General features: G+C 63.9%; 57 protein-coding genes, 1 tRNA gene and 1 pseudogene (1 of these 59 running past the window's edge). 30 read left to right on the top strand and 29 right to left on the bottom strand.

What is annotated here, in order from left to right; genetic code table 11:
* On the bottom strand, positions 1–487 hold the 5' portion of the coding sequence (locus K323_RS0109540; RefSeq protein ID WP_026851481.1) for a histidine phosphatase family protein. 113 nt of this gene lie to the left of the window's left edge; 487 of the gene's 600 nt are visible here — the first part of the coding sequence; its start codon is at positions 485–487; the stop codon falls past the left edge of the window.
* Between the two features lie 40 nt (positions 488–527).
* Positions 528–1,307, bottom strand: coding sequence for a Sir2 family NAD-dependent protein deacetylase (locus tag K323_RS0109535; protein ID WP_169515641.1), 780 nt, complete (start codon positions 1,305–1,307; stop codon positions 528–530).
* A 257-nt stretch (positions 1,308–1,564) separates the two neighbouring features.
* Between K323_RS0109535 and K323_RS0109530 the strand changes: the two genes are divergently transcribed.
* The gene (locus K323_RS0109530; RefSeq protein WP_022885058.1) at positions 1,565–2,374 is read left to right on the top strand and encodes a TrmH family RNA methyltransferase; all 810 of its coding nucleotides are present in this window, start codon (positions 1,565–1,567) and stop codon (positions 2,372–2,374) included.
* A gap of 54 nt (positions 2,375–2,428) precedes the next feature.
* Positions 2,429–3,658: a D-alanyl-D-alanine carboxypeptidase family protein gene (locus K323_RS0109525; RefSeq protein ID WP_022885057.1), complete on the top strand. Its 1,230-nt coding sequence runs from the start codon at positions 2,429–2,431 to the stop codon at positions 3,656–3,658.
* Here K323_RS0109525 and K323_RS0109520 read toward each other — a convergent pair.
* The gene (locus K323_RS0109520) at positions 3,655–4,464 is read right to left on the bottom strand and encodes an SGNH/GDSL hydrolase family protein (RefSeq protein WP_022885056.1); all 810 of its coding nucleotides are present in this window, start codon (positions 4,462–4,464) and stop codon (positions 3,655–3,657) included. The two genes, K323_RS0109525 and K323_RS0109520, sit on opposite strands and share 4 nt — an antisense overlap.
* An 80-nt stretch (positions 4,465–4,544) precedes the next feature.
* Here K323_RS0109520 and K323_RS0109515 point away from each other — a divergent pair, with 80 nt between their 5' ends.
* A complete protein-coding gene (locus tag K323_RS0109515) occupies positions 4,545–6,356 on the top strand; it encodes a DEAD/DEAH box helicase (protein ID WP_211219843.1) in 1,812 nt (603 codons plus the stop codon).
* Between the two features lie 11 nt (positions 6,357–6,367).
* Here K323_RS0109515 and K323_RS25265 read toward each other — a convergent pair whose 3' ends face one another.
* The gene (locus K323_RS25265) at positions 6,368–7,666 is read right to left on the bottom strand and encodes a trans-sulfuration enzyme family protein (protein WP_022885054.1); all 1,299 of its coding nucleotides are present in this window, start codon (positions 7,664–7,666) and stop codon (positions 6,368–6,370) included.
* Positions 7,667–7,771: 105 nt separating this feature from the next.
* Between K323_RS25265 and K323_RS0109505 the strand changes: the two genes are divergently transcribed.
* The gene (locus tag K323_RS0109505; RefSeq protein WP_022885053.1) at positions 7,772–8,251 is read left to right on the top strand and encodes an Lrp/AsnC family transcriptional regulator; all 480 of its coding nucleotides are present in this window, start codon (positions 7,772–7,774) and stop codon (positions 8,249–8,251) included.
* A 119-nt stretch (positions 8,252–8,370) separates the two neighbouring features.
* On the opposite strand, the gene K323_RS0109500 is transcribed toward K323_RS0109505, so the two are convergent.
* The 8 genes from K323_RS0109500 to K323_RS28845 all read right to left on the bottom strand — a co-directional run bounded on the left by K323_RS0109500 (position 8,371) and on the right by K323_RS28845 (position 22,283).
* On the bottom strand, positions 8,371–8,574 hold the full coding sequence (locus K323_RS0109500) for a cold-shock protein (RefSeq protein ID WP_026851477.1): 204 nt from the start codon (positions 8,572–8,574) through the stop codon (positions 8,371–8,373).
* A 278-nt stretch (positions 8,575–8,852) separates the two neighbouring features.
* A complete protein-coding gene (locus tag K323_RS0109495; RefSeq protein WP_022885052.1) occupies positions 8,853–9,689 on the bottom strand; it encodes a DUF3097 domain-containing protein in 837 nt (278 codons plus the stop codon).
* 24 nt (positions 9,690–9,713) lie between these two features.
* Positions 9,714–13,136, bottom strand: coding sequence for an error-prone DNA polymerase (locus K323_RS0109490; protein WP_022885051.1), 3,423 nt, complete (start codon positions 13,134–13,136; stop codon positions 9,714–9,716).
* Between the two features lie 107 nt (positions 13,137–13,243).
* Positions 13,244–14,851: a DNA polymerase Y family protein gene (locus K323_RS0109485; RefSeq protein WP_022885050.1), complete on the bottom strand. Its 1,608-nt coding sequence runs from the start codon at positions 14,849–14,851 to the stop codon at positions 13,244–13,246.
* Between the two features lie 2 nt (positions 14,852–14,853).
* Positions 14,854–15,651: a hypothetical protein gene (locus tag K323_RS25260; protein ID WP_157509401.1), complete on the bottom strand. Its 798-nt coding sequence runs from the start codon at positions 15,649–15,651 to the stop codon at positions 14,854–14,856.
* A gap of 169 nt (positions 15,652–15,820) precedes the next feature.
* On the bottom strand, positions 15,821–18,577 hold the full coding sequence (locus tag K323_RS25255; protein ID WP_033372810.1) for a helix-turn-helix transcriptional regulator: 2,757 nt from the start codon (positions 18,575–18,577) through the stop codon (positions 15,821–15,823).
* A 5-nt stretch (positions 18,578–18,582) separates the two neighbouring features.
* A complete protein-coding gene (locus tag K323_RS0109470) occupies positions 18,583–19,296 on the bottom strand; it encodes an alpha/beta fold hydrolase (RefSeq protein WP_022885048.1) in 714 nt (237 codons plus the stop codon).
* 149 nt (positions 19,297–19,445) lie between these two features.
* On the bottom strand, positions 19,446–22,283 hold the full coding sequence (locus K323_RS28845; RefSeq protein WP_022885047.1) for an AfsR/SARP family transcriptional regulator: 2,838 nt from the start codon (positions 22,281–22,283) through the stop codon (positions 19,446–19,448).
* 114 nt (positions 22,284–22,397) lie between these two features.
* Between K323_RS28845 and K323_RS0109460 the strand changes: the two genes are divergently transcribed.
* Positions 22,398–23,114 carry an SOS response-associated peptidase gene (locus K323_RS0109460; protein ID WP_026851476.1) on the top strand — a complete coding sequence of 239 codons (717 nt, stop codon included), beginning with the start codon at positions 22,398–22,400 and terminating at the stop codon, positions 23,112–23,114.
* A gap of 31 nt (positions 23,115–23,145) precedes the next feature.
* On the opposite strand, the gene K323_RS0109455 is transcribed toward K323_RS0109460, so the two are convergent.
* From K323_RS0109455 to K323_RS0109450, 3 genes and pseudogenes are all read right to left on the bottom strand, one after another.
* The gene (locus K323_RS0109455; RefSeq protein ID WP_022885045.1) at positions 23,146–24,195 is read right to left on the bottom strand and encodes a 3-hydroxyisobutyryl-CoA hydrolase; all 1,050 of its coding nucleotides are present in this window, start codon (positions 24,193–24,195) and stop codon (positions 23,146–23,148) included.
* A 29-nt stretch (positions 24,196–24,224) separates the two neighbouring features.
* Positions 24,225–24,293 (bottom strand): annotated as a pseudogene (locus tag K323_RS30430) (Rho termination factor); the annotation flags it as partial.
* 16 nt (positions 24,294–24,309) lie between these two features.
* Positions 24,310–24,795, bottom strand: coding sequence for a Dps family protein (locus K323_RS0109450; RefSeq protein ID WP_022885044.1), 486 nt, complete (start codon positions 24,793–24,795; stop codon positions 24,310–24,312).
* A gap of 92 nt (positions 24,796–24,887) precedes the next feature.
* Here K323_RS0109450 and K323_RS0109445 point away from each other — a divergent pair, with 92 nt between their 5' ends.
* Together K323_RS0109445 and K323_RS29800 are read left to right on the top strand one after the other, a co-directional pair.
* On the top strand, positions 24,888–25,394 hold the full coding sequence (locus K323_RS0109445; protein WP_022885043.1) for a DUF6328 family protein: 507 nt from the start codon (positions 24,888–24,890) through the stop codon (positions 25,392–25,394).
* A 60-nt stretch (positions 25,395–25,454) separates the two neighbouring features.
* Positions 25,455–25,619, top strand: a complete 165-nt coding sequence (locus tag K323_RS29800) for a hypothetical protein (RefSeq protein WP_022885042.1) — start codon at positions 25,455–25,457, stop codon at positions 25,617–25,619.
* A gap of 28 nt (positions 25,620–25,647) precedes the next feature.
* Here K323_RS29800 and K323_RS25245 read toward each other — a convergent pair whose 3' ends face one another.
* Entirely contained in the window at positions 25,648–26,346 is a 699-nt protein-coding gene (locus tag K323_RS25245; protein ID WP_022885041.1) for a DUF1345 domain-containing protein, read from the bottom strand.
* Positions 26,347–26,425: 79 nt separating this feature from the next.
* Between K323_RS25245 and K323_RS30425 the strand changes: the two genes are divergently transcribed.
* Positions 26,426–26,728: a hypothetical protein gene (locus K323_RS30425; RefSeq protein ID WP_342663002.1), complete on the top strand. Its 303-nt coding sequence runs from the start codon at positions 26,426–26,428 to the stop codon at positions 26,726–26,728.
* On the opposite strand, the gene K323_RS0109430 is transcribed toward K323_RS30425, so the two are convergent.
* Together K323_RS0109430 and K323_RS25240 are read right to left on the bottom strand one after the other, a co-directional pair.
* Complete coding sequence (locus K323_RS0109430; protein ID WP_022885040.1) at positions 26,660–27,337, bottom strand: esterase/lipase family protein; 678 nt, start codon at positions 27,335–27,337, stop codon at positions 26,660–26,662. The genes K323_RS30425 and K323_RS0109430 overlap by 69 nt on opposite strands.
* A complete protein-coding gene (locus K323_RS25240; RefSeq protein WP_022885039.1) occupies positions 27,331–28,131 on the bottom strand; it encodes an alpha/beta fold hydrolase in 801 nt (266 codons plus the stop codon). The genes K323_RS0109430 and K323_RS25240 overlap by 7 nt, the downstream gene beginning before the upstream one ends.
* A gap of 101 nt (positions 28,132–28,232) precedes the next feature.
* Between K323_RS25240 and K323_RS0109420 the strand changes: the two genes are divergently transcribed.
* Positions 28,233–29,183, top strand: coding sequence for a DnaJ domain-containing protein (locus K323_RS0109420; RefSeq protein ID WP_022885038.1), 951 nt, complete (start codon positions 28,233–28,235; stop codon positions 29,181–29,183).
* Between the two features lie 272 nt (positions 29,184–29,455).
* Here K323_RS0109420 and K323_RS0109415 read toward each other — a convergent pair whose 3' ends face one another.
* Positions 29,456–30,334, bottom strand: coding sequence for an HAD family hydrolase (locus tag K323_RS0109415; RefSeq protein ID WP_022885037.1), 879 nt, complete (start codon positions 30,332–30,334; stop codon positions 29,456–29,458).
* A 49-nt stretch (positions 30,335–30,383) separates the two neighbouring features.
* Between K323_RS0109415 and K323_RS0109410 the strand changes: the two genes are divergently transcribed.
* The 7 genes from K323_RS0109410 to K323_RS0109380 all read left to right on the top strand — a co-directional run bounded on the left by K323_RS0109410 (position 30,384) and on the right by K323_RS0109380 (position 35,209).
* A complete protein-coding gene (locus tag K323_RS0109410; protein WP_026851473.1) occupies positions 30,384–30,755 on the top strand; it encodes a hypothetical protein in 372 nt (123 codons plus the stop codon).
* Between the two features lie 58 nt (positions 30,756–30,813).
* The gene (locus K323_RS0109405) at positions 30,814–31,296 is read left to right on the top strand and encodes a 2'-5' RNA ligase family protein (RefSeq protein ID WP_022885035.1); all 483 of its coding nucleotides are present in this window, start codon (positions 30,814–30,816) and stop codon (positions 31,294–31,296) included.
* A gap of 3 nt (positions 31,297–31,299) precedes the next feature.
* Positions 31,300–31,710 carry a GNAT family acetyltransferase gene (locus K323_RS0109400; protein WP_022885034.1) on the top strand — a complete coding sequence of 137 codons (411 nt, stop codon included), beginning with the start codon at positions 31,300–31,302 and terminating at the stop codon, positions 31,708–31,710.
* A gap of 116 nt (positions 31,711–31,826) precedes the next feature.
* Positions 31,827–32,462: a DNA alkylation repair protein gene (locus K323_RS0109395; protein ID WP_022885033.1), complete on the top strand. Its 636-nt coding sequence runs from the start codon at positions 31,827–31,829 to the stop codon at positions 32,460–32,462.
* A 43-nt stretch (positions 32,463–32,505) separates the two neighbouring features.
* Positions 32,506–33,243, top strand: a complete 738-nt coding sequence (budA, locus tag K323_RS0109390; protein WP_169515639.1) for an acetolactate decarboxylase — start codon at positions 32,506–32,508, stop codon at positions 33,241–33,243.
* Positions 33,244–33,363: 120 nt separating this feature from the next.
* A complete protein-coding gene (locus K323_RS0109385) occupies positions 33,364–34,023 on the top strand; it encodes a hypothetical protein (protein ID WP_022885031.1) in 660 nt (219 codons plus the stop codon).
* A gap of 247 nt (positions 34,024–34,270) precedes the next feature.
* Positions 34,271–35,209: a PLP-dependent cysteine synthase family protein gene (locus K323_RS0109380; RefSeq protein ID WP_022885030.1), complete on the top strand. Its 939-nt coding sequence runs from the start codon at positions 34,271–34,273 to the stop codon at positions 35,207–35,209.
* Between the two features lie 98 nt (positions 35,210–35,307).
* Here K323_RS0109380 and K323_RS0109375 read toward each other — a convergent pair.
* A tRNA-Leu gene (locus K323_RS0109375) sits at positions 35,308–35,392 on the bottom strand.
* Positions 35,393–35,504: 112 nt separating this feature from the next.
* Here K323_RS0109375 and K323_RS0109370 point away from each other — a divergent pair.
* From K323_RS0109370 to mshC, 3 genes are read left to right on the top strand one after another with little or no spacing between them, the layout of a single operon-like run.
* Positions 35,505–36,830, top strand: coding sequence for a M20/M25/M40 family metallo-hydrolase (locus tag K323_RS0109370; protein WP_022885029.1), 1,326 nt, complete (start codon positions 35,505–35,507; stop codon positions 36,828–36,830).
* A 49-nt stretch (positions 36,831–36,879) separates the two neighbouring features.
* Positions 36,880–37,734: an undecaprenyl-diphosphate phosphatase gene (locus K323_RS0109365; protein ID WP_022885028.1), complete on the top strand. Its 855-nt coding sequence runs from the start codon at positions 36,880–36,882 to the stop codon at positions 37,732–37,734.
* 41 nt (positions 37,735–37,775) lie between these two features.
* Positions 37,776–39,041, top strand: coding sequence for a cysteine--1-D-myo-inosityl 2-amino-2-deoxy-alpha-D-glucopyranoside ligase (mshC, locus tag K323_RS0109360; RefSeq protein WP_022885027.1), 1,266 nt, complete (start codon positions 37,776–37,778; stop codon positions 39,039–39,041).
* An 11-nt stretch (positions 39,042–39,052) separates the two neighbouring features.
* Here the strand turns inward: mshC and K323_RS0109355 are convergent, their stop codons facing one another.
* Positions 39,053–40,015 (bottom strand): proteasome assembly chaperone family protein, encoded by a 963-nt coding sequence (locus tag K323_RS0109355; RefSeq protein ID WP_022885026.1) that lies wholly within the window; start codon positions 40,013–40,015, stop codon positions 39,053–39,055.
* A gap of 95 nt (positions 40,016–40,110) precedes the next feature.
* Between K323_RS0109355 and K323_RS25235 the strand changes: the two genes are divergently transcribed.
* From K323_RS25235 to lnt, 10 genes are all read left to right on the top strand, one after another.
* Complete coding sequence (locus K323_RS25235) at positions 40,111–40,842, top strand: HAD family hydrolase (RefSeq protein WP_281170161.1); 732 nt, start codon at positions 40,111–40,113, stop codon at positions 40,840–40,842.
* The gene (locus K323_RS0109345) at positions 40,839–41,840 is read left to right on the top strand and encodes a tRNA (adenine-N1)-methyltransferase (protein ID WP_022885024.1); all 1,002 of its coding nucleotides are present in this window, start codon (positions 40,839–40,841) and stop codon (positions 41,838–41,840) included. The genes K323_RS25235 and K323_RS0109345 overlap by 4 nt, the downstream gene beginning before the upstream one ends.
* Before the next feature lie 121 nt (positions 41,841–41,961).
* Entirely contained in the window at positions 41,962–42,930 is a 969-nt protein-coding gene (locus K323_RS0109340; protein ID WP_022885023.1) for an FKBP-type peptidyl-prolyl cis-trans isomerase, read from the top strand.
* A 69-nt stretch (positions 42,931–42,999) separates the two neighbouring features.
* The gene (locus K323_RS0109335) at positions 43,000–44,040 is read left to right on the top strand and encodes a helix-turn-helix transcriptional regulator (RefSeq protein WP_022885022.1); all 1,041 of its coding nucleotides are present in this window, start codon (positions 43,000–43,002) and stop codon (positions 44,038–44,040) included.
* Positions 44,037–45,038, top strand: coding sequence for a helix-turn-helix transcriptional regulator (locus tag K323_RS0109330; RefSeq protein ID WP_022885021.1), 1,002 nt, complete (start codon positions 44,037–44,039; stop codon positions 45,036–45,038). Before K323_RS0109335 ends, K323_RS0109330 begins: the two co-directional genes overlap by 4 nt.
* A 2-nt stretch (positions 45,039–45,040) precedes the next feature.
* A complete protein-coding gene (locus K323_RS0109325; RefSeq protein WP_022885020.1) occupies positions 45,041–45,373 on the top strand; it encodes a hypothetical protein in 333 nt (110 codons plus the stop codon).
* Positions 45,374–45,377: 4 nt separating this feature from the next.
* Complete coding sequence (gene tatA, locus K323_RS0109320; RefSeq protein ID WP_022885019.1) at positions 45,378–45,620, top strand: twin-arginine translocase TatA/TatE family subunit; 243 nt, start codon at positions 45,378–45,380, stop codon at positions 45,618–45,620.
* A gap of 47 nt (positions 45,621–45,667) precedes the next feature.
* Positions 45,668–46,420 (top strand): twin-arginine translocase subunit TatC, encoded by a 753-nt coding sequence (tatC, locus tag K323_RS0109315; RefSeq protein ID WP_026851468.1) that lies wholly within the window; start codon positions 45,668–45,670, stop codon positions 46,418–46,420.
* Between the two features lies 1 nt (position 46,421).
* Entirely contained in the window at positions 46,422–48,866 is a 2,445-nt protein-coding gene (locus K323_RS0109310) for a DEAD/DEAH box helicase (protein WP_022885017.1), read from the top strand.
* A 9-nt stretch (positions 48,867–48,875) separates the two neighbouring features.
* The gene (gene lnt, locus K323_RS25230; RefSeq protein ID WP_245570960.1) at positions 48,876–50,471 is read left to right on the top strand and encodes an apolipoprotein N-acyltransferase; all 1,596 of its coding nucleotides are present in this window, start codon (positions 48,876–48,878) and stop codon (positions 50,469–50,471) included.
* Here lnt and K323_RS0109300 read toward each other — a convergent pair.
* The 4 genes from K323_RS0109300 to K323_RS0109285 form a co-directional block, all read right to left on the bottom strand.
* Positions 50,468–50,833, bottom strand: a complete 366-nt coding sequence (locus K323_RS0109300; RefSeq protein ID WP_022885015.1) for an RNA polymerase-binding protein RbpA — start codon at positions 50,831–50,833, stop codon at positions 50,468–50,470. The two genes, lnt and K323_RS0109300, sit on opposite strands and share 4 nt — an antisense overlap.
* Positions 50,834–50,920: 87 nt before the next feature.
* The gene (locus K323_RS0109295; RefSeq protein WP_022885014.1) at positions 50,921–51,697 is read right to left on the bottom strand and encodes a glycerophosphodiester phosphodiesterase family protein; all 777 of its coding nucleotides are present in this window, start codon (positions 51,695–51,697) and stop codon (positions 50,921–50,923) included.
* 9 nt (positions 51,698–51,706) lie between these two features.
* Positions 51,707–52,660 (bottom strand): SPFH domain-containing protein, encoded by a 954-nt coding sequence (locus K323_RS25225; RefSeq protein ID WP_022885013.1) that lies wholly within the window; start codon positions 52,658–52,660, stop codon positions 51,707–51,709.
* Entirely contained in the window at positions 52,657–53,130 is a 474-nt protein-coding gene (locus K323_RS0109285) for an NfeD family protein (protein ID WP_022885012.1), read from the bottom strand. The genes K323_RS25225 and K323_RS0109285 overlap by 4 nt, the downstream gene beginning before the upstream one ends.
* A gap of 124 nt (positions 53,131–53,254) precedes the next feature.
* Here K323_RS0109285 and K323_RS0109280 point away from each other — a divergent pair, with 124 nt between their 5' ends.
* The gene (locus K323_RS0109280; protein WP_022885011.1) at positions 53,255–54,019 is read left to right on the top strand and encodes an SDR family oxidoreductase; all 765 of its coding nucleotides are present in this window, start codon (positions 53,255–53,257) and stop codon (positions 54,017–54,019) included.
* A 96-nt stretch (positions 54,020–54,115) separates the two neighbouring features.
* On the opposite strand, the gene K323_RS0109275 is transcribed toward K323_RS0109280, so the two are convergent.
* The 4 genes from K323_RS0109275 to K323_RS25220 all read right to left on the bottom strand — a co-directional run bounded on the left by K323_RS0109275 (position 54,116) and on the right by K323_RS25220 (position 56,381).
* The gene (locus K323_RS0109275) at positions 54,116–54,658 is read right to left on the bottom strand and encodes an HdeD family acid-resistance protein (protein WP_169515637.1); all 543 of its coding nucleotides are present in this window, start codon (positions 54,656–54,658) and stop codon (positions 54,116–54,118) included.
* Between the two features lie 304 nt (positions 54,659–54,962).
* Positions 54,963–55,349: a type II toxin-antitoxin system VapC family toxin gene (locus K323_RS0109270; RefSeq protein WP_022885009.1), complete on the bottom strand. Its 387-nt coding sequence runs from the start codon at positions 55,347–55,349 to the stop codon at positions 54,963–54,965.
* Positions 55,346–55,612, bottom strand: a complete 267-nt coding sequence (locus K323_RS0109265) for a type II toxin-antitoxin system Phd/YefM family antitoxin (protein WP_026851467.1) — start codon at positions 55,610–55,612, stop codon at positions 55,346–55,348. The genes K323_RS0109270 and K323_RS0109265 overlap by 4 nt, the downstream gene beginning before the upstream one ends.
* Before the next feature lie 112 nt (positions 55,613–55,724).
* The gene (locus K323_RS25220; protein WP_022885008.1) at positions 55,725–56,381 is read right to left on the bottom strand and encodes a TetR/AcrR family transcriptional regulator; all 657 of its coding nucleotides are present in this window, start codon (positions 56,379–56,381) and stop codon (positions 55,725–55,727) included.
* Positions 56,382–56,429: the final 48 nt, after the last annotated feature.

Here is a 56,429-nt window from a genome sequence, read left to right as displayed (position 1 = left end):
GTTCGTCCCTGCGCGGATGCTCACCATCGGTGGCGTGACGGATCAGGGTTCCGATGACTCCGCCGTGGGTCACGACCAGCAGAGACTCGCCGTCATGCGCCTCTGCAAGGCGGGCAAGCGCGGGCAAGACCCGGTCGAGGACGTCCTGCCGCGTCTCGAGACCTGGCACGGTGACACCGTCGGGGTAACGCTCCTGGCGCTCCGTGAAGGTCAGCCCCTCGATCTGGCCGTGGTGACGCTCAGTGAGCGGATCGATGTGCTCTGGCACCGGCAAACCCAGTTCGCCGGCGATGATCCTGGCTGTCTCGTCGGCCCTTTGCAGAGGGCTGGTCACGATTCTGTCCCAGTGCCGGTCCCGAAGACGCACACCGGTCTCCGCCGCCTCTGCGCGCCCGGTGGAGTTGAGAGGGATGTCAGTGCTGCCCTGGATGCGTTTGTGCAGATTCCAGTCGGTCTGGCCGTGGCGAACAATCGAGAAGCTGGTCATTCGATGGTCTTTCCCGTCGTTGTTGTGGTCGATGAGGTGCTCAGCCGAGGCGGGCTGCGAGTTCGGCAAGGCTCTCAGACGTGCCAGCATCCAGTTTAACCAGCGCACGCCCGTCGCCCTTGGTCAGGCCGCGGTTGATCACGATGATCGGGGAGCCTGCCCGCCTGGCGGTCTCGACGAGACGGATGCCGGAGTTCACCGCGAGCGACGAACCGGCGACCAGGAACACGTCGGCGGCCGAGACCAGGGCCAGCGCCTGCGCGAACCGTTCCGTCGGCACAAATTCGCCGAAGAAGACCACGTTCGGCTTGAGCATCCCACCGCACACCGTGCAGTCGGGAATCGTGAAATCGTCGATTTCTGCCACGTCGACGTCACCATCGGGGTTGACGGAGATCGAGTCCGGCGCAGCAAAAATGGGATTGAGGGCCTCCAGGCGTTGCGAGATGCTGTCGCGACCATACGCCTGGCCGCAGACCAGACACACCACGCGGTCCATCGACCCGTGGAGCTCGACGACCCGCTTGGAGCCCGCCCTGGTGTGCAAACCGTCGACGTTCTGGGTCACGATTCCGTTGATCAGGCCGGCGTCTTCGAGGGTTGCCAGGGAACGGTGACCCAGGTTCGGTTCGGCCGCGCGGAAGACCTTCCAGCCCAGGTGGCTTCCGGCCCAGTAACGCTTGCGAGCTCGCTCATCGCCCACAAACGTCTGGAAGGTCATCGGGGCGCGGCGCGGCGCCCCCTCCCCGCGATAGTCGGGGATGCCGGAGTCGGTGCTGACTCCGGCACCGGTGAGAACGGCGACCTCCTTGCCGCGCATGAGGGCCGCGATCGCGTCGAGCGCCTGTTCGGTGCCGGCAGGCAGACCTGAGGCCCGTGTTTTCGACAGGGTCGGAGTGGCCGACAAGGTCTGTGTGGTCGACGGCGTCTCGTGGCTCGCCTGTTCAGCCGACTCGACCGTCATCCGTTCTCCGTCCGTCGCACGTGTTCTTGCCCCTGAGTCTAAACACCGCGGATTCCCCGATTGTTTACGACGCTGACATGCTGGAGCAGGCAGCGCTCGAAAGGGGCACACCGATGGCACAGATCACTCAGGTCACCGACCTCGGCGTCCCGGGTCTCGAGGACTATTCACGATTGACGGACGTTGCGCTGCGGCGGGTCAGCGAACCGGCAGGCGGGCTGTACATCGCCGAGTCGGCCAAGGTCATCGGCCGTGCTCTCGCAGCCGGCCACCGGCCGCGTTCCGTTCTGCTCCAGGAGCAGTGGCTCGCCGGCATCCTTCCGCTCCTGGCGGACTGGCCTGACCTGCCTGTCTTCGTCGGTGACGCCGCGCTGCTTGAGCAGTTGACCGGCTACAACCTGCACCGGGGTGCGCTGGCGGCAATGCATCGGCCGGTACTTGCACCGGTGGCCGACATCATCAGGGGTGCCAGGCGCATCGTCATCCTCGAAGACATCGTCGACCACACCAATGTTGGGGCCATCTTCCGCTCCGTCGCCGGTCTCGGGGCCGATGCCGTGTTGATCACGCCGCGCTGCGCCGACCCGCTCTATCGCCGCAGTGTGCGGGTGAGCATGGGCACGGTGCTCCAGGTCCCGTGGACGCGGCTGGGGGAGTGGGATGACGCAGTGCCCGAATTGCATGCCGCCGGTTTTCACCTCGCGGCCCTTGCGCTGGCGGAACAGGCCGTATCTCTGGACGAGTTTGCCCGCACCGTTCCTGAACGACTCGCGCTGATTCTCGGTGCGGAAGGCGATGGGCTGAGCGCGCGTGCCATCGCCCACGCCGACACCGTCGTCACGATCCCGATGCGTCGCGGCGTGGACTCGCTGAACGTCGCGTCGGCGAGCGCGGTCGCGCTGTATGCCGTGCGCACCGGCTGACGCGTTCGGGTGTTGGGATGCTTCCTCCCAGTGCTATTTGGGTAGAATCGACGGATGCCGCTGACCCGACGCCAGATGTACCGCCGGCGACGAATCACCGTCTTCAGCACTCTCACCGTGTTTCTGGCCGGGCTCGCGTATGTGCTCGCCACCACCCTCGCACCCATTCCCGTCACGGCAGCCGTTCTCACCCAACCCGCAGCGCTGACGCAGCCGGCGACACAACCGGCCTGGCCCGGATTCGGGGCAACGGCGGTCGGTGCCGTGGGGTTCCCCGGGGTTTTGGCGTCCACGGGCGAGCAGAATGCCGTGCCCATCGCCAGCATCACCAAGATGGTGACGACCCTCGTCATCCTCGAAGCCAAGCCGCTGGCGGCCGACGAAGCCGGCCCGGAGATCTCCTTCACTGACGCGGATGTCGGTTACTACTACGACGCCCTCGCGGAGGACGGATCCGTTGCACCGGTTGTCTCCGGCATGGTCCTCACCGAGCGTGAAGCACTGACGGCGATGCTGCTGCCATCGGCAAACAACTACAGTCACTCGCTCGCCATCTGGGCCTACGGCTCGATGGACGCCTATCTGGCCGCGGCAACGGCCTGGCTCCAGGCGCAGGGGCTCATCGGTACCGTCGTCGTCGACAGCAGCGGACTGTCGCCTGGGAGCGTCAGTACGCCGGCAGACCTTGTCGAGCTGGGCAAGCTGGTGCTTGCCGATCCCGTGGTCTCCTCGATCGTCGCGCTGCCGTCGGCCGAGCTGCCGACCATCGGCACTATCAACAACACCAACAAGCTGCTCGGCCAGCACGGCGTCGACGGCATCAAGACCGGAACCACAGACGAGGCGGGAGCGTGCCTACTCTTCTCCACCGATTTCATGGTCGGCGAACAGACCATCACCCTGGTCGGAGTCATGCTCGGCGGTGACACCCACCCGGCACTGAATGACGCGATCGCGGCGGTGATCGAAAGCGTGAAGCCCGGTTTCCACGAGGTGCCGCTGACCGCGGCCGGCGTTTCGTACGGGAGCTACACCACGATGTGGGGCACGGAAGTCGACGCCGTGACAGCGGAGGCGGCATCCGCCCTGGTCTGGTCTGACACCAGCATCACCGGAACCGCCGTGGTCAGGGATGTGCAGCTCGCCGAGGACGGCGACACAGTGGGTTCGGTTGATTTTGCGGTCGGCGACGGCACCGTCAGCGTTCCGCTGGTCCTCGATTCATCGGTGTCAGACCCCGGACCGATGTGGCGCCTCGGCCACCCGGGCGAGCTGATCGGCTAGCGGCCGTCACGCTCACCGAGATACGGCCCGGCCAGTGGCCGTTTCGGCAGCATCTGGTCGCCTGATGACTGGTGACGGATGCGCCGAAGCACCCAGGGCACCAGGTATTCCCGCGCCCAGGCGAAGTCTTCGGTGCGGGCGCGCCGCCAGGTCACACCCGGCATCGGCTCGGGCTTCTGGGGTTCGAGGTCGTTCGGCACGTTGAGGGCGCCCAGCACCATGCGTGCGACGGTATGGTGTCCGAGCGCATTGAGGTGAAGCCGGTCAGGCGCCCACATTCGCGAATCCTGGATGTCCCTCAGCGACCACTGGTCAGCGACAATGCAATCGTGCCTGGCCGCCACAGCACGCAGGTTCTCGTTATAGATGGCGACCTTGCCCCTGAGGCCACGGAAGACAGGGGAGAAGCCGACATCGACCCCGGTGAACAGCACGATGGTCGCACCGTCTCGCGAGAGTCTCGTGACGGCTGAGTCGAAGCGGCTTGCGATGTCGTCTGGGTCTGTGCCCGGGCGAATGACGTCATTACCGCCTGCAGAGATCGTAATGAGGTCTGGTCGCAACTCGAGTGCCGATTCGACCTGATCTTCGACGATCTGACGGATTAGCTTTCCGCGCACGGCGAGGTTCGCGTAGGCGAAGTCATTGCTGCCCTGGCTGAGCACTTCGGCAACCCGGTCTGCCCAGCCTCGGTGCCCGCCAGGACTTCCGGGCTCCGGATCGCCGATTCCCTCCGTGAATGAGTCCCCGAGTGCGACGTAACGGGACCACGGATGCCGTTGGGTGGGCTTGCTCTCGTTGATCACCGTCTCATTCTGCCCGGTCTGTATCGACTCCGTCACACATCGGGGTGCGCAAGTTGATAGGTTCTTATGAAGTGAATACTCTGCCTGCCTTCGGTCCCGTTCCGGGCAATATCGCAGGCACAAGTGCAGCCGAACACCTGTCGCCGTCTTTCCCTGAGCGTGCCGCGTGGGGCACGGCGGACAAGCTTCGAGCCTGGCAGGCTGAAGCGCTCGACGCCTACTTCGTGAACGAGCCGCGCGATTTCCTCGCTGCAGCGACACCCGGTGCCGGGAAGACCACCTTTGCCCTGCGCCTGGCCGCCGAACTGCGTGCCAGGAGGGTGATCGACCGGATCACGGTGGTGGCACCGACCGAGCACCTGAAACGGCAGTGGGCGGATGCGGCCGCGCGCGCCGGCATCCGTCTCGATCCGTCGTTCCGGAATGCCAACGGACGCTACGGCAGCCACTTCCATGGCGTCGCCGTCACATATGCCCAGGTGGCCGCCAGGGCGGTATTGCACCGCGAACTCACGCAATCGAGTCGCACGCTGGTCATTCTCGACGAGGTGCACCACGGCGGAGACGCCCTGAGCTGGGGCGACGCCATCCGCGAGGCCTTCGAACCCGCAACCAGGCGTTTGTCGCTGACCGGCACACCGTTCCGCTCCGACACCTCACCGATTCCGTTTGTGAGCTACCTGCCAGACCGCTACGGCATCCGCGTTTCGCAGACCGACTACAACTACGGGTACGGGCGTGCGCTGGAGGACGGCGTCGTGCGTCCGGTCATGTTCATGGTCTACGCCGGGCACATGCGCTGGCGCACGCGAGCAGGCGATGAGATGGAAGCGAAGCTCGGCGAGGGCAACACCAAGGACATCACCTCTCAAGCCTGGCGCACGGCACTTGAGCCGACGGGGGAATGGATCCCCGCCGTACTCCGAGCGGCGAACCTGCGCCTGAATGAGGTTCGGAACTCGATTCCGGATGCCGGTGGTCTCGTCATCGCCACCGACCAGTCGACCGCGCGCGCCTATGCGGCGATCCTGCGCGAGGTGAGCGGCGAGCCGGTGACCGTTGTGCTGTCGGACGAGAAAGAGGCCAGCGACCGCATCGAAGAGTTCTCGAAGGGGACGCAGCGCTGGATGGTGGCGGTGCGGATGGTCTCTGAAGGCGTCGACGTGCCGCGCCTGGCGGTTGGCGTGTACGCGACGTCGGCTTCGACTCCGTTGTTCTTCGCCCAGGCGATCGGCCGTTTTGTGCGGGCCAGGAGGCGCGGTGAGACGGCGTCGATCTTCCTGCCGAATGTGCCGGGGCTGATGAGCCTGGCCAATGCCATGGAACTCGAACGCGATCACGCCCTCGATCGCCGGAACCACGGCGACGAAGAGACCCCGAACCCCGAAGACGCGATGGTCGGCGAGGCCAATCGCGAGGAGAAGGGCTCAGACGCGCTCACCGACGAGTTCACCTGGGAGGCACTCGACTCGCAGGCCACCTTCGACCGGGTGGTGTTCGACGGGAACGATTTCGGCCAGCTCGCCGAGCCGGGAACCGATGAGGAGTTCGATTTCATCGGCATCCCTGGGTTGCTGGAGCCAGAGCAGGTTTCGGAGCTCCTGCGCCAGAGGCAGGCCAGGCAGTCGAGGCGGGCTGACGATCGCCGGAAGAACACGCCGCCAGGGGAGGATGGCGCCCACGAGCCGGCGCCGCTCTACCGCACGCTGAAGGAACAGCGTGCGCTGCTGAACAGCCTGGTCGGCATGTGGGCAAAACTCTCGAACGAGCCGCACGGCATCGTGCACGCCGAACTGCGGCGGCTCTGCGGCGGACCCGCCGTCGCCCAGGCCAGCGTCACGCAGCTGCAGAATCGCATCGACCTGCTGCGGCGCCGCCTCGGCCGCAGCTGATCGCGCCCTCGTCAGACGTCGGCTGTCGCCGTTTGCGCCGGCCATCGCCGTTTTACGGGCGATTCTGGGCGCGCACGGCGAGTCTCGGCAGACGGGACGGCCGGCACCACGGCGTCGAGCGCCTGCAGGATGTCTGCGGTGAGGTCGTCTGCATGCTCAAGGCCGATCGAAATTCGCACGATGCCGGCGCCGGGCTTGGCGCTTGCGGCAACCGGGCGGTGCGTCAACGATGCCGGATGCTGCACCAGCGAGTCGACGCCCCCGAGGGAGACCGCGTGGCCGATCAGCCGGCACGATTCGGTGAAGGCCACTGCGGCATCGAAGCCACCCGCAAGGTCCAGGGCGATGAGGGAGCCCGCTCCGGCACTCTGGCGTGGGATGAGCCGCTGTGGATCCTGGCCCGGCAGCCCGGGGTAGAGCACGCGTGCGAGCGCCGGGTGACCCTCCAGACGCCGTGCGACCTCCCCAGCGGTCTCCTGTTGGGCCCTGACGCGCACCGGAAGGGTGCGGAGCCCCCTGTGCAGCAAATAGGCCGCGAACGGATGCAGCAGGCCGCCGGTCAGCGCCCGAACCTGGCGAAGGCGCACCATCCACTCTGATGGTCCTGAGACGGTGCCGCCCATCACGTCACCGTGACCGCCGAGGTACTTGGTCGCGCTGTGCAGCACGAGCGTCGCCCCCGATTCGAGCGGGCGCTGCAGAACCGGCGTGGCGAACGTGTTGTCGACCAGTACGGGAACGGCGCCCGCGGCATCCGTCACCGCCTGGATGTCGGTGAGCTCCAGTGTCGGATTGGCGGGGGATTCCAGGATGACCAGTCCCGTGTCCTCTCGGATGGCGGCGGCGACGCCGTGGGCGTCGACCCAGGTGACCGTGGTGCCGAGCAGCCCGGTGTCGAGCACGTGGTCTGTTCCGCCGTAGAGCGGGCGGAGGGCAACGATATGAGGGCGACCGGCGGCGACGGATGCCATGAGCACGGCAGAGAGGGCGGCCATGCCCGTCGAGAAAGCCACGGTTCCCGCCGTGCCCTCGAGCGCGGAGAGTGCCTGTTCGAAGCGAGCGACGCCGGGCTGCCAGAGACGCTGATAGACCGCGGAATCTCCCGGAATCAGCTCTCCACCCGTGGCCAGATTCTCGTAGGAGTCGCCCCCGGATTCGACGCTGGCGAGCGGGTTTGTGGTCGACAGGTCGATGACGGGAACGTGTGACCCCTGTTCGGCGAGGCCCTCCATCCCTGCATGGACGGCGAGGGTCTCCAGATGCGGCTGTTCCCGATGTGACTGTTCCCGATGTGTCGACGGTGTGCTCATTCGTCAACATCAACAGGTTCTGTGCGAAGTGGCAAGTCGCGTCGCAGAGACTTTCACTGGAGGGCTCTGAGTCGCATAAACTGTCAACCGACGAAAGGCGGCAGCGTGGATTCGAAGAAAGCTGACCTAGACAGAGTTGACCGGGCGCTGCTTCGCGCTCTCTCCGTGAATGCCCGTGCATCTGGTGCGGCGCTGGCTGCTGAGATCGGAGTGGCGGAGTCGACGGTATCGTTGCGGCTGCGCAGGCTCCAGCAACTGGGTCATATTCGAGGCTATCGGGCGAACATCGACCTCACCGCACTGGGTGCGTCGTTGCAGGCGCTGATCTCGGTGCGTCTCGCCAAGCACGCCAGGGGGCAGATTGACGAGTTTCGGAACGCCGCACCGCACTGGCCGGGCGTCATCGGCCTATTCCATGTCGCCGGCGCCGACGACTACCTTCTCCATGTCGCGGCGGCTGATGCCTCAGGGCTTCGCGACTTCGTGCTCGAGCACCTCGCGGTGCATCCGGCTGTCGCCCACACCGAGACCAATCTCATCTTCGAGTATGTCGACGGCGACGGCTGGCAGGAACTGGTCAAGTAGCACCGGGTATTACCCGCGTGAACGGATGCGGCGTATGCGCGAGGCCACCGGTTAACGAAACGGCGCCCCCACCGAAGTGGAGGCGCCGAACGGTTCTAGAAGATACGGTTCTAAGAAACTTAGAGGCCGCGGATGTTCTCGGCCTGCGGACCCTTGGGGCCCTGCGTCACCTCGAACTCGACCTTCTGGTTCTCGTCGAGGGACTTGTAGCCACTCGAAGCGATAGCGGAGTAGTGCGCGAACACGTCGGCGCTTCCGTCATCGGGAGCAATGAAACCAAAGCCCTTTTCAGCGTTGAACCATTTCACGGTACCTGTTGCCATTTTTGAAACTCCTCCAGGAGTGTAAGACCGACCCCGACTGTCGGGGCCGTTCGTCGCGGTATTCGTCGTCCGCTTCCGAAAGGAATGTGGCGCAGAGACCGGGGTCCATGCGTTTGAAGACGTGCAAGCACTACAACTACTTCACAAACCCTAGCCCACAACGCTGCGAATCTGTCTGCCTCTGGAAAAAAACTGTTGCAAACCGTTACGTTTCCGTGATGATCGCGTGGAGATGGTCGATTCAGAGCCGGTCCGGGCGACAGGTTCAATCGACAGCGCTAATTGACAGTGACGAAGTCGATCAGCTGTTCCACCCGGCCGAGGAGGGCAGGCTCAAGATCGGCAAAGGTGCGCACTCGGCCCAGGATGCGCTGCCACGCCCTGGCGATGTCGGCCTGGTCGTCGTGCGGCCAGCCGAGAGACTCGCAGATCCCGTGCTTCCACTCGATGCTGCGGGGGACCTCTGGCCAGCTCGTCATGCCGAGGCGTTCCGGTTTGACCGCCTGCCAGACGTCGACATACGGATGCCCCACCACCAGCACCTGGCTTCCGTGCGGCCCGCGCGCCACGGCTTCGGCGATGCGGCTCTCCTTTGAACCGGGTACCAGGTGATCGACCAGCACGCCGACCTTGCGGCCTGGCCCTGGCCGGAACTCCGCCAGGAGCTCAGCGAGGTTGTCGACGCCTTCGATGTATTCAACGACGACGCCCTCGATGCGCAGGTCTGCTCCCCAGACCTTTTCGACGAGTTCTGCGTCGTGGCGTCCCTCGACGAAGATGCGGCTGGCCCTGGCGACGCGAGCGGGCGCATCCGTCACCGCCAAGGAGCCCGATGCCGTTCTGGCCCGCCCCTTCGGCGCTGCCATGGTGGGGTTCACCAGCACGACAGGTTCGCCGTCGATGAGAAAGCCACTGCCGAGTGGGAAGAGACGCAGCTTGCCACGCCCGTCTTCGAGCGTCACGATGTTCTTCTCCACCCGCACGACGGCACCGCAGAATCCGGTCGCGACCTCCTCGACCACGAGATCGCGGGTGGCCTCCTGCTTCGGGATCACCGTTCGGCCGGCTTCGCGCCAGCCGGGGGAGAGTACGTCGTGTCCGTATCGGTCGTCCATCACCCGATCGACGTTAGCCGAACCTCACCGGAAATCGCGGGAGGCGGTTTGCGCGGCGATAGTGAGGTTTTCGAACCGGTCGGCGATCAGGTTCGTCACGCCCTCCGGCGAGCGCTCCAGGATGCCGCGCACCACCAGGGCGGGCGACTCCCTGGCGATCCGGCGGTAGCGATTCCAGACCCCGATCCCGGCGATCACGTTGAGAGTGCCGGTTTCGTCTTCCAGGTTGATGAAGGTGACCCCTCCCGCGGTTTGCGGCCGTTGCCGGTGGGTGACCACCCCGCCCACCTCTATCCGACGGCCCGACTCGTGCGTCGGCAGTTGGTCGATACGCAAGGCGCCACGGGCGGCGAGCTTCCCCCTGGCGTGCCGGATCGGATGGTCGTCGGTGGAGATACCGGTTGCCCAGAGGTCGTAGACGACCTGTTCGGCGGGGGAGAGCAGCGGCAGCAGTGGCGGCTGCACCGCCACGACGGAGCCTCTCAGGTAACCGGCCTTGTCCTGTGCTGCGTCCCCGGCGTTCCAGAGTGCCTCCCTGCGCTCCAGCCCGAGTGAGTCGAAAGCACCGGCCGCAGCGAGCGCCTCAAGTTGTTCGGTATTCAGTCCGACCCGCCGCACGACATCCGCCATCGACCGGTATGCACCGTACTCCGTGCGTTCGGCGACGATGCGCTCTGCCAGCGCCTGGCCGATGCTCGTCACCTCGGCCAGCCCCAGTCGCACAGCGAAAGCCCCGTCTCTGCGGTGCTCCGGCCAGGTGGGAGGGGTCGACCTGTCGAACGGACCGACCGGCGGCTGCGTGAAAGTGAGGCAGTTGTCCTGGCCTTCTGGAACGGCCTGGCCACCCGGAGCGGCCGGTTCCCCCTCGATCTCCTCCAGCCCGGCATCCGCGCCGGAGAGCAGGATGTCTGGGCGCAGCACGGTGACGTTGTGCCGTCTTGCATCGGCGACCAGCGACTGCGGGGAGTAGAAGCCCATCGGCTGGGCGCGCAGCAGGGCGGCCAGGAACGCCGCAGGATAGTGCAGCCGCAACCAGGAGCTCGCATACACCAGCAGGGCGAAGCTGATCGAGTGGCTCTCGGCGAACCCGAAGTTGGCGAAGGCCTCGATCTTCTCGTAGATGTTGTCTGCGACGTCTCCGGTGATGCCGTTGCCGGCCATGCCCTCGTACAGGGTCGCCTTGAGCGAGGAGATCTTCTCGATTCCACGCTTGGAGCCCATCGCCCGGCGCAGCAGGTCGGCATCTTCACCGGTGCAGCCGCCCACCGCCATGGCCATCTGCATGAGCTGCTCCTGGAACAGCGGAACCCCGAGCGTGCGCTCCAGCACCGGTTCGAGTTTCGGGTGCAGGTAGGTCACGGGCTCCTGCTTCAGCTTGCGCCTGATGTACGGATGCACGGCCCCGCCCTGGATCGGCCCAGGCCGGATCAGGGCGATCTCCACGACCAGGTCGTAGAAACGACGCGGCTGCAACCGGGGGAGCGTTCCCATCTGGGCCCGACTCTCCACCTGGAAGACACCGATCGAGTCTGCCCTGCAAAGCATGTCGTAGACCCCCTCCTCCTCCTTCGGGATGGTGTCGAGGGCCCAGTGCTCGCCGAGATGCTCGCCGACCAGGTCGAAGGTGTACTGCAGGGCAGCGAGCATGCCGAGTCCGAGCAGGTCGAATTTGACCAGTCCCATCCAGGCGCAGTCGTCTTTGTCCCACTGCAGAACGGTGCGCTTCTCTTTACGGGCGTGCTCGATGGGGCAGACCTCGCCGACCGGGCGATCGGTGAGCACCATTCCTCCGGAATGGATACCCAGGTGCCGGGGGAAGGTCAGCACCTGTTCCGCCAACTCGACGACGGCATCCGGGATGTCATGGTCGTCACTGGAGATCACCCCGCCCCAGCGCTCCACCTGCTTCGACCAGGCATCCTGGGCGCCCCCGCTGTATCCGAGCGCCTTCGCCATGTCGCGCACCGCGAACTTCGGCCGGTAGGTGATCACGTTCGCCACCTGGGCGGCGTTGTGCCTCCCGTACTTCTCGTAGACGTACTGGATCACCTCCTCACGCCGGTCTGAGTCGAAGTCGACGTCGATGTCGGGTTCCTCCTCGCGGAGGCTGGAAAGAAAGCGTTCGAACGGCAGCCGGTAGAAGATCGAATCGACAGCGGTGATGCCGAGCACGTAGCAGACGGCAGAGTTGGCCGCAGAGCCACGACCCTGGCAGAGGATGCCGCGGCTCTTCGCCTCCCGCACGATGTCGTAGACGATCAGGAAGTAGCCGGGGAAGTCTTTCGTCTCGATCACGTCGAGCTCTTCCTCGAGCCGTTCCCGCACGTTCTGGTTGTATCCGGGATACTTCTCAGCCGCGCCCTCCCAGGTGAGCGCGCGCAGCCAGCTCATCGGCGTGTGCCCGTCTGGCACCTCCTGCTTCGGCAGTCGGGGGCGGGCCCTGCGCAGGGGAAAGGCGAGTTCATCGGCGAGCAGCACGGTGTTCGAAACGGCTGTGGGGAACCGGGCGAATGCCATCGCCATCTCCGCTCCGCTTCTCAGGTGGGCGCTCCCGGCGGCCGGCAGCCAGCCGTCCATCTCGTCGAGACTGCGGCGGGCTCGCACGGCGGCCAGGGCACTCGCCAGCTTGTGCTCGCCAGGAGTTGCATAGTGCACATTGTTCGTCGCGACAACAGGGAGCCCGGCATCGGTTGCGAGCTCGGCCAGGGCGTCGTTGATGCTGCTGTCCTGCGGATGTCCGTGGTCGAACAGTTCGACATAGACATTGCTCTCCCCGAAGAGGCCGACCAGCCGGGCAAGCTCGTGCGCTGCCGCCTCAGGGCCACCGGCGGCCAGGGCTTGCCTCACCGCGCCTTTCCGGCATCCGCTCAGCACCACCCAGTGGCCGCCTGCCTGCTCCGCCAGCGTCTCGAGGTCATAGGCCGGCTTGCCTTTCTCGTTGCCGGCCAGCTGCGCATGCGTGAGGGCGGCGGCAAGGCGGTGGTACCCCTCCTGGCGGCGAGCGAGCACAATGAGGTGGCTGCCCTCTGGATCGGCGACACCGTTCTGCGGCATGCTGAGGCCGAGGGAGAGTTCTGCCCCGAAGATGGTCGCGACGTCTGGGTAGCTTTCCGCCGTCTCGGCGAGTCGCACAGCCCCATACAGGCCGTCGTGGTCGGTGATGGCCAGGGCAGACAGGCCGAGCCTGCCCGCCTCCTCCAGGAGCTGTTCAGGCGAGCTGGCACCGTCGAGGAAGCTGAAGTTCGAGTGCGCGTGCAGCTCGGCATACGGAACTACAGGTCCGGCCGGCGGAGCTGCGGGCTCCGGGGGGATGTAAGCAGATCGCTTGCGCGAGAAGGCCGGGCTGTCTCCACCGTCGCCGGTCGGCGGGTTCGGTGCCGGGCGACGGGTGTCTGAGAGCTTGCGTTCCAGCTCCGACCAGGGGATCGGAGGGTTATTCCAGCCCATGTGCGCACCGCCCTGTCTCCGGCGATGTGATGGTCGGAGTGATCTCAGAGCAGACCCTGATGGTGGACGCCCTGACGGTGCTGGGGAAGCACGGTCGGCGCCAGCCTCTAGTCATAACGCCCCTCTGCCCACCAGTCGAGTCCGTCGAGCGCAAGCAGCCAGGCGTCTCCGTCGTCGTCGACAACCTGGAAACGGTGCAGGCTCCTGGCCCGCTCTGGGTCCCACCAGCGTTCGGTGACCGGCCAGGGACCGGCCCAGACGGTGATTCGTCGAAGATCGTCCGGCATTCCTGTGGGGGAGAAGCGGCCCGGGACACCATCGATTCGTCCTCGGTCGTCCACGGCGACGGGGGCACCGCCCGCAGTGAGCAACGTCACCGGATGCCGCCGGCGGAAGACCGTGGACGGTGTGAGTCCTTGCAGGCTGCCCGGCCAGGGCTCGGCAGATGCAGCGGCAGGTGCAGCGGCAGGTGCAGGTGAGGCGGCGCGCGAGCGGGAGGAGCCGTCTTCCGGCCGGTCGCCCCACGGCACGAGGATCTGGCGGTCGGCGAGCATCCGCCCCCCGCCGCCCACTGCGGTAAGCACACCCTCGTGGCCGAGCATGCTCTGCACGCGGGTGAGTCCGTGGTGGATGCGTTCGTCTGGACCGGACCCCCAGAGCCCCTCCTCATGGTTGCCGGTTGAATCCAGGCGTTCGGGAGAGATCTGCACACGGGTGACGCCCGAACGCAGTCCGGTGTCGATCGCGCTGCCGCCCTGGAGCTGCCAGCGCACCCGGTCGACGACATCCGCTGCACTGAACCAGCGCGGATGCAGCCAGCTGCGCTCTGAGGCGTCACCGGACTCTGTGCGGACCTCGATGCGGATGGCGGTGCAGACCAGCCTGCTGGAACGCAGGGTGTCGATGAACCTGTCGGCCAAGGCCCTGATCGCGAACGTGACCTGGTCGATGCGATCGAGTGCCGGTTCGAATTCAAGTTCGACGTCATAGAGTTTCGGTGGGATGCGCGCGGCCACGCTCCGGTTCTCCCGCCCGCCGGCCTTCTCATGGGCCTGGGCCCCTTCCGCTCCGAAGCGCCGCAGCACGTCCAGAGCAGGAAGGGCGGCGAAATCCCCGAGCGTGTGCACACCGAGACGATGCAGGAGAACGGCCAGCCGGTCATCGACAAGGATGCCGATGGACAGGGGAGCAAGAAAAGCCGGCGATGCGTCTGGCGGCACGATCTGCACGGCTGTGCCCTGCCTGCTTGTACCGCGGGCCGCCTGTTCTGCGGCAAACGGCCCGTCGGCTATTCCCACCCTGGCGTCGTGGATGCCGAGTTCACCCAGGCAGGCCAGGAGGGCCTGTGTCGCCTGTTCCTCTCCGCCGTAGTAGCGGCTCGGTCCGCGGGAGCGGATGGCGCAGGTTCCCGGGCGGATCACCTGTACCCCTGGCATGATCTCCTCGATCCGGGTGATCACCGGTTCGAAGACGCGGGCATCTTGTACGGGGTCGTAGGGAAGCACGACCAGCTCCGGTGCGCGGTACTGTGCTTCGCGCAGCTTGAGCCCGCGTTGCACACCTTCTGTGCGGGCTGCGCTTGAGCAGGCGAAAACAAGACCTTTGTCGATCAGGGCGATGGGGGCATCCGTGCCCTGCCCGGTCGCGTGCATCGCCGCGGTCACCGGCCAATCCGGGCACCAGAGCACAATCGTTCGGGTCAGTCTGATCGACATGGCTACCCCGTCTCCCGGAGCGGGGGAACGGCCACAGGACGCGCCGGCGCTGAGCGGGGCGACGCGGGGTGGACGGACGCCGGAGGTGACGGCTCCACCGTTCGGATGTTCTGCTGTGCGTCCGGCAGCCAGAGACTGGCCGTCTTCGGCCGGTCGAACCGATGCTTGCCGGTCGAGGTGATCGTGACCTCGCGGCCAGACAGGAAACCGTACCCCTGGGCAAGGCCGTTCCACTGGCTGTGTTCGATGTGCAGGCTGGCCTCGACCTGCGGCCAGGCACCCATCACGATCAGGGTGCAGCCGCGTTGCCGCATGCGGGCACTGAGGCGGGCGACATCAGCATCGGCGGCACCTCGCGGCGGAGAGACGACGACCACGGTGAGTACGTCGACCAGGGCTGCCGTGACGGTGAGCCACTGGTCGGCGGGAGAGGGCACCAGTACCAGCCGGGTCAGGTCGATACCGAAGGATGCGGCCGCTTCCGTTCCGAAGTCGGGCACGCCGACCACGCCGCACCAGGCGCCGCTCTGCGATGGGCCGGCGAGGAGGGCCATGACAAGGCTGGTGGAGTCGACCGAGTAGGCGGCGCCCTGCCGGAGGGAGCCGCCCGGCAGGATGCCGGCCAGAGCTTCCAAGGTCGGGAGAGTCCTGGTATCCAGCTTTGTCGCCTGCATACTGGAGATGCGCTGCTGCAGCGAAGCCACGGTGTTCGAAGCCGCGGTGTTCGAAGCTACGGTGTTCGAAGCCACAGCGTTCGATACGGTGCCGGAAGCATCGGGGGAGTGCGCAACGGCTGGCATGGACATACTTCAATATTCGAACACGTATTCGATTAAGTCAATTGCAAAAAAGTGGAGATTCGCTGGTCGTCGAACACGGCCTGCGAGATCGGCTTACCGGGTCCAGATCACCGGAGGTCGCGTCGGAGCAGCTGGAAGTCGGGGCAACTGGCAGCCGGAGCCTCAGCCGCTATGCGGCGATGGCGACGAGGTTGCTCAAGACCTGTCGGAGTTCCCTTCGCGAAGCAATGCCCAGCTTCGGATAGATCTTGCCGAGGTGCCATTCCACCGTGCGCGCACTAATAAAGAGCTCTGAGCCGATTTCAGGGTTGGTGTGACCCTCTGCGGCCAGGGTTGCGATCTGTGTCTCTTGGGCGGTGAGCTCGTTCCCAGAGCCCGCAGTGCGCTTGCGCACGGTTTCGCCTGTTATAGAAAGCTCGCGGCGGGTGCGCTCGGCAAATGCGGATGCACCGAAGTCAGTAAACATCTCGTAAGCCGTACGCAGATTCGCCCTCGCGTCCGTTCGTCGACCTTCGCGCCGGAGCCACTCGCCGTACAACAAGTGAGCTCGTGCGAGTTCAATCGCAATCCGCGTTCTTCCGAGTCTCTCGATAGCCTCAACATAGAGGGCCTCTGCGACAGGGCCCTGGCTAACGAGCGCACGCGATCGTGCCTCGATGCCGAGCGCCCAGTCGGTCCCGCTTGCCTGCGTGGACTCAGAAAGCTGGCTCAGTGCGGATTCTGCGCGGGCGAGCTCTCCGCAACGAGAGGCAGCTTCGATGAGCTCCTTCAAAGACCACATGCTGTAGCAAAGATCGTTGGGATAGGCAGCACCGGATTCGGCCTCATCGAGAGCCTTTCGATAATCGCCAAGTCCGTTATGGAGCACAGCCCCGGCAAATTTTACAAGTGAGAAGCCAAGCCCATCGCCTCGGTTCTCAGCCACCTTCAGCGCAGGTACGCTGAGGCGGATGAATTTCTCTGTCTCCCCGCGGCATGCGGCGAGACCGATCGCTGCGTATGCCGGAGCCAATCGCCCTGTCGCGGCCGACACGTCATCAATCTCTTGTATCACTGTGGCAGCGAGGTCAAACTCGCCCCGATGGAGGCACGAAATCGCTTGGCCAGCTAGTGCGTTGGGGAGCGCGCTAAGCGCGCCTGACTCGCGAGCCAGCTGGACGTGACGATCTCCAATCTGGTCTACTTTGGTGTCATCCCAGAGATCCTTTGCAGCGTGAATCGCCAGCCATGACCAGCGGATCGCCTCAGTCGCGTGCAGCGGGCCGTCTAGGAACGCCGTGATCGCTTCTTTGAGCATCGGTGCTGCAGCGGCATAACCATCGGTGACCACGCTGGCGAAACCGTTCACGAGGAGATCAGTTGACTGGCTGCTGGCTTTTGGTGCCCCGCGTGCGGCCTTCGCCACCAAGGACAGGGTTGCCTTGTCTGAAAAACGCCCGAGGCTCAGAGCTGAGGTAATGGCATCCAAATATGCTTCGCGCGATGTGTGTGGGTCAATCTGCTGCCACAGCTGAGCGGCTTCGATGAGCAGTGGCGTTGCCTTTTTGCTGCCAGAAGCAACGAGTGTGATCTGTCCGCGTAGTAATGCAGCAGCCGCTCGACCGCGCTCATCTGAGGGCAGAGATTCTGCAACCTTCAGGAGCGACATGGCTTCGTCGTTGGCTCCGGCCAGGTGCTTTGCGTGTGCGGCGGCCAGTGCTCTGGTGCCCTTTCGGAATGGATCGACCGTGAGCTCAGCTGCCTCTTTGAGGAATGCTGCGGCCGCCGCCAACCCTCCGCGCTCCTGGGCGCGCCCTGCGGACCGTTCAAGCTCGCTGGCCACCGATTCGTCTGGTCCCGCTGCTGAAAGGGCCAGATGCCAAGCCCTTCGATCGGGATACTCTGTGGAATCGGTAACGGCGGCGAGCGCTCGATGCACCAGACGCGTTTCTCGTGATTCAGCTAATCTGCTGATCGCAGAACGAGCCAAAGGATGCTGGAAACGCACGCGCGGCGTGAACTCCACCAGCCCAGTCGACAGAGCAGCGTCACTGGCTTCTGTCCCAATCCCAAGCTCATCGGCAGCTCGCCACAGCAGGGCTGGTTCTCCGGTGGGTTCGACCGCAGCCAACAAGATGAGCGTGCGTGTCTCAGCAGCGAGAGGGGTAATTCGATTCATGAATCCCTTTTCAAGACGATTCACGAGCGGGATCGAGCTGGGTAATCCGAAACCCCCTGCTAGTTCGGCGGGGGTGAGCCCCGCTGGCAGCTCAAGAAGCGCAAGCGGGTTTCCTCGACTATCACCGACGAAGCGTTCACGCACTGCGGTATCGACCGGCGAATGCAGTGCGCGATCAAGCACTTCATGAGCATCAGCATCTCGAAGTCCGGGTACGCGTAAGTCTGATATTCCTTCCAACGCACAGCGGCCGGTTCCTGCTCGGGCAGCGAAGATGATCGCCACCGACTCGGCCTGCAAACGTCTAGCGACGAACGAGAGCACCTGTGCGGAGACATCGTCTAGCCACTGGGCATCGTCGATGAGGGCCACAACCGGGCGCTCCTCGGCAACAACGGATAAGAGGCTTAAGACTGCGAGGGCGACTAAGAATGGAGCCGGTGGAGCACCACGACTGATGCCAAACGCCGTAGTCAGCGCGACCTGTTGGGGAGCAGGCAAGCGATCCAGGCGGTCGATCATGGGCAAGCACAATTGGTGGACCCCCGCAAATGCCAGTTCCATCTCGGATTCGAGACCAAACGCGCGTTCGACGCGGATACCTTTCGCCTGCTTGGCCACGTAGTCGAGTAGCGCCGACTTTCCGATACCGGCCTCGCCCCAGAGAATGAGAGAGGAGCTTTGGCCACTTCTCACCGTTTCAAGTAGACGATCCAACTGCCCGCATTCGCGTTGACGACCCAGCAGCTCAAATTGAGGTTCTGACATGGTGTTTACCGGCTCCACTCGACCGCGTCGAGTACTGTCGATGCCACTTCGTCTGGACGGGACATATTCAGTGCGTGTGATGCACCATCGACTTCGAAAGTCGCCGTAGCTGCGGCCCGCCCAGCCATGAACTTCTGGGTCTCCGCCGGAATGTTGAGGTCCTTCGATCCGAAAACAAACCAGGAAGGCTTCGTTTTCCAAGCCGGTATTTCCGCACTGAGAGTGTCAGCCAGCGCAGCCTGGGTGACCGGTCGTTGTGTGAGCGCCATGACCCGAGCCGTCTCAATCGGTACATCGGCGCAAAACTGGCGCGGGAACAAGTCGGCTGCAATGCGAAGTTCGTTCCCGCCGGAGCTCAACGGGTATGTCTCCAACGTGTCGCCGAGAGTGCTGCCGGGGGAGTGCGCACCCAGGATCAGCGCGCTTTCCCCAGTATCGGGCGCGAAGCCGCCCACGTATACGAGGGCAGCCACGGAGGGGAGACCGGTCGCGGCTTGCGTGATAACCATCCCGCCGTATGAGTGTCCGACGAGAACCGCTGGGCCGTCCGCGTTGTTGATCGCGTCGGCGAGGTATTGTGCGTCGGTGGAGAGGCTCCTCAATGGGTTTCCGACTGCCATGACTCGAACTGACTTCGAATGCAGCCTTTCGATGACCGGCCCCCAACTCGCTGACTCCGCGAAGGCACCATGGACCAGTACCACTAGTGGATCGTTCATGCTGTTCTCCTCCTCGGCCTCGGAAGAAGGATTCCGAAGTGTGTATAGAAGGTAGACAACATGACGTCTGTGAAGAGTCAGTGCATTCTCTGTGCAGTCAAGAGCGAGTGGCAGATTGTAGAACGCTGATTCCGTTCCACTTGCCCGGATCAGGTTCCTGTGGGTTGCGAACCGTCAACCTCGTCGCTCGCTGCGAGTGCAGCATCGATATGGGTGCGGAGCGCGTGGGCGTCCCTAACCTTCAGGAAGAAGTCCGGGTAGTCACGAACGAGCGAGTCGAAGCTATTACTGGCCGCGCGAGCGGGGGAGGGTTGGCCAAGTCCGGCCAATGCAAGCGCAGTCACAGCGAGATGGGACGCTTGGATCTCCAGATCCAATGAGCCCTCCTCAGCTTCGATTTGAGCGAGCGCCTCGACGTAGTGACCGAGGAACGCGTGGGCGAGGGCGAGGTTCACGTTCAGGTAGGGCCGCAAGTACTCCGAGCCTGAATCATTCACGAGTTGTTCCGCTTCAACCGACATGTCCCACAGCTGCTGGGCCGACGCTTCATCCCGAAGCCAATCGGAATAACTGATCAGCGACACCGCAAGGATTTCCGATCGACCAGATCTTCGTGCCGCTGCAACTGAGCGCTCCGAATAGGCGACCGCCGCGGCGCGATCGTGGGCGAGCTCGCTCATATTACGGAGGGCGTTAGCTTCTCCTACCTCGTCCCCGCGCTCACGAAAACTCAGCAGGACCGACTCGAGCTCGCCCAATGCTCGCTCGACTTGACCAGCGGCACCCCAGTGCGAGGCCATGTTTCGACGAAGTTCGGCTTCGAGCGCTGGCTCACCAACCCGGACGGCCGCTTCCGTCGCGAGCTCGCACGATTCGACAAGCTCATATGCGCTGTCGACAGTCTGTCGCATCGGCTGCCAATCCAACGCGAGAAGAGCCGCCGAACGATCCAGGCCGAGAGCAAGTGCAAGCTCAAAGGTCGCAATGAGAGCTTGACGCTCCGTGAGAAACCACCGGATTGCGTCGTCTGGCGCCCTAAATTCCGCTATCGCGCTCGTAATTGGAGGGGATGATTTCAGTTCAGCCACTGACGGTCTTCCGAAGCTCAGAAACGCGCGCCTGGTCGAGTGCACGTAATACTCGACCAGACGTATCTGAGCGGCTTCAACCACCTGAGCGCGCTCCGCAAGCTCCGAGGCAAAAACTCGCAGCAAATCGTGCAGAGCGAACTGATCCTTGGAGACAAGGGTCAACATATTCGAAACAACCAACTCGGCTGATGCCGCAGATGTCCTGCCCAGGTCTAGATTGGCGATGCTGGATAGCGCTCGAAGAGAAATCTGCGTACCTGGGTGAACCGACGCGACTTGAAACACCCATGCGGCATCTTCAGTGAGCGCGCGATAAGACCATTCGAATGTCGTTCTCAGATCGTTGGTTGCATCGAGAGAGAGCACATCAAGAGCGGACGCGGTCGCGGCGAGTCCTCCTGCGACGTCATTCATTGCGTTCGCTGAGCCGGAAGCGGAGGCCGCTGCTGCGAGAGCGAGCGCGAGCGGAAGCCCGGCGCATGAGGCGATGATTGAGTCAACGGCGCTTCGGTTGGCGGCTACTCGCGCCGACCCAAGCCTGCGCGTCAGCAACTCGCGTGACTCTTCGGCACCCAAGCGCGACAACGACAAAGAGACAGCGCCGTCCTGCACGATGAGCCCAGTCAGCTGCCCACGACTTGTGACGATAACCAACGAGCCTTGCGATCCGGGCAACAATGAACGCACTTGTTTGGCGTCAGTTGCGTTATCCAGAACGACAATGATTCGTTTACCGGCGATTGCCCTACGGTAGACATCTCTTCGCTCATCTTCACCGCCACGAATCGCGGCAAGGGAAACACCGAGGTCTTCCAGTAGATGCCCGAGCGCTTCGGAGATGGTCAGGGCATGGCCAGCCCGGTCGAAGCCGCCGAGGTTCACAAACAACTGGCCGTCGGGAAAACTGTCTGCCACTGAGTGAGCCCACTCAACCGCGAGGGTCGTTTTCCCGATGCCGGCCATCCCACTTACGACGATAAGTGCAGGCTCGCCGTTCGAGGCACGGGCTGTGCCGTCCTCCAGAACAGAGCGTATTCCCACCCGTTCGACCAACGATGCAGGGGAGAGCGGAAGTCGGCGCGGAACGTTGGGGCCGCTGTCCTGGTCTGCGCGGTCGCCTTTCACGACCTCATCGAGTGCTGACTGTAACGCCTTGCTGGGAGCGACCTCGAGCTCCTGCATCAGATTCTGGCGAGTTTTGTCGTACACCGCGATTGCATCCGCCCGCCGCTCGGAGCGACCGAGCATGCGGATGAGTCGCGCTTGCAATCGCTCATCGAGTGGCGCAGCTGCGGCGATCGCTTCGATTGCGCCGAGTACTGTCGATGAATCGCCTGCCGCAAGCGCGCAATCTGCCGCATCCAATGCGAGTGCGACTCGATCCCGTTCGATCACCTCAAACTCTGGCCGTGTGAGAACGGTCCATGGCATGCCGCTGAGGACGGGGCCAGCAACGAGCGCAAGCGCTTCGGAGTACAGCTCAAGCGCCTCGGCAGTCGCACTGGCGCGGGCTTTCGCCCAGAGCCTCGATGACCTCTCAATGTCCGAGTCAACAAGTGAGATGTCGAGACGGTACCCTTCACCGACTCCGAGGACCATCCGCCCTGTCGATCGCGCCGCCAGACGCGGCTCGAAGAGTCGTCTGAGCTCGCCGATATGTCGCTGTACCTGGTTGAACGCGCTGGCAGGTGGAGCATCCCCCCAGAGCGTGTCAACCAGCATGCTGGTGGAGACCACCTTGCCTCGAGCTACGAGTAATCTCGCCAGAATGAGTAGCTCGCGCGGAGGCCGGTGAGAGATTTCGATCTCCGGCACTGCCAGCCGGAGTCCGCCGAAAGTAAGCACGTAGACATCGCCATGTTCCGGCCCGCGCGGGGACGTCGACGACGATGACAAGAATGCCCATCTTTCGAGGTGAAGGAGACTGACGCATGTTCAGACTAGCCAATGGGCACTGTGGATGGCCACAGGTCCGCACTCGCTGTCGGCGGCCCACGGTAGCCTGTGGCTATGTGTGGCCGATTCATCATCACCGATACCTCTCCAGACCTCGTCGCAATGTTCGACGTCGAACATGAGGGCGAGAACCTCCCAGAGCCGTCGTGGAACATCGCGCCGACCGAGCAGATTCCCATCGTGCTCGAGTCTCTGAAATCCGACCCGAAGGTTCGTCGTCTCGAATCGGCACGCTGGTCGCTCGTCCCCTCGTTTTCCACCGAACTGGTGCCGAAGTTCCCGACCTTTAACGCTCGCGCGGAGTCTGTCGCCGACAAGCCGGCCTTTGCCAACTCCGTGGTGTCAAAACGGGCGATCATTCCAGCGACGGGCTACTACGAGTGGAAGACGGATGGGCCGACCAAAACGCCGCATTTCGTCTACTCTGATGACGGCCTTCCCCTTGCCCTCGCCGGCCTCTATGCCTGGTGGCGCAACCCCACGTCGTCGCAGGACGATCCGGCGCGATGGGTGCTCACCGCCACCATCCTGACCACCGACTCGCTGGGCGAGCTGGCCGGTATCCACGACCGGATGCCCGTCATCCTCTCTGAGGAATGGTGGGATCGCTGGCTGAATCCACACGTTCCCGGCGACCAGGCGTTCGTCGATGCCGCTGTGGCTTCCTCCGCGGAAGCCGCAGAAACACTGCAGTTCCACGAAGTCGGGGCTGTGAAGGGCAACGGTCCTGAACTCATCGAACCTGTCGCCTCGCGTTCGCCAGAAGCCTGACTTACAGCGGTCCCGAATTCAGCACACGAATTCACCACACCGAATCTGGCAACGAATGGCGCAGGGCCCGCTCGGCGGTATCCGCAGGCAGCTCAGCGAGGGTCGGCGGAGTCCACCGCGGGCTGCGGTCCTTGTCGATCACCTGGGCGCGAATCCCTTCGACCAGGTCCGGTTGCTCGATCAACCAGGAGCAGGTTCGATACTCAAGTTCGAGCGCGGCGCGCAGCGTGGACAGCTCGCGGACTTCTCTGAGCGCCGCAAGCGTCACAGCGAGCGCCGTCGGTGACAGCCCCTCCAGTTCCTCCGCCGCATCCCGCGCCTCTGGCTCGCCGTGTCGTTTCAGCTTTGCGATGATCTCCAGAACACTGTCGGCCGCGAAACAGTCATCGATCCACCTTCGACGCGACTCCAGCTCGGAAGCGGCAGGCGTTTCATCGAACAGGAGCACAATCTCGGCAGGCGACCCAGGGTCGGCGCGTTCCGCCAAGGCCTGGACCAGGCCGGGCAGCCGCGCACTCGGCACGAAGTAGTCGGCGAAGCCCGCAGCGATCGCATCGGCGGCCGTCATCGTGGCCGCTCCGAGCCCCAGGTAGGTTCCGAGCTCGCCCGGTGAGCGTGACAGCAGCCAAGTGCCTCCGACATCCGGGCAGAACCCGATGCGTGTCTCGGGCATCGCCAGTCGCGAACGCTCTGTCACCACACGAATGGCGGCGTGCCCCGCGATCCCGATTCCACCACCCATCGTGATGCCGTCCATGATCGCCACCACCGGCTTGGAATACTCGGCGATCATCGCGTTCAGCCGGTACTCCTCGCGGAAGAACCGGCGTGAATCGGCATTCCGGCCGGTCCGTGCGCCCTCGTACAACACACGCACGTCGCCTCCGGCGCACAGCCCCCGCTTACCCGCTCCATCGATGACAACAACCGAGACCTCTGAATCCGTCATCCAGGTTTCGAGGGAGCGGCTCAGAACGCCGATCATCTCGTAGCTGAGCGCGTTGAGCGCCTCCGGCCGATTGAGTGTCAGATGACCGACACCGTCGTGCACACGGACGAGAACCTGGTCGGAATCGGGCATCCCACCACGCTACAGCGCGGCGCCTGCTGTCAATGGTTGCGCAGGGCGCTGATCAGTTCACTCTTCTTTTTCTTCGAATAGTTGCTGAGCCCAAGTTCCTTGGACGCGGCGGGCTCAGGACGCGCGAGCCGACTTCTTCACGGACGCTCCGCGGGGTTTGCGGTTCTCGGCACTGACCATCCAGGAGTACTGTTCGAGCTTTTCGAGGATGGCATGCAGGATATCAGCAGTTGTCGGGTCTTCCTCATCAACCGCATCGTGAACGGAACGGATGTAGTCGACCGTTGTGTCCAGGCGTCCCGTGATCAGGTCGACAGCATCAGAGGTCAGAACCTCACCCGCGGGAAACTTCGACAGGTGACTGGTTTTGGTGACCGTCTCACTGCGGCCGTCCGGTACTGCGTCAAGCGCACGCATCCGCTCTGCGACAACGTCCGAGAACTCCCGCACATCGGCGATGATCTCGTCCAGTTGAAGGTGGAGATCGCGGAAGTTGGTGCCGACGATGTTCCAGTGGGCTTGCTTGCCCTGGAGGTGAAGATCGATCAAATCGACCAGGATCGACTGCATGTTCTTCGTGAGTTTTGCCGAGGCCTGCATGGTTTTTCTCCCGCTCCTGGCGGAGCGCAACAGACCCGGTAAATCGGGCTGGGCGCCCCTCCTACTAGTCATTTCACACTAGCATTTTGACCATGAGCCCGTCAGATTCTACATCGTCGACACAGGATCCCCTTCCGGGTGACGGTCGCAACGAGACAGACAACGAACGTCTGGATCGCAACTGGAACGCGATCCTGCAGGAACTGCGTGTCACGCAGACGGGAACCCAGATCATCGGGGGTTTCCTGCTCGCGGTTGCATTCCAGTCCCGGTTCCCTGAACTCGATGACTACCAGGTCACCGTCTACCTCGTGCTGGTGTGCGCGGCCGCGCTCACCACCGCGCTGGGACTCGGCCCGGTCAGCCTCCATCGACTGCTGTTCAGGCGAGGAGCGATGAAAGAGATTGTGCGTATCGGCAGCATCCTGGTGCGAGCGACACTGGTCGGGGTCGCCGTTGTCCTCACGGGCACGGTGCTCCTGATCTTCGACGTGGTGGTCGGCCGCGTCGCGGGTATCACCGCGGGGCTCGCCGTCTTGTTGATCACCGCACTCATCTGGCTGATCGTGCCGCGTCTGGTCACGCCGCCGGCCGACTGACCGGGTACGCTCGGTTATAGACCGGCGGCAGCGCCGGCTGCACTTCGAAAGGACCACCACATGCCCGTCGTTGCCTTCATCGTCGCGTTGGCCATCTTTGTTTTCGGGTTCTGGCTCTTCGGGCTCGCCTTCGCGGTCACCGCGTGGCAGTTGCCGATCTTCTTCGGAGGCATCGTCTGTGTTTCGCTGGCCGTCGCCATCCCTGTGCAGATTCTTCGGGACTGACATTCGCCCTAGCACGCGGCATCGCGGCTCAGGCCGGAAGCCCCGCGATCAGATTGATCAGCATCGCCAGGATGACCGCTCCGTAGATATACGACAGCAGTGCGTGCCGGAGCGCCGTCGCACGGATCGATTGCGTTTCGAGGTTCGTATCTGAGACCTGGAACGTCATTCCGATGGTGAAGGCGAGATAGGCGAAGTCCGTGTAGCGAGGCGGCTCATCCTGGTTGAAGCTGATCCCGCCCTCGCCGTTGCCATAGAACTGAGACGCGTAGCGCAGGGTGAAAAGCGTGTGGATCAGACCCCACGAGAGTGCAACGCTGGCAACAGCGAGTACCGCGACGAAGGCGCTGTGCCTCCCCGACGCGCCCTGGCTGGTGACGACCAGGTACACGATCGCGCCGAGGCTGCCGACACTCGCCAACAGCACCAGCAGGTCGGTCATACCGCGGGAGGGATCTTCACGCGTGGCGTGGCTCGACGTGGTCGCGGCATCCATTCGACCGATCATGAGCCAGACCCACACGATATAGGTGACGGATGCGGCGCCCCAACCTGCAATCACCGCGAACGCCCATCCGCCCTGCAAGCCGGTGACGGCGGTGGTCAGCACGCCGATTCCGAGCATCACCGCGAGACGGTAGCTGGAGCGATGAATAGTCGGCCATTGTCGGGTGTTGCCCGGTCCTGATTTGCCCGGTTCTGATTTGCCCGGTCCTAAATTGGTCACAGGCTGATCGTCGCACAGTCTGAGAGGGAAGCGGCGAAGGCCGAGGGTAGCCTAAAACCAGTTTCGAGTGGGGAGTGCCATGCCACGGCTTCGGCGAAGCGACACAACTGTTCCCGGCATCACCCGAGTGCGCTCCGGTCGGGGATTCAGCTACCGGAGTACCGACGGCCGCACGATCGACGACGTCTCCCTGCGCGCTCGGTTGAAGGCCCTGTCTGTCCCTCCGGCCTGGACGGATGTCTGGATCGCACCGTTCCCAAACGGGCATATCCAGGCGACCGGCCACGTCACGTACCGAGGGTTGCACCGGCCGTCATGCACCGACAGCGGCGACAACCTCGTCCAGCAGCACCCGGTCGGCCATGATCCGGAAGTGACCTGACACCGGCAGCGAGACGTTCGTTGCACCAGGAAGCTCGGAACCGCCGGGGATATGCGGGTCGAAGGAGCCGAAAAGAGAGATGATCCGTGCATTCACGAACTCCTCTTCCACGAGCAGACGGATGACGGGATCTGCCGGTCGGAATGACCGAAGGCTGGGAAGGACCGTGAACCGTGCGAGGGAGGTCCCTGCGAACGGGGTCGCGATCGCCACCGTACGCGCGATGCGTGCGCCAGCCTCCGGTGACATCATGACGAACTTGCCGATCAAACCACCCTTGCTGTGTGCCACGATCATCACGCCGAAGAGGTCGTGAGTGATCAGATAGTCGGAGACGATGGCTGCTGCGGCAGGTACGGTCGCACGGTTGTGCCCGAGGTCGGTGACGACGTGGATCGGATGCCCCAGGGCGTGCAGCCGCTCCGCCACCGGTTTCATGAATTCCCAGGTCTCGTAGATGCCAGGCAGCAGCAGCACGGGCGGCAAGCCTGCGGTACCGGATCGATAGGGGGCAGGGTCGGCTGGAGCCAGCCATGCGCGCACCTGACGGGTACCGACGTAGACGTAGTCCAGCATCCAGAACCAGGCCTTGGCGAACGGATTCACCACTCCGGCCCCCGTGCGCGGTCGGATCGGGCTTCGGCCGCATGGGAGGCGATGGCGTCAGCGACCAGGTCGCAGGCGTCGAAGTGGACGACATGGGAGGAACCGGGCACCTCAAGGGCCCGACCGTGTGGAGCGAGCTGCGCAAGGTGGCGAACCCAGTCGCTCGGTGCAACTGGGTCGTCCGCGCCACGAATGACCAGTGTTGCGGGCAGGACCCTGAGGAGCCGTTCCTCGATCCTGTACTCGAGCATCGCCGGCAGCTGGGCGAGGTACCAGCGCGGGCCGCAGCGCAGATAGTCGGAAGCCACGATCCAGTTCGCCCGCGGCGGCTCAGCGAGCACATCCCGGAGCAGGCGCAACGCCTGGCCGAAGGCTGTCGGTGCAGAGGGATCGACGACTGGTCCGACAAGCACGACCGACACGACCTGCTCCGGTGCCCTGACCGCAAATTCGGTAGCCACCTGGGCACCCATGGAGTGGCCGACGATGACTCGGTTAGGAATATTCCAGGCGTCGCACATTCCGATCACAAGGCGAGCGAAGGCTTCGATGCCGAGCGGATGCTCCGGCTCCGGAGAGGCGCCGAAACCGGGGAGTTCCACCAGGTGGACGATCCCATACTTCCGGAGTCGGCCCGCGAGCGGTTCGTAATACCGTGATGACGCCCCGATGCCGTGCACCAGCACAAACGACAGCGGCTGGTCGTCGTCTCGATTACTCCATTCGGCAGCGCCATACGTTCGAACGACCATGGCGAGGTCGCCTTGTTCGAAGCGGCGGAGCGTGAACGCGTTCATCTTTTGGAGCCTATTGGCGGTTCCCGTGGCGCGCATTCAGAATCGCCCGGTATCTTGGGATGCTGTACTCCCGTTGTCCACGCTGAGAGAGACCGCCCAGGATGCCCGATAGCCCCGCCGCGGCCACGCCGTATGAGGTGCTCGGTGTCAGCGCAACTGCTACGGATGACGAGCTTCGTCGTGCCTATCGCCGGTTGCTCAGGCAGACGCATCCCGATGTCGGCGGGAGTCCCGCCAGATTCCACGCCGTGCAGGTCGCGTGGGAAAGGATCGGAACACCAACGGGCCGTGCGTCGTACGACGGACAGCGTTTCCGGAATGCAGAGCCGCACGACGACCAGGACTTCGGTTCCGCCCGCTCGGCGGGAACCTCGGGGTCGGCTTCTTCGCGTCCGTCGAGGTCTACCCCACGGGCCAGGATGCACGGGCATCCGGGCGGCCAGGCGAGACTCCGCTACCTCTCGCTGATGCGCGAATGGGCGGGCCGAGGGGCAACGGTCGACGATCCATATGCACCGGAACTCGTTCGCTCTGCTCCTCGTGAGATCCGCCATAGCCTGGCGAAAGCAGTTGCGGAAGAGTCGACTGCCCAGCTGGTCTCACGGCTCGGAATCGGATTCACCGCCTGGCACGACGTTGCGGCGGGGGACCGCGGCGAGAAGCTCGACCATGTCGTGCTTGGCCCAGCCGGTCTTTTCGCTGTCCTGTCAGAGGACTGGGGCGCGGCGGTGGAGCTTCGTCGCGGTGAACTGACGGGGGAGTCGCTTGATGACGCGACCCCGATTCGCGGACTTCAGCACGCCGCACGGGCGTTCACCCGTGCGTTGCGCGTTCGTTTCACCGCGCTTGTCATCGTCGTCCCCGACGATGCATTGGGCGAACCGATCCTGATCAGGGGGCGGGGGCGCCATCCAACGGTGGTGACAGTTCCGAGGGCACGCCTGGTTGGGCTGTTGCGCGAGGGTCTTCCCGGCATGGAACGCGGAGCATTCGAGAAAGTCTTCGAGCTGCGCAGCCGCCTGCAGAACGGCATCCGCTTCGTCGCTGCCTGATTATGCGGGGTAGATCGACCGTCCCCGATGCAGTCGGTCGGTGGGTGCCCCCAGGTGATGACATGTTCGGAAGCGCCTCGAGGTTTAGAAGAGTGGCTCCTCTGGTAGCTCTTTCTTCGGCCGGGTCGATACCACAACTGACCAGCACCTGTGGACAATGCAATAAAGCCGTGCCTGTGGGGGGAGACCGAAAGCCAGGACCGGGTTTTATGAGCCTGCTGCAATCAGGACAGGGTCCGACCAATCGACCGCATGCGAGCGGCCGAGACCGGTTAAGAGCGTAATCCGAGCTTCTCCACCCAGTAGTCGAGAAAGCTCGCTCCCGCTTCGTCGTGGATCTCCTCGCCCATCACGATCACCGGGTACGGTCGCTCCAGCACACCGTCCGACGGGCGCACGTCAACGTGTGCCACGTCGTATCCGGCCGCATGCAGGTGATCAGCCATCAGGTAGTCGCTGCGCGAATCTCCGACGGAACGCCACACGGTCGGAAGCGGTCCGGACTCGGCGAAGAAGGCCAGGGCTCGCTCGGCACCATGGTCCTTGTCCAGGGTGACCGACTCGATGTCCGTCGAGATGATCGTCGGATCGAGTCGGAACGGGATTCTCCCGTCTGTGTCTGGCACCTTCCGGTCGCCGTGCCGAACCCCCAGCCCGTGCTTCACCATGACTGCGAACGCGGCGTCGTTGAAGGCCGGCTGCGCGGCCGCGTACGACGCATGGTCGACATCCGTTCGCTGCTCGACGGAGATCATCGCCTGCTTGCTCTCGTCGAAGAACATCGTGTCGGCGAAATTCTCGGCGACCAGGGTGCGAATGTCGTCGACGAGCTCCGTCGGAAGGGCCACCGAATCATCGACGACCACGTCACCCATGCCGGCTTGCGTGATCGGGAACCACACGGCACCCTTCTCACACACACCGTAGAGGCGCCCGCCCGACGGCAGGCCGGCTTTCAGCAGCGCCGCGACAACTTCATCCCGGATGAAAGCCGCGCTCCGTCCAGTGATGAACGCGATGGGAACTCCAGCTGCAGCCAGCAACACGAGATCGCTCACGATGCTCGGCGTGGCAATCGTGCGGGTCACCGGGCTCGCGATCGGCCCATCGACGTCGAGAAGCAGGCCGAGTGGAGAAGTCGAAGTAGGCATCCGTTCATTCTTTCACGCGTGCGATTTCTTCCGCGTATCGTTGTTCCGGATGATAACGAGACGAGAAGCCGCGCTTCGCCTGGACATTCCGCTTGAAATGGCCCAGCGCCACAGTATTCCGTCCCGGCTCAGCGAAGAGGATCTGGCCGAGATCGAGTCGAACCCGCCTGAATGGCTGGTGCAGTCGCGTGCGAACCGCACAGGGAAGAAGCCCGTCTGGGTTCAGCTGACATGCTCCATCTGCGGGTTCACCGAGGCTGCGCGCCCGAAGAAGTGGTGGCCGCCCTTCACCTACCTGAGCTGTAATCACCATGGATACGACGAACTGCCAGAACCCGTTGAGGGTCTCGTCAGGAAAGAACTGGACGGCATCGGCAGCCGGTTCATCGGCATCGTGGACGCCCCGCCTTCCGCCGGTTGAACCTGGGCTGCCAGCGGTCGATCCGGACGTCCTGCAGCGATCACCGTAAAATCGACGGATGCCGCGACTGGTCGTTGTCCTCCCGCTGGAACCGCTCCGTACCGGAGACAGCTTCGCGGTGCCTGACTGGCCGCTGCACGTCACCGTCGTGCCGCCATTCAAGACGGATTTCACGCCGGTCGACGTCGCCGCCGCCATCACGAGCGCCGCGTCGTCACTGACTGCCCTGACGGCGATTGCCGGTGAAGACGAGATGTTCGGGCGGGGAGATGATGTGCCGGTGACCGTCGTCACTGCGAACGAGGAGTTGTCTGGACTCCACCGGAGGCTCGTCGACGCCCTTCGACCACTCGCGGCGTCGCCGGAGGAGCCGACTTTCACCGGCCGCGGATTCAGGGCGCACGTCACGATGAAGCAGAATCGCCGCGTGCACGAGGGCGACACCCTGCTGCTGCGCCAGATCGCGCTTGTCGACATGGCGCCGCGTTCGGACTCCGCCGGGCGCTCGGTGCTCGCCACCTTCGCTTTGGGGCAAGCTTGAGGCATGCAGATCCGCGACCTGACCTCTGAAGACAGCAACGCGGCCGCTGTGCTCTGGCACCAGTCGGGGCTGACCAGGCCCTGGAACTCTGCCAAAGACGACCTGCAGCGTGCTCTTGACGGCGAGACGTCGACGGTGCTCGGTGCCTTCCATGAGGAGCAACTTTTGGCCACAGCCATGGTCGGCCACGACGGCCATCGCGGCTGGGTGTACTACCTCGCAGTTGATAAGGGTCAGCGCGGAACCGGTTTGGGGCGACGGATGATGGCTGCCGCCGAAGGCTGGCTGCGCGAAAACGGCGCGGTGAAGGTGCAGCTCATGGTTCGCTCCGGCAACGCGGCTGCGTTCGGCTTCTACAACCACCTCGGTTACGAGGATGCCGACGTGTCCGTGCGCTCGAAATGGTTGACGTGAAATGGTTGACGGGCTGAAGACCACAGCTCACGGTTCACCGCTGAATCTGCGGACGCTCCGTCCTTGCGACATTTCCGTTCAGATCGAATCTCAGTGACGTGCAAGAAAATGAACAGGTGAGCGACGCCAGCGATTTTGTGGATGCCGCCCTGCAGCGTGAAGGCACGTGGGAACGTGCTACGGCTGACAAGGCGAGACTTGCGAGCGATCTGCGATTCTACGGAGCTTCCGTCGGAGCTGTGCGCGGAACCATTCGTGACGTGTCGCGTCGTTACCCCGGTTTGTCGCACGATGAGGTCACGGCACTCAGTTCCGAGCTCTGGTCACGTCCCGTGTTCGAACGCCGGCTGGCTGCTGTTGTCCTCCTGCAATCGAATCTCCAGCTTCTGGAGGTCACAGACCTCACCCGAATCGAAGGATTTGCGCGAACCGGGGGCATTCGTGCGCTTGTTGATCCACTCGCGATCGATGTCATCGGCCCCGTGCTTGAACTGCTCGACAGCGTCAGCCAGGTGCGTGCCAACGTCATACTCGATCGTTGGGCTATGAGCGACGACGCCTGGCTCCGCCGTGCAGCCCTGCTTTCCCCTCTGCGCGCCCTCCGGGCAGGCGACGGTGCCTGGGCGGCCTTCGCTCGGCGCGCCAAGATGACACTGGAAAAACCGCCAGAGGACGAACCAGACGTCGCTCTCTCGGCGATCCGATTCATGACGGGGGAGTTGGCGAACACACGGCCAGAGCTTCATCTGTGATCCTGCGGTACGGAACGCGGGGCCGATGCCCTATGGTCATCCTGTGAACCTCACCCCCTCCTCGTCGAAGTCCGTGCACCAGTTCTCTCTGATCGACGCTCTGCTCGTCGGGCTGTATGACGGAGCCTTTCCCGTGCGGCAAGTCGCGTCTGCCGGCGGATTCGGGGTTGGCTGCGCCGAATCGCTCGATGGTGAGCTGATTGTGGTCGATGGCGGTTTCCACCTCTGCAGGGGAGACGGAACCGTGACTCGCCTGGCACCAACCGACCTGTTGCCGTTCGCCGAAGTGGTGCATTTCAATCCCACGTTCAGCCAGGAGCTCGACGGCCCACTCAATCGTGGTGGCATCGAGGCAGCGATCGAGACGATAGTGCCAAGCGAGAACTACTTCTATGGCATCCGGATCGACGGCACTTTCGACTCGGTGAACGTGCGAGAGGCAACTCGGCAGTCGAAGCCCTATCGCCCACTGTCAGAAGCCGTGAAGTCACAGCATGAGAACGTGATCTCGGACACCCGGGGCACGCTGCTCGGGTTCAAAGCACCGGAATTCTTCCAGGGCATCACCGTGGCCGGTTATCACCTGCACTTCATCGACGATGACAGGGAGACGGGCGGACACAGTCTTGATTACGTGCTTCGCGACGGCACGCTTCAGATCGAGGCGTTCGCCGGGTTCAACGTTCGGATGCCGAACGGGGAGGAATACCGGCGTGCTGATTTGGACGAATCTGACGTGGACGAAGCTGTCCGCGGCGCAGAACAGGCATCGCAACAGTGACCGATGGCACCAGTGACCATGGCCTCTCACCCCTGCACTGGGTCTGTCGTGCGACCTCGGACCATGCGGTACTGATAGCCGACACAAGGGGACACGATTAAACGCACACTTCTATCCGTGATGGCCGGCACGACTCTCCTCGCTACGGCGCTCATCGTTGGCACCGGAACGACATATGTCTCTGCTGAGGAACTCGCCAGCGGTCCCGTCGCTGCCATAGAAGTGCCGCCGGGTCTGACCACGGAGAACTTGTCGTCTGGCACGCCCGGCTCGATGTCGGTGTCCGGGTGTGCTGAAGGTGGCGCTGTGACGGTCAGCTACACCATGCAGTACGCACTCACTGTCGGCGGGCCTCCAACTGAAGTCATTCCGATATCGCTTGTACCAGATGTCCCTGTTCCAGAGGGCGGGTTGGTTGTGTTGCCGCTCGAGCCCATCGCTTCGTGGCTCGCTGAGTCCACACCGCCTCCCGGCTATCAAATCGAGATTCAAGCGCGATGCGAACCAAACGGAGTCTGGGCGACAGCGACGATCACCAGCGGGGACTCCCTCGGCGCCCCGCCCGTTACGGCAATTCCGGCACCGAGCCCCGCTGAACCCCCAGCGGTCGGGACGGCCGAAGAGGCCGACCCGTCGCCGTCCCCTGGCGCGGCCGAGTCGCTTGCGGAGACCGGCCCTGACCAGTCTGGACTCACCCGGTCAATTGCGGCAGGCGTCCTTCTCCTGCTCGTCGGCAGCGTGTTTCTCCTGGCCAGGAATCACTGCGCGCATAAGGCTTGAGGGTTCTGATCGAGAAACGTCTTCGCGAGAAAGGACTTGACGAGAAATGACCCGCCCGTGAAGCCGTCCGTGCAAGGTAGAGACCGCCGCGTCGAATACCGGCGGCGAATGGATACGTCTCCTGGCGATCTGTGGACTGCTCTGACTACCGAAGCGGGCGGATGTCGGCCCGCAGCCGTCGGCCGTACGTGCCGTTGTGTGCTCGCGGTCGCAGTGCGACAATGACCCTACCGGCAGGAGGTGTGTGGTGAGTTCATCGGGCGCCCTCGCGGGTATCGGCGACACACCGCTCGTCGAGCTCCGCACCGTGGTTCCCGCCAACGGTGCGCGGGTCTTCGCCAAGCTGGAGTGGGCAAATCCGACCGGAAGCATGAAGGACCGGATGGCGCGCGCCGCGATCGAGGGCGCTGTGCGTGACGGCTTGCTGAAGCCCGGTGGGACCGTCGTCGAGTACACGGCCGGCACGACAGGTATCTCGCTGGCGTTCGTGTGCGCGGTGCTGGGCTTCAACCTGCACATCGTGTTCTCCGACGCGTTCAGCCAGGAGAAGCGTCGCACCATGCTGGCCTTCGGCGCCACGGTCGAAGACATCCATAGTGACGGCGGCGCCATCACGGAGTCGCTGGTGAAGGCGATGATCGCGCGCGCCGCGGAAGCGTCGTCGGCCCCCGGAAACTGGTGGTGCGACCAGTTGAACAACCGTGACGCGATCACCGGCTACTTGCCCATGGGCGAGGAGATCTGGGAGCAGAGCCACGGACGGATCGACGCCTTCGTGCACGCCGTCGGTACCGCGCACTCCTTGCACGGGGTTGCTCGCGCGCTGCACTCGCACGATCCGTCGATCCGCATCTTCGCGGTGGAGCCCAGCGAATCGGCCGTGCTCTCGGGGGGACCGAGCGGACCCAACCGAATCGAGGGCATCGGGATCGGATTCGTTCCGCCGCTGTGGGAACCCGATGAGGTCGACGACGTCCTCACCGTGTCGGCGGACGAGGCGATGGACATGGCCCGCCGCCTCGCGCGGGAGGAAGGACTGTTTGCCGGCACCTCCTCCGGTGCGAACGTCGTTGCCGCCCTGCGCGTTGCCGAACGCCTCGGCCCCGACGCGCGCATCGTCACCATCATGTGTGACTCGGGCCTGCGGTACCTGTCGACCGAACTCTATCGAGCGGTCGGCGAGTGAAGAGCGAGAAATGCCCCGGCCGTGAAGGCCGGGGCATTTGCACTGTCTCAACCAGTACCCGCCGGCCGAAGCCGGAAGTCTGCAGTTGTCTCACTGTGTGTCCGAAGGGGGACTTGAACCCCCACGCCCTATACGGGCACTAGCACCTCAAGCTAGCGCGTCTGCCATTTCCGCCATCCGGACTGGATGTTTTTGGCCGCCGAAATACCTGCTGCCGAGGTAATAACTTAGCACGGATTCCCGCGCGTCCTCACCCGAGTGGCCGCTGCTCCAGATGCCCGGTAGCGTGAACCGCATGCCACTTCGCGACGAGCCAAGCGCAGCACCCGACGACCTTGACCTGACCGCCGAACTGGCGCGGGACCTCATCCGTTTTGACACCACGAACTACGGCGAAGGCCGATCCAACGGTGAAACGGATGCCGCAGAGTACGTGTCAGCACGGCTGACCGGTCTCGGACTCACTCCCACCATCTATGAGTCAGAACCCGGTCGCACCAGCGTGATCGCGCGCGTTCCGGGGCGCGACAGCAGTCGCGGCGCCCTCGTGGTGCACGGGCACCTCGATGTGGTCCCTGCTGACCCTGAGAACTGGAGCGTCGATCCGTTCGCCGGCACCATCAAGGACGGTCTTCTCTGGGGGCGCGGCGCCGTCGACATGAAGAACATGGACGCGATGATGCTCGCCGCCCTCGAGGACATCCTCGGTGCAGGCCAGGCACCCGCGCGCGATCTCGTCGTCGCGTTCTTCGCTGACGAGGAGGCCGGGGGAGTGCTCGGCTCGCACTACCTGGTCGACAACTACCCAGAGCTGTTCGACGGCGCGACAGAGGCCATCAGCGAGGTCGGCGGTTACTCCATCACCCTGGGCGATAAGCGCGCCTACCTGCTGCAGACGGGGGAGAAGGCGCTCATTTGGATCAAGCTGGTCGCCCGCGGCACCGCAGCCCACGGCTCGCGCCTCATCCGCGACAACGCCGTCACCAGGCTTGCAGAGGCCGTCGCCGTCCTGGGCCGCCGCGAGTGGCCGATCAGGCTCACCGACACCACCACGCAGCTTCTGGCCGAGGTCGCCCGCATTCTCGATGTCGACCCGCAGAAGGTCGGTCCAGACGAGCTCGCCCTGGCAACCGGAACGGCGTCCGGATTCATCCAGGCGAGCCTGCGAACAACGTCAAATCCGACCCTCTTGAAAGCCGGCTACAAGCACAACGTCATCCCCGACACGGCCGAAGCGCTCATCGATATCCGTTCGCTGCCCGGCGAAGAGGATGCCGTTCTCGCCGAAGTCGCCGACCTGGTCGGCCCCGATATCGAAATCGTGGTCATGCACCGCGATATCGGGCTGGAGACCGAGTTCGACGGCCCGCTGATCGACGCAATCGTCGGAACGCTCGGTCGGCACGACCCAGGCGCACCGGTGCTTCCGTATCTTCTGTCGGGAGGAACCGACAACAAGGCACTCAGCAAACTCGGTATCCGCGGCTACGGGTTCGCGCCGCTCAGGCTTCCCCCTGAGCTGGATTTTCCCGCAATGTTCCATGGCGTTGACGAACGGGTTCCGCTTGACGCATTAGTGTTTGGCAGGCGGGTCCTGACGGACCTGCTGTCGGATTACTAGTACTGCGTCGACCAGCGCAGGCTCAACCAGCACGGGAGCACACAGCAGCGTGGACCTTCTTAACGCCATCATCCTCGGCCTCGTCCAGGGCCTCACCGAATTCCTCCCGGTCTCCTCGAGCGCGCACATCAGCATCGTCGGACAGTTCCTCGGCACCGGAGACGACCCTGGCGCACGTTTCACCGCCATCACCCAGATCGGCACCGAACTCGCCGTCATCCTCTTCTTCTGGCGCGACATCACGCGCATCATCGGCCAGTGGGCGAAGTCACTGGCCGGCAAAGCGCCGCGGAACGACCCAGACGCCAGAATGGGCTGGCTCATCATCATCGGCACCCTGCCGATCGTCATCCTCGGCCTGCTGTTCCAGGACCAGATCGAGACAACTCTCCGCAACCTATGGATCACCGCGACAATGTTGATCGTCTTCGGCATCCTGCTCGGAATCGCAGACTACGTCGGAGAGAAGAAGCGCAGGCTCAAGAACCTCACATACGGGCACGGCGTGATTTTCGGGTTCGCACAGGCACTGGCCCTGATTCCCGGCGTCTCGCGCTCCGGTGGGTCGATCACCGCTGGGCTCTTCCTGGGGTACGAACGACGTGCCGCTGCCCGCTACGCCTTCCTCCTGGCCATCCCCGCGGTGCTTGGCAGTGGTTTCTACCAGGTGTACAAGTCGGTTGCCGACCCGTGCACAGCCGGAGCGACCAACTGCATTCCGGAGATCTTCGGACCGGTGGAGACCCTTGTTGCCACCGTCGTCGCCTTCCTGGTCGGCCTCGTCGTCATCGCATTCTTTATGAACTACATCTCCAAACGCAGCTTCCTGCCGTTCGTGATCTACCGCATCGCGCTGGGTGGAGTGCTGTTCGCCCTCCTCGGCACCAACGTCATCACCGCGTGACGCGGCGGCCGACAGGGCCCTGCACGGCATAAGGTGAAGACATGCGTGCCTGGAAACAACCCGTCGTCCCGTCTCTGCCGGGGCGCTCTGGTGCACCCCGCCTTTTTGACACGGCCACCGGCACCGAGATCACGACCACGCCGACGGATGCCGTGCGCCTGTACGTCTGCGGCATCACCCCGTACGATGCGACCCACCTCGGACACGCGTCGACATACCTCGCGTACGACACCCTGCTGCGGGCCTGGCGTGATGCCGGCTTCAGCGTGCACTACGCGCAGAACATCACCGACATCGACGACCCGCTGCTCGAGCGTGCGAGTGCGACCGGCGTCGACTGGCAGGAACTCGCCGAGAGCCAGATCGAGCTTTTCCGAACCGACATGGAGACGCTCTCGATCATCCCGCCGTACCATTTTGTCGCCGTCACTGAGGTCATCGACGACATCGCAGAGGCTGTCTGCACACTCTTCGACGCTGGCGTCGCCTACCGGGTATCGACCGATGATTCCCTGCCGGCACCGGACGGCACACCAGCCTCAGACGTTTACTTCGATATCGCTGCTGCGGAACGAGTCTCGCCATGGCGACTCGGCGACGAGAGCAACCTCGACCGCCCCACCATGCTCGAACTGTTCGCCGAACGCGGCGGAGACCCAGAGCGGGAGGGCAAGCGCGATGCTCTCGACCCGCTTCTCTGGCGGGCGGCCAGAGCCGGTGAACCGTCGTGGCCGTCCCGTGTGGGTCCAGGTCGCCCCGGCTGGCACATCGAGTGTTCTGTCATCGCCCTCCAGGAGCTTGGAGCGGACTTCACCGTGCAGGGCGGAGGCTGCGACCTGATCTTCCCTCATCACGAAATGAGCGCCGGCCACGCTGCCGCCCTCTCCGGGCGCCCGCTGGCCGGTGTGTTCAGTCACGCCGGGATGGTCGGCTACAAGGGCGAGAAGATGAGCAAGTCAGTGGGAAACCTGGTACTGGTCTCGGCGCTCACCGCCGACGGTGCAGACCCGCGTGCGATCCGGCTTGCGTTGCTTTCCCATCACTACCGCTCCGCCTGGGAGTGGACCGAGTCGCACCTGAGCGACGCATCTGCCCGGCTCGCGACGTGGTCTGCGGCCTTCAGCGCGTCTGCACCCGCCGGACCAGGCGACACCACGGCCGTACTCCAGGAGGTGCGCGAAGCAATAGCAAACGACCTCGACACCCCCAGCGCGTTGGCGTTGGTTGACGCCGCAGCCCAGACCGGTGTCACCGACCCCGCACTCTTTCGGAGCGCTGTCGACGCACTTCTCGGTATCGAACTCTAAGCGGGCGGCCTCTAAGCGGGCGGCCTGGGGCCTTCCGGCCCAGGGCGACCATCGGCCCAGCCGTCTCGTCCGCCCGGACCGTCTTTGCCGTCGCCGCGTTTGCGGAGATACTTCTCGAACTCCTGGGCGATGGCCTCACCGCTGGCCTCTGGGGAATCCACCGTGTCCCTGGCCTGTTCCAGCTGGGCGATGTACGCGGCCATCTCCTCGTCCTCGCTTGCAAGGGCGTCGATTCCGGTCTCCCACTCCGCCGCTTCAGCGACGAGATCGCCGCGCGGGATCACGACGTCAACGATCTCCTCGATCTTGTCAATCAGTGCAAGCATCGCTTTCGGCGACGGCGCGTTGTGCACGTAGTGCGGCACGGATGCCCAGATTGCCAGGGTCGGGATTCCGACTGTCTCTGCGGCATCCGCCAACACGCTCAGGATGCCGACTGGACCCTCGTAGTTGCTGCGCTCGATCTCGAGTTCGGTGCGAACTTGCGGGTTGTCACTCGTGACGAAGATCGAGATCGGACGCGTGTGAGGCACATCGGCGAGCATGGCCCCGAGGAAGACGACACCGCCGACGTCGGCGGCCAGCGCCGCATCGAGGATCTCGGCGGCGAAACTCTTCCAGCTGCGCGACGGCTCGGTGCCCAGGAGCAAGTAGATGTTGCCCGCATTGTTGCCGCTTACCTGAAGGTCGGCGTCGTCGGCGAGCGGCATCCCGGCGACACCGGGATCGAGCGGGCCGTACAGCGTGGCGCCTGGCCAGGTCAGATTGGTGCGGCCGTCTTCATCAGTTGATGTCGTCGGTCGGTTGAACTGGTAGTCGAAGTACAACTCAGGATCGACACTGGCGATCTCTGAAACGTCGAGGAGTTCCTTCAGGGTGCGAACCGCTCCACTCGCTGCCTCACCTGCGTCGTTCCACCCCTCGAAGGCAACGACCAGGAGTCGTCCGTTCAGGAATCCATTTCCGTCAGTCACTACCTGAAACCTCAATCCAGCCGGTCGCGTCGCTCGAACCGCCTTCAGACAAGAATAGGGGCTGCTCCGGCTTAGACTTATACCCCGTGACATCAATCGATATTCCCGTCCCCGCCGCCGTTCGCCGACCTGCTGCCGTTCTTTGGGACATGGACGGAACGCTGGTCGACACCGAGCCGTATTGGATGCGTGCCGAGACCGACCTGGTCGCCGCCCATGGCGGTGTCTGGACCCACGAGGACTGCATGAGCGTTGTCGGGTCCGGACTGTGGGACTCTGCACGCCTCCTGCAGGAGCGCGGGGTGAAACTAGAAGCAGACGAGATTGTGCAGCGGCTGACCGATCTGGTGCAGGAGCAGCTCGCCGAACACGGGGTTCCGTGGCGGCCGGGTGCCAGAGAACTTCTGCGGGAGCTGAAGGATGCCGCAGTCCCCACCGCCCTGGTGACCATGTCCGTCGGACGAATGGCACACCAGATCATCGAACTCATCGATTTCCCGGCTTTCGACACTGTCGTCTCCGGTGACATGGTGGCGCAGAGCAAACCACACCCGGAGGCGTACCTTCAGGCAGCGGGCGCCCTGGGTGTCGCTCCTGAGGAATGCATCGCCATAGAGGATTCGGCTCCGGGCATCGCTTCCGCCGTCGCATCCGGGGCGGTCAGCATCGCTGTCCCTCATCAGATCCAGCTGCCGGAGAGCGACCAGTACTCGCTCTGGCCGACCCTGGCCGGCCGTGGCCTGTCCGACCTCAACGAGGTGTACGGCGAACGGGTGTTCGCAGCCGAATCCAGACGCGTCGTCTTAGAGGAAGACGCATCACGATGAGCGACGACAGGATCGAGCACAGCAGCGGTCCGTTCCGCGCTGGTGACCGGGTGCAGCTCACCGGCCCGAAGGGCAGGCTGAACACCATCACGCTAGAACCGGGGAAGTTGTTTCACAGCCACCGCGGCATCCTGTCCCACGATGACGTGATCGGGCTCCCAGACGGTTCGGTCGTGACCAACAACGTCGGAATCGAGCATCTTGCCCTGCGTCCGCTCCTGAACGACTTCGTCATGTCGATGCCGCGTGGGGCCGCGATCATCTACCCGAAGGACGCCGCACAGATCCTCGCCCAGGCGGACATCTTTCCTGGAGCGAGAGTCGTCGAAGCGGGAGTCGGCTCCGGCGCACTTTGCCTTTGGCTGCTGAGGGCGATCGGACCCGCTGGCCGACTCCTGTCATTCGAACGCCGCGAGGAATTCGCCGATGTGGCGCGCGACAACGTGGCCACCTTCTTCGGGCACGACCCGACCAACTGGTCGATCACCATCGGAGACCTCACCCAGGCCCTGCCGGAGGTTGCTGAGCCGCACAGCGTCGACCGCGTTGTCCTCGACATGCTTGCGCCGTGGGAGTGCCTGGAACCGGTCTCGAACGCGCTGAAGCCCGGTGGAGTGCTGCTCTGCTACGTGGCCACCGTCACGCAACTCTCACGCGTTGCGGAAGCGATCAGGGGTTCCGGTCTGTACACAAACCCGGATTCCAGCGAGACCATGGTGCGCGGCTGGCACGTCGAGGGGCTCGCTGTGCGCCCCGATCATCGCATGATCGGTCACACCGGGTTCTTGATCACCGCCAGGCGCCTGGCACCTGGCACAGTGCTTCCCGAATTGAAACGCCGTCCGTCGAAAACGGATTTTGACGATGCGGACTTCGATGCGTGGACACCGGGAGCACTGGGGGAGCGCACGGTCAGCCCCAAGAGTCTCCGCAAACGGGTGCGCGAAGCGGGCACCAGCGCAGCACTCTCCAAGGCTCGCGACACGAGTGCAGAATAGGATGGGCTCCGGCCAGCTGTGCTCCGGCCAGCTCTGTGCACAGGCCAGCTCTGTGCACCCCACCATCCAGCCACCCAAACAGCCCCTGATTTCCAGAACAGCCGTACCGAAAAGAGGACTTGTGCGTAAAGCATCCGCACTGATTGCAACTGCCGGATTGTTGATGGCGGTCCTGACCGCGTGCAGCGGTCCAGGGTCAACGAATGCGGGGTGCGACTCGCCGGTGCCGGCGGGAGAATCCTCCAAGCTGGTTGACGTCTCCGGTGATTTCGGTGCGGCCCCGAAGGTGGAGTTCCCGACACCGCTCAAGACCAAGAAGACCGAACGCAGTGAGATCATCGCCGGCGAGGGTGCAGGGCTCACGACCGGGCAGAAGACCAAGGTCGACATGAGCGTCTACAACGGCACGTCGGGGGAGGAGATCGAGTCAAGCAAGTATGACGGCACGACACTGGCCAGCTTCGTCCTCAACGATGAGACCATCAAGGGCATCACAGAGGGGCTGACCTGCGCGCAGGAGGGCTCCCGTGTGGCTCTCGTCGTCGCTCCCGATGACGCATTCGGCCCCCAGGGCGGCAACGAGCAGATCGGTGTCGCCGCCGATGACACCCTCGTCTTCATCCTCGACGTCGTGAAGACCTACCTGACCCGCGCCAACGGAGCAGACCAGATCGTTGCCTCCGGGCTCCCGTCCGTCGTCCTCGATGACACGGGTGTTCCAGGGATCACGGTGCCGTCCGCCGAGGCTCCCAGCACGCTCGAAGTCGGAGTGCTCAAGAAGGGCAACGGAGCGAAGGTCAAGGAAGGCGAACCGGTGACCCTGCACTACACGGGCGTCCTCTGGGACACCAAAGAGGTGTTCGACTCCAGCTGGGAGCGTGGCGCGCCAGCAGAGTTCGTCGCGGCAGACGGCGCGACGACAGAAGGCGGCGTGATCCCCGGTCTCGCAGACGCCCTGATCGGCCAGACCGTCGGATCCCAGATCATCGCCGTCATCCCACCCGACCAGGGTTACGGCGACCAGGCCAGTGAAACCATTCCGGCGAACTCAACACTGGTCTTCGTCGTCGACATCCTCGGGGTGAACTGAGGCAGTCGCGTATCCCGGCGTGCCGTCTGCCGAAGAACTTCACGTGTTCGGGGCCGGTAGTATCGCAGTGTGTCAGCCTCCGATGTCGAATCTCCTCGCACCGCACCCGCGCAGGTGGCAGTTGAGGAACGCCTCTTCAGCTTGGTTCTGGCCCTCGTGGCAACGGAGACCGGGCTCACCAAGGCCGAGGTGCTCTCGACGGTGCAGGGCTACCGCCAGCGCTACCAGAACGGTGGCGACAATTCGAGCCTCGAGCGACAGTTCGAGCGCGACAAAGACGATGTCAGAGAGCTTGGTATTCCGCTTGAGACGATCGAGCCTCCTGACGATCCTGGCAGCAACCACAACCTGAGATACCGCATTCCCAAGGGCCTCTACGACCTACCGTCCGACATCACGTTCACCCCAGACGAACTTATGGTCCTGAAGCTCGCCGCCGCGGTCTGGCGTGAGGGTTCGTTGTCGGCCGAATCCCGGCGTGCGCTTACTAAGCTGGGGTCGCTCGGCGTCGAGTCGAGCGACCCTGTCCTCGGGTATGCCCCGAGTCTTCGGGCGCGGGAGTCGTCGTTCGAACCGCTCAGCAAGGCAATGGACCGGGGCCAGGTGGTGGCCTTCCGCTACCTGAAACCGGGTGAGACCGCCCCGCGTCGTCGACGAGTTGCGCCGCACGCCGTTGTGCTCCACGACGGTCGCTGGCATCTGTTCGCAACCGACCAGGATGTGGCGGCCAAGCGCACGTTCCTGTTGTCCCGGATCGTGGGCCAGGTCGTGACTTTGCCAGGCCAGACGTTCAAGCAGGACGGCGATGGTATGGGCCAGCAGGCGCTGGCAGAGCTCGACGAACTCTGGAATGCCAGCCTCGCTGAGGTCGATGTCGTGCCGGGGAGCGATGCAGCGGTCAGGCTTGGCAAGCGCCAGACATCCGTCGCCACCGTCGGAGACCGCATCTCTCTGCACTACACCGACCTGAACATTCTCGCCGACGAGCTTGCCGGCTTCGGGCCAGAGGTGCTCGTCCAGAGTCCGCCGGCGCTTCGACAGGCCGTGATCAGCCGGTTGACCGGTGTCAGGGACGCCCACGACGTCCAGGATCCCCGAGGAACATCATGACCGAGGCATCGAAGTCGTCCAGGGCTCCGGACAAGCTCGCATTCCTCCTTTCGCTTGTGCCGTATCTGATGGACCACGAGCGCATCGGCGTGGCCGCTGTGGCTGCGCATTTCGGTGTCTCCGCGACCCGGGTTCGCGAAGCCGTGAACCTCATTGCCGTGTCGGGTGTGCCGGGGGAGACCCGGCAATATCAGCACGGGGATCTCTTCGACATCCAGTGGGACGAGTTCGAAGACAACGACGTCATCGTGCTCACCCACCTGGTCGCCATCGACGACGCTCCTCGTTTCTCTGCACGCGAAGCGGCCGCTCTGATCGCCGGTCTCCAGTACCTGTCGTCCCTGCCGGAGAATGCCGACCAGGGTGCAATCGCATCACTGATGGCCAAGTTGACGCGCGGCGCCTCTGCGACACCGAGCCAGCTCGCCGTCGCGAAGTCGGAGTCCACAGACGCGATCACGGTCATCCGGGCCGCCGTCGGAAACAATGTGCAGGTCGAGTTCGACTACGTGAACTCCCGGGGCGGCCAGGAGCATCGGCGAGTGGACCCGCTGCGGATCGAATCCGTCGACCGCGACTGGTACCTGCGCGGTTGGTGTCATCTTCGCGAAGCCGTGCGTACCTTCCGGCTCGACCGCATGAGCGCATTGACGGCAACGGATGCCCCTTCCGGAGACCACGGAGCGGGCCTGACCCTTCCAGACACGCTGTTCGAGTCGACGGCGGAAGACCTGAGTGTTGTCATCGAGCTTCCAGAGCCCGGCTTAGCGCTCATCGCTGACTATGCGCCGGAGTTCCCCGTGACGCACGTTGGGGGTGAGCGGGTGAGGACCACCCTGCGGGTCGCCCATTTCCACGGGCTGAAGAGACTGGTCACGAGGCTTGCCGGACTGGTCACCGTCATCGAACCTGCCGAAGCGCGCGACACCGTTGCACGCTGGGCGGAGGAGGGTGCCGCACAGTATGACGCCCCTGCCCTTCCTCCGGCGGAGGCATAGGCATGCCGTGGTGGTCGTGGATTCTCATCTGGCTCTTCCTCGTGCTCGCGCTCCTCGGGATGCTCGCGATCTTCGCCGTCGTTCTGTTTCGCAAGATGATGACAGCGGCGGATGCCGTCGGCGAACTCGGTGACCAGGTGGCGGCCCTTGACGCTGCGGTCGACGAACTCGACCCTGGCCGGCGCCGGCCCGCGATCTTCGCGAACGCTGGTGACCTGGCCGCTGATGTCCGACGCCGACGCAACGAAAGCGCGCACCGCCGCCAGGGTCGTATCGACCGCAGGGTAGAAAGCGGTAAACTATTGCGATACGCCCCTGACAAACCAGAGGATTGACCCCATGCTTAATAATCTAACCGGATGGCACTTTCTGATCATCCTTGTGGTGATCCTCCTGTTGTTCGGGGCTCCCAAACTTCCCGCGCTGGCTCGCAGCCTGGGTCAGTCGATGAAGATCCTCAAGAACGAAGTGAAGAGCGACAAGGATGACGAGCCCGGCACAGACGCCGATGCAACCGTGTCCACTCCCGCTGAAGGCGCTTCGAAGACCACAGGGTCTGGCGACTCCTCGACAAAGTCGTAGACTCCATGGCAGCGCGCAATCCTCGGCGTGCCGGCAGGGACGGCAAGATGTCCCTCGGACAACACCTTTTGGAGTTGCGAAAGCGACTGTTCCTCGCCGCGGCGGGCATCGTGGTCGGCGGCATCATCGGCTGGTTCCTCTCTGACTTCGTCTGGGACGCCCTTCGGGAGCCGATCTACACCATCATTGAATCCCAGCACCGGAACGCCCAGATCAATTACCCGAACATCACGTCGGCGTTCGACCTCAAGATCAAGATCTCCTTCTACGTCGGTCTGGTCGTGTCCAGTCCAATGTGGCTCTACCAGATCTTCGCGTTCCTCACCCCAGGGCTTTCGCGAAAAGAGAAGCAGTACACGTTCGGATTCTTCTTCACCGCGGTGCCGCTTTTCCTGGCTGGTTGTGCCGCTGGCTGGTATGTGCTTCCGAACATCGTCAACCTCCTGACCGGTTTTGCGCCGGAGGAGGACGCGGCGTTAATCGTTGCGACCGATTATCTCGATTTTGTCCTTAAACTCGTGCTCGCAGTCGGCATCGCCTTTGTGCTCCCGGTGTTCATCGTGCTGCTCAACTTTGCCGGTGTCATCAGTGCGCACTCCATCATCAAGTCCTGGCGCATCGCAATCCTGGTGATCATCCTCTTCACCGCGATCGCTACGCCCGCCGCGGACGTCGTGTCGATGTTCATGCTTGCAGTCCCCATGGTGGTGCTCTACTTCGCTGCCTGGGGGATCGCCTGGCTCCACGACCGGCGGGCTGCCAAGCGCGCCCTCGCCGTCGAGAAGGAATGGGCGCTCTAGCTTGACTGACTCCCTTTCACCCGCGGAGCGCTACGCTGCCGCGCGTTCACGAGCAGCCCGCCCCGACTATGACGCTTTCCGGCAGGCGTTGCGATTTGACCTTGATCCGTTCCAGGCCGCTGCTTGCGCTTCGCTCGAAGACGGGAACAGCGTCCTCGTCGCCGCACCAACCGGCGCCGGCAAGACGATCGTGGCCGAGTTCGCCGTCTACCTGGCCATGCAGTCGCCCCGGAACAAGGTCTTCTACACGGCACCCATGAAGGCGCTCAGCAACCAGAAGTACCAGGAACTGGTCAACGAGTGGGGTGCAGACGAGGTCGGTTTGCTCACCGGCGACACCAACGTCAATTCACACGCGCGCATCGTGGTGATGACGACCGAGGTCCTGCGCAACATGCTCTACGCAGACTCCGATCTCCTGGCCAACCTCACCTTTGTCATCATGGACGAGGTGCATTACCTCGCAGATCGCTTCCGTGGGGCGGTCTGGGAGGAAGTGATCATCCACCTCCCGCCGGCCGTGCGGCTGGTCTCGCTCAGCGCCACCGTGTCCAACGCGGAGGAGTTCGGCGACTGGTTGCAGGCCGTTCGCGGCCAGACGGATGTGATCGTCTCAGAGGAGCGTCCGGTCCCCCTCGATCAGCACGTGCTGGTGAAGAGCAAGATGCTGGACCTCTTCGATTCGTCCGGGCTCGCGGCGACCCATCGGGTAAACCCCGAACTGGTGCAACTGGCCCGCGGCGGTGCCGGCTCGACCAACGGTCGGTCGACCCCCGGGCGGCGAGGGGGCGACAGGGGCCGCTATCACGAACGAAACCGCATCGACGCGGGCCGGATGGACCGTGCGGGCATCGTGGAGATGCTCGGCGGTAAACACCTCCTGCCGGCCATCTTCTTCATCTTCAGCCGGGTGGGCTGCGACCAGGCGGTGCGTCAGGTTTTGCGAGCGGGTGTCCGCCTGACCGAGGCGCACGAACGGGATGAGATCCGGCAAATCGTCGACGAGCGCTGCCGCACCCTGCTCGACGAAGACCTCGCCGTGCTCGGCTACTGGGAGTGGCTCGAGGGGCTGGAGCGCGGAGTCGCCGCGCATCACGCCGGGATGCTGCCCGCCTTCAAGGAGGTCGTCGAAGAGCTCTTCCAGAAAAAGCTCGTCAAGGCCGTCTTCGCGACAGAGACCCTCGCTCTCGGCATCAATATGCCGGCCAGAACCGTCGTGCTCGAGAAACTGGAGAAGTTCAACGGGGAAGCGCGAGTGCCGATCACACCGGGGGAGTACACACAGCTCACCGGTCGCGCGGGGCGTCGTGGCATCGATGTCGAAGGTCACTCGGTGATCCAGTGGCAACAGGGACTTGATCCGCAGGCAGTCGCCTCTCTCGCCAGCCGGCGCACCTATCCGCTCAATTCCAGCTTCAAGCCGACCTACAATATGGCGGTCAACCTCATCGACCAGTTCGGCCGCGAACGTACCCGCGAAATACTGGAATCGTCATTCGCGCAGTTCCAGGCTGACCGGGCGGTCGTCGACCTGGCCAGGAAGGTTCGCCAGCAGGAGGAGTCCCTCGCCGGATACCAGAAGTCGATGACCTGTCATCTCGGTGACTTCACCGAGTATTCCGGCATCCGTCGCAAGCTGAGTGACGTCGAACGTGCCGGTTCCAGCGGCGAACACCTCCCGCGCGGCGCGCGCGAGAAGCGCCAGCGCGAACTGGCAAGCCTGCGCAAACGCCTGCGGTCGCATCCCTGCCACAGTTGCCCCGAGCGGGAACAGCATGCGCGCTGGGCAGAACGCTGGTGGCGTTTGAAACGGCAGACGGATGCGTTGAACCAGCAGATCCTGTCGCGCACCGGCGCCGTCGCGCGGGTATTCGACCGGGTGACAGACGTGCTCCTGGGGTTCGGCTACCTGGTGCACGATGAACATGGACGCGAGGCACTGAGCCCGAGCGGACGCATCCTCAGGCGCATCTACGGTGAGCGCGACCTACTGGTCGCCGAGTCACTCCAGCGCGGCCTGTGGACGGAGCTCGACGCGCCGAGCCTGGCAGCCATGGCGTGTGCGCTGATCTTTGAACCACGCCGAGACGAAGGTCTGACCGACGAGCGATACCTGCCGAAGGGACCGTTCCGTTCTGCGCTGTCGGCGACCCAAGACCTCTGGAGCAAGGTCGACGATCTGGAGCGTGACCACGGGCTGCCTGGCAGCCAACCGATCGCGGTCGGACTCAGCCTGGCCATGTGGAAGTGGGCGAAGGGCGGGCGCCTCGGCGATGTGCTCTACGACGCGGACATGGCCGCAGGTGACTTCGTGCGCTGGACCAAGCAGACGATAGACCTGCTCGATCAACTCTCTTCGGTCGCAGACGGACCGGTCGGCCGCACAGCGCGACTGGCCATGGATATGGTCAGGCGCGGGATCGTTGCATACAGTTCCGTCGCCTAGGCTGTTGAGGTGAATCCAGTCGGCGACCGCGTGCGATATATGCCGCTCTGGGCATCACTCCTCGTCGCTGCGGCCGGTGGCATCATTTATGAGGGTGCGTTCCCCGATCGTGGCTGGTGGTTCCTCGCACCAGTAGGCATCGGGCTTCTGTTCCTGGCACTCCTCGGCCGAGGAATGTGGACAGGGCTTCTGGTCGGGCTCGTCGGCGGCTTCGCGTTCTGGGCGACCCATATCTTCTGGCTCACCCTCTACCTCGGAGTGGTTCCCTGGCTGGCACTGGCGTCGCTCGAAACGATCTTCTTCGGCATCGGGCTCTCCCTCACGGCGATTGTGCTCCGGCTCGGGCCGAGGGTCTGGCCGACCCGCCTGGGTCGCCTGGGAATGGTACCGATCGTCGTCGCCGGACTTTGGACGGCTCGCGAAGGAATCAGCGCGGTCTGGCCGTATGGCGGATTCGCGTGGGGGAGGGCCGGGCTGTCCCAATCCGAGAGCCCGATCAATTCGCTGGTTGCCTGGGTGGGCGTTGCCGGTCTCGGCTTTGTGGTCGCCGGTCTCGCCGCGTTGATCCTGCAGCTGATCAGGGAGCGCGGAATACCGACATTCACGAGGGTCGCGGTGGCCGCGGTCACGATCGCCGTGATCGTGGTCTTCCCTGCGTGGCCGACCGTAGAGTCTGGCACCACCAGGCTCGCCGCTGTGCAGGGCGCGTCAGACGCCGGGCTGTTCGCCCAGTATGAGCAAGGTCAGATTCTGAACGATCACGTCTCCGGCACCCTGCCGCTCATCGGAGAAGACGTTGACTTTGTGGTCTGGCCAGAAAACGGGACCGACATCGATCCCACTCGATCGAAAGATGCCGCGCGAACACTCGACTACATCAGTCGTGCGATGGATGCGCCCCTGATCGCCGGAACCATCACGGCCCGCGACGGCGCGTTCTATAATTCTTCCATGCTGTGGAAAGCGGGGGAGGGGGTCGTTGACTGGTACGACAAGGTGCATCCGGTTCCATTCGCCGAGTACATGCCTGACCGGGCATTCTGGCGCCCGTTCGCGCCAGACCTGATCGATCTCATTGTGCGGGACTACGCCATCGGCACGCAGGACAATGTCTTCGACATCAACGGCATCCTGGCCGGCATCGCCATCTGCTTTGATATCGCGGACGACCAGCTTGTCCACGAGATGATCGATGACCACGCAGAGATCATCCTGGCTCAGACGAACAACGCTGATTTCGGGACGACCGATGAGAGTGTGCAGCAACTCGCGATAGCGCGACTGCGCGCGATTGAGGCCGGACGTACCGTGGTCAATATCTCCACGGTCGGCGCGAGTGCCATCATCGCTCCAGACGGAAGCACGATCGATGAGCTCGAAACCTGGGTGCCCGGCTCGATGGTGCAAACCGTCCCGCTCAGTGACACCGTCACTCCAGCCATGGCCGCAGGCCGGGGCCTGGAGTGGCTCGCCGGCGGGGTCGGCCTGGTTGGGTTCGCCTTCTGCGTGATCGGTGCACGTAGTGTTATCGGCACACGCAGTGCCATCGGTACACAAAAGGACCGGCGCCCTGGCCGGCCCTCCCGTGGTGCTGTGCGGCGCTAAGCGCCGATCTTCTGTTGTCCGCGTCGCTCACGCAGGTAGGTCAAGCGCTCTTCGAGCAACTCTTCCAGTTCCGCGCGTGTGCGGCGTTCGAGCAACATGTCCCAGTGGGTTCTGGCGATCTTCTCGTCCGAGTGGTCGACAACCACCGGTCCGCCGTCGACGACCCTGGTTGCCGTCTGGGAGCAATGCTTGCACTCCCATTCGTCCGGTGCCTCGGCGTCGGCGGAGAAGATCATCACCGTCTCCTGCCCGCATGTTGCACAAAGATAGGTATGACTGACTCGTGGTGAGAAGGTGACGCCCTCTTCGCTCTGTAGGCTTTGTGCGCCCAGTCTCATTCCACGCAAACTGCGATCCGCCATCGTGTGGTCTCCTCTCGCGATGCTTACTCAGTTGTAAACCATCAAGCTGGGCGTTATCTTTCCGTTATGTGATTACTGTGGGACAACTCACAGTCTGGCACGGCGCTCTTCGAGGACAACAGCGGCCAGATCGCATCGGTCTGTCACGATGCCGTCGACTCCGAGGTCCAGTAGCCGGTGCATCGCGGGGGAGTCGTTCACCGTCCACACGTGAACTTCCAGTCCGGCATCATGCATGGTCCGGATGAATCGGGGCGTGACAATACGAATTCCCCTGGTTCGTTCGGGAACCTGGACGGCGTCGACACCCGAGAGAATCCTCCTGACCATACCGGTCAGGCCGGATCGCGCCGCTGGAATTGCCTTCAGCAGCATCCCGGCGGACGCAGAGGTCGCCACGCCGGGCACGAGGGAGACCGTTTCTTGTCGCCGTTCCTCTGAGAACGAGGCGATCAGGACACGCCCTGCCGCTTGTGCGGCCAGGACCGCTTGCGCCGTTGGCAATACCGCGGCTCCTGCCTTCACATCCAGGTTGAAGCTCGCCTCGGGGAAGGCATCGAGGGCTTCGCGCAGCGAGACCACATTCTGGCCCTCGCCGATATCGATCCGCTTCAGCTCCGTATACGTGAGCTGGTCGATCCGAAGGTCGCGACCAACCAATCGCGACAGGTCAGGATCGTGGCTGAGTACAGCGACCCCGTCGAGGGTGGCATGCAGGTCGGTTTCCAGATGCGTTGCCCCATTCGACAGCGCGTGCAGAAACGCGAGCAGCGTGTTCTCGGGCGCTCCCATGGCCAAGCCGCGGTGCGCCAGGATTCGGGGGAGCGCGGTCTCGAAATAGCCCGACGCGGAGTCGGCGCGCATGATCGGTGGTTATCCGGTCTGACCGGGGGAGGCGGCAACGGTGGGCGGCGACGCAGGGCCGGGTGCGGACTTCTGGCCGAAGGCAGAGCCGATGCCCTTCATCGCCTCGGTGAGTTCGCTCGGCACGATCCACAGCTTGTTCGCCGTTCCGTCGGCGAGCTTCGGAAGAGTGAGCAGGTACTGGTAGGCGAGGAGCTTCGGGTCTGGGTCGCCGTCGTGGATCGCCTTGAAGACCGTCGTGATCGCTTCCGCTTCACCCTGCGCGCGCAAGACGGCGGCTTTCGCATCACCTTCGGCCGAGAGAATGGCGGCCTGTCTTGCGCCTTCCGCATTGAGAATGGCGGACTGCTTGGTTCCCTCCGCAGTGAGAATGACCGCGCGACGGTCGCGCTCTGCGCGCATCTGCTTCTCCATCGCATCTTGGATGGAGTGAGGCGGATCGATGGCCTTCAGCTCCACGCGGCCGACGCGAATTCCCCACTTGCCGGTCGCCTCATCGAGCACGATCCGCAGCTTGCCGTTGATGGCGTCACGACTGGTCAGGGTTTCCTCGAGATTGAGCCCGCCCACCACGTTTCGAAGTGTCGTTGTCGCCAGTTGTTCAACGCCGATGAGGTAATTCTGGATCTCGTACGTCGCGGCGCGAGCATCCGTCACCTGCAGGTAGACGACGGTGTCGATGGAGACCACTAGGTTGTCTTCGGTGATGACCGGCTGGGGCGGGAAGGTGATGACCTGCTCACGCAAATCGATGAGTGGCCGGAGACGGTCGATGAACGGGATCAGGAGGTTCAGGCCCGGCGTGAGGGTCTTGTGGTAACGACCGAGCCGTTCGACGACGCCGGCGGTCGCCTGCGGGATGATGCGAATCGACTTGTACAGGGTAACGATCGCGAAGATCACGACGGCCGCGATCACGACGATGACGATCACCTGGGAGACAATCTGGCCTGCATCGTTCATAAGGCGTTCCTTTCAGCTGGCACGACAACAGCGGTCGCCCCGTCGATTGCGGTCACGAGCACGCGCTCACCCGGACCGACGATGCGCATCTCGGTGGCGGGGGAGAGGCGCGCAGTCCAGGTCTCTCCATTGGCCAGTTGAACCTGGCCTCCGGTCGGCCCGATGGAACTGACGACGCGACCGTCCAACCCGAGGAGCGCGTCGACGTTGGTCTTGCTCGGGTCGCCACCGCGTTTCAGCGCACGAAGGAGACGCGGTTTGATGCCGAACAGGAGCGCGACAGCCAGAACTGCGGCGACGACCAGTTGTAGCCACCAGGGGGCGCCAATAAGGCCGGTCAGCAGCCCGCCGAGGCTCCCCAGTGCGAGCATCAGGAAGGTCAATTCGAGCGTCATCATCTCAATGGTCACAAAGATCAGGATGAGCACGAGCCACACAATCCAGGCGTAGTCCGTTATGAATCCGTCCATCTGTTCCTCCGACCGGCTTGATTCGAAACTATCAGGTACGCACGCGGCAGGCGCGGTGGTTTTGGTAGTGTCGAGGTCGGCAGCATGCCATGTCAGGTGGCAGCCCCACAGACGAGGAGTACGCGTGACAAATCCACTCGCAGCAGGATCACTGGACGGCAAGCGGGTCCTGGTCACCGGTTCCTCTCGAGGGATCGGCGCGGACACCGTCGGCTATTTCTCAGACGCCGGCGCGCGCGTGGTCATCAACTATCGGAACAAGGAAGCCAGGGCGAACAAGCTCGCGGAGTCGATCAGAGCCTTGGGCGGCACGGCGATCACTGTTGGCGCTGATTTGACCGATCAGGCGTCGGTTTCGGCCATGTTCGAGACAGTCAAGGCGGAGTTCGGCGGGCTCGACATTCTGGTGATGAACGCGTCGGGCGGCATGGAGAGCGGAATGGCCGAGGACTACGCCACGAAGCTCAACCGCGACGCGCAGGTCAATCTACTCCGTGCCGCGTTGCCGCTGCTTTCTTCCGGTGCCAGGGTCGTCTTCGTGACCAGCCACCAGGCGCACTTCATCGCCACCACCCCGACGATGCCTGAATACGAGCCAGTGGCGCGCAGTAAGCGCGCAGGGGAGGATGCCCTGCGCGACCTCATCCCCGACCTGGAGGCGCGAGGGATCGGTTTCGTGGTTGTCTCGGGCGACATGATCGAGGGCACGATCACGGCGACGCTACTCGAACGGGCGAATCCAGGGGCAATCAGTGCACGTAAGGACGCGGCGGGCAGGCTGTACAACGTGAGCGAGTTCGCGGCCGAGATCGCCCTCGCCGCGGTCGAACCGGTGCCAGAGACCAACACCCGCTACGTCGGCGACACGACGGGTTTCACCGCGGGCTGAGCTTCGCGACACCACGAAGACGCAATGAAGGGGAGCACGTAAGAAGTGCTCCCCTTCATTATGTCAAGAGATATGTCAAGGTAATGGCCGTTTGGTTCAGGCTGTCACGTTCTTGGTGGCACGCCCAAAGGTGAAGGCCTGCATCAGCTGGATGACGCCAGAAGCGATGAGGAATGCGCCACCGACGACAACCAGAACGGCGATCGACTCCAATGGCGACATCAACACAACGATGCCGGCGACGACGCTGACGACACCGAGTATCGTGCCGAACCATTTACTCGAATCCGGTGCAGTCTCGACCAGGGCAGCGACGCCCTCGATGATCCAGGAGATGCCGATCACCAGGGCGAGCACGACAAGTGAATCCAGTGGGTTCCGGATGGCAATGATGCCGGCAACGAGCAGAAGTACGCCGAGAAGGATGTTCACAACCCGTGAGCCGCCGCTGGCTCCGTTCGTAAAGATGCCGCGGCCCACCCTGACCGCGCCGCTGACGAGGAAGTACAGCCCGAACAAGAGTGCAACCAAAGCGATCGTGGACTGCGGCCAGACAAGAATCAGGATTCCAAGAACGATCGCAAGGACGGCGCTCACAGCTATGGCGATCCGCACGCCGGTGATTTCAGACTTGCTCAAATTCGCTGGATCGATCCTAAAATCAAATCCTGTGACAATATTCGACATTCGCCGGCCTTCCGATTCTGTGCACCTGATGGTGTGTTGCACACAGTATCGGTTCGGCGTTGCCAGCGGGAGTCTCCGCGGACGTTCTGACACCGTGTTGCGTAATACACGATGTGCCCGGGCCCGATCGCCCTGCTTGTTTTGACCGATAATGCACATTATGTCAATTAGAACCCAGCAGCTCTGCGCTGGAGGCGCCACTCGGAGAAGCTGTCGAGCGGCCTAGACGAAGGTTTTGTCCGCCGCTGCCCGTTCATTAACCGGGCGCAACGACACGAATGCCCGCGCTGACCGCCGCCCGTGCGAGTTCATCGTCGTAGGTAACAACCTCGTCGACACCGAGTCGCAGCGCCGTCGCGAGGTGGATCGCGTCGTTTGATCGCAACGGGGCGTGCGTTCCCGCCGCCAGAAGGTCTCCGCGCGTGACGTCAACCAGGTTCACCACGTCAAGAACAGTGGCGATGGCGTCGGTCAGAATGATCGTGGGATTCCTGCCAGCTGCACAGTGCAGTTCAGTGTGCAGCAGCCACGATGCCACCAAGCGACGCGACGAATCGATGAGTTCGGCTACGAGTGCCTCCGATTCCGCCTCCTCGACGAGCAGTTTTATCGCGGCTGAGGTGTCCAGGTAGGCAGTTGTCACCAACTCCCCCGAGCATCGTCGATCAACTCGCGGGCGCTCACGGTTGACGTCGCCCGCACCACGGTTGCCAACGACTTCAGGTCCGCTCGCGACGGCCGCGCCTCTCCCCGCGCAAGCAGACCATCGAGGACATTGCCCTCGACGGGGACGATAAGGGCAGCCGGACGGCCGTTGTTGCTCACTTGCAACGACTCCCCCGCCTCGACGCGGCGTAGGATCTCACCACTGCGATTGCGCATTTCCCTATGGGTCACTGTTTCCATGTAGCACAGCGTAGCACGCGCTCATGGGCCTCTGCCTCGTCGCAACCACGCACCGGCTCACGAGCACTCATCAAGGGCGAGATCGCAGGGAGCTTGAACTTCTCCCTCGGCGTCAACCTCGGCTGAGCTCGCCGCCGGATCTCGCACGCGGCCCCGTCCCGCCTGACAGGTCCCCGCTTGCGCCGGGCGGTGCCGCTGCCGTGGGGATGGCGTTGTCGATGAGGACGACTGCGATGGCGGCGGCGGTAGCGAAGATGTCGGCGTTGAGGACTCGGCTGCGGGCCGAGGCGCCATCCAGGAGCAGCGCCAACTGCTCGCCGAGCTGTTCGGGGTTGGTGGCGCCGGCCTCGCGGGCGGTATCGGCGAACCGGGCGGCAAAGCCTTCTTTGTAGTTGCGGGCGTATACGCGCGCCTCATGGCCCGGGTCGGGGATCTCGACGGCCGCCGCGATGAATGGACACAGGGGCGCGTGAATGTCGAAGACGGCGAGGAGGCGTTCGCGAGGCGTGAGGTCGGTGCTCTCGAACACTTCAGGCAAGATCTCGGGATCAAACCGGCGTAGGCATTCAGCGATCAGCTCGTCTTTGCCGGTGAAGTGCTGGTACAGCGTGCGCTTGGACACTCCAGCCACCGCGCTGAGCTGGTCCATGCCGGTGCCGTTGATGCCTTGATCGCGGAACAGTTGTTGTGACGCACTGAGGATGCGCTCTCGTGCCCCCCTGCCGCGGCGCAGGCCTCGCGGCCCCTTCTCCAACTCCGTCTCCGTCATAGGCTCAGTGTAGCCCACTTGGGTACCAATCGGTGTACATAGCTTGAC

Source organism: Glaciibacter superstes DSM 21135 (assembly GCF_000421145.1).
GTDB classification, from domain to species: Bacteria; Actinomycetota; Actinomycetes; order Actinomycetales; family Microbacteriaceae; genus Cryobacterium; species Cryobacterium superstes.
The sequence above is the reverse complement of the archived record's forward strand: the minus strand, read 5'-3'. Positions and strand labels throughout refer to the sequence as shown.

Bases quoted from the DNA above. Each gene is read 5' to 3' on its own strand.
- K323_RS0109535 (WP_169515641.1), bottom strand. From the start codon at position 1,307: ATGCGCGGCAAGGAGGTCGCCGTTCTCACCGGTGCCGGAGTCAGCACC.
- K323_RS0109530 (WP_022885058.1), top strand. From the start codon at position 1,565: ATGGCACAGATCACTCAGGTCACCGACCTCGGCGTCCCGGGTCTCGAG.
- K323_RS0109525 (WP_022885057.1), top strand. From the start codon at position 2,429: ATGCCGCTGACCCGACGCCAGATGTACCGCCGGCGACGAATCACCGTC.
- K323_RS25265 (WP_022885054.1), bottom strand. From the start codon at position 7,666: ATGAGCACACCGTCGACACATCGGGAACAGTCACATCGGGAACAGCCG.
- K323_RS0109500 (WP_026851477.1), bottom strand. From the start codon at position 8,574: ATGGCAACAGGTACCGTGAAATGGTTCAACGCTGAAAAGGGCTTTGGT.
- K323_RS0109495 (WP_022885052.1), bottom strand. From the start codon at position 9,689: ATGGACGACCGATACGGACACGACGTACTCTCCCCCGGCTGGCGCGAA.
- K323_RS0109490 (WP_022885051.1), bottom strand. From the start codon at position 13,136: ATGGGCTGGAATAACCCTCCGATCCCCTGGTCGGAGCTGGAACGCAAG.
- K323_RS0109485 (WP_022885050.1), bottom strand. From the start codon at position 14,851: ATGTCGATCAGACTGACCCGAACGATTGTGCTCTGGTGCCCGGATTGG.
- K323_RS25260 (WP_157509401.1), bottom strand. From the start codon at position 15,651: ATGCCAGCCGTTGCGCACTCCCCCGATGCTTCCGGCACCGTATCGAAC.
- K323_RS25255 (WP_033372810.1), bottom strand. From the start codon at position 18,577: ATGTCAGAACCTCAATTTGAGCTGCTGGGTCGTCAACGCGAATGCGGG.
- K323_RS0109470 (WP_022885048.1), bottom strand. From the start codon at position 19,296: ATGAACGATCCACTAGTGGTACTGGTCCATGGTGCCTTCGCGGAGTCA.
- K323_RS0109460 (WP_026851476.1), top strand. From the start codon at position 22,398: ATGTGTGGCCGATTCATCATCACCGATACCTCTCCAGACCTCGTCGCA.
- K323_RS0109455 (WP_022885045.1), bottom strand. From the start codon at position 24,195: ATGCCCGATTCCGACCAGGTTCTCGTCCGTGTGCACGACGGTGTCGGT.
- K323_RS0109450 (WP_022885044.1), bottom strand. From the start codon at position 24,795: ATGCAGGCCTCGGCAAAACTCACGAAGAACATGCAGTCGATCCTGGTC.
- K323_RS0109445 (WP_022885043.1), top strand. From the start codon at position 24,888: ATGAGCCCGTCAGATTCTACATCGTCGACACAGGATCCCCTTCCGGGT.
- K323_RS29800 (WP_022885042.1), top strand. From the start codon at position 25,455: ATGCCCGTCGTTGCCTTCATCGTCGCGTTGGCCATCTTTGTTTTCGGG.
- K323_RS30425 (WP_342663002.1), top strand. From the start codon at position 26,426: ATGCCACGGCTTCGGCGAAGCGACACAACTGTTCCCGGCATCACCCGA.
- K323_RS25240 (WP_022885039.1), bottom strand. From the start codon at position 28,131: ATGAACGCGTTCACGCTCCGCCGCTTCGAACAAGGCGACCTCGCCATG.
- K323_RS0109420 (WP_022885038.1), top strand. From the start codon at position 28,233: ATGCCCGATAGCCCCGCCGCGGCCACGCCGTATGAGGTGCTCGGTGTC.
- K323_RS0109415 (WP_022885037.1), bottom strand. From the start codon at position 30,334: ATGCCTACTTCGACTTCTCCACTCGGCCTGCTTCTCGACGTCGATGGG.
- K323_RS0109410 (WP_026851473.1), top strand. From the start codon at position 30,384: ATGATAACGAGACGAGAAGCCGCGCTTCGCCTGGACATTCCGCTTGAA.
- K323_RS0109405 (WP_022885035.1), top strand. From the start codon at position 30,814: ATGCCGCGACTGGTCGTTGTCCTCCCGCTGGAACCGCTCCGTACCGGA.
- K323_RS0109400 (WP_022885034.1), top strand. From the start codon at position 31,300: ATGCAGATCCGCGACCTGACCTCTGAAGACAGCAACGCGGCCGCTGTG.
- K323_RS0109385 (WP_022885031.1), top strand. From the start codon at position 33,364: ATGGCCGGCACGACTCTCCTCGCTACGGCGCTCATCGTTGGCACCGGA.
- K323_RS0109370 (WP_022885029.1), top strand. From the start codon at position 35,505: ATGCCACTTCGCGACGAGCCAAGCGCAGCACCCGACGACCTTGACCTG.
- mshC (WP_022885027.1), top strand. From the start codon at position 37,776: ATGCGTGCCTGGAAACAACCCGTCGTCCCGTCTCTGCCGGGGCGCTCT.
- K323_RS0109345 (WP_022885024.1), top strand. From the start codon at position 40,839: ATGAGCGACGACAGGATCGAGCACAGCAGCGGTCCGTTCCGCGCTGGT.
- K323_RS0109330 (WP_022885021.1), top strand. From the start codon at position 44,037: ATGACCGAGGCATCGAAGTCGTCCAGGGCTCCGGACAAGCTCGCATTC.
- K323_RS0109325 (WP_022885020.1), top strand. From the start codon at position 45,041: ATGCCGTGGTGGTCGTGGATTCTCATCTGGCTCTTCCTCGTGCTCGCG.
- tatA (WP_022885019.1), top strand. From the start codon at position 45,378: ATGCTTAATAATCTAACCGGATGGCACTTTCTGATCATCCTTGTGGTG.
- tatC (WP_026851468.1), top strand. From the start codon at position 45,668: ATGTCCCTCGGACAACACCTTTTGGAGTTGCGAAAGCGACTGTTCCTC.
- K323_RS0109300 (WP_022885015.1), bottom strand. From the start codon at position 50,833: ATGGCGGATCGCAGTTTGCGTGGAATGAGACTGGGCGCACAAAGCCTA.
- K323_RS0109295 (WP_022885014.1), bottom strand. From the start codon at position 51,697: ATGCGCGCCGACTCCGCGTCGGGCTATTTCGAGACCGCGCTCCCCCGA.
- K323_RS25225 (WP_022885013.1), bottom strand. From the start codon at position 52,660: ATGAACGATGCAGGCCAGATTGTCTCCCAGGTGATCGTCATCGTCGTG.
- K323_RS0109285 (WP_022885012.1), bottom strand. From the start codon at position 53,130: ATGGACGGATTCATAACGGACTACGCCTGGATTGTGTGGCTCGTGCTC.
- K323_RS0109265 (WP_026851467.1), bottom strand. From the start codon at position 55,612: ATGGAAACAGTGACCCATAGGGAAATGCGCAATCGCAGTGGTGAGATC.
- K323_RS25220 (WP_022885008.1), bottom strand. From the start codon at position 56,381: ATGACGGAGACGGAGTTGGAGAAGGGGCCGCGAGGCCTGCGCCGCGGC.